The 55,844-nt window shown below is 58.6% G+C and carries 61 protein-coding genes and 1 tRNA gene (2 of these 62 running past the window's edge); 39 read left to right on the forward strand and 23 right to left on the reverse strand.

The features are described 5' to 3' along the window. Positions 1–896: the 5' portion of a glutathione S-transferase family protein gene (locus INHI_RS0118205; protein WP_027248524.1), read on the reverse strand. It extends 79 nt beyond the left edge of the window; 896 of the gene's 975 nt are visible here — the first part of the coding sequence; the start codon lies at positions 894–896; its stop codon lies beyond the left edge, outside the window. A 326-nt stretch (positions 897–1,222) separates the two neighbouring features. On the opposite strand from INHI_RS0118205, the gene INHI_RS0118210 reads away from it, so the two are divergent. Further along, on the forward strand, positions 1,223–1,585 hold the full coding sequence (locus INHI_RS0118210; protein ID WP_014878873.1) for a hypothetical protein: 363 nt from the start codon (positions 1,223–1,225) through the stop codon (positions 1,583–1,585). A gap of 156 nt (positions 1,586–1,741) precedes the next feature. Here INHI_RS0118210 and INHI_RS0118215 read toward each other — a convergent pair whose 3' ends face one another. Further along, complete coding sequence (locus INHI_RS0118215) at positions 1,742–2,914, reverse strand: MalY/PatB family protein (protein ID WP_014878874.1); 1,173 nt, start codon at positions 2,912–2,914, stop codon at positions 1,742–1,744. A gap of 97 nt (positions 2,915–3,011) precedes the next feature. Here INHI_RS0118215 and def (INHI_RS0118220) point away from each other — a divergent pair, with 97 nt between their 5' ends. From def (INHI_RS0118220) to INHI_RS0118240, 5 genes are all read left to right on the forward strand, one after another. Further along, the gene (gene def, locus INHI_RS0118220; protein ID WP_014876077.1) at positions 3,012–3,530 is read left to right on the forward strand and encodes a peptide deformylase; all 519 of its coding nucleotides are present in this window, start codon (positions 3,012–3,014) and stop codon (positions 3,528–3,530) included. 81 nt (positions 3,531–3,611) lie between these two features. Next, positions 3,612–4,121: a peptide deformylase gene (gene def, locus INHI_RS0118225; protein ID WP_027248525.1), complete on the forward strand. Its 510-nt coding sequence runs from the start codon at positions 3,612–3,614 to the stop codon at positions 4,119–4,121. Further along, positions 4,118–4,615, forward strand: coding sequence for a peptide deformylase (gene def / locus INHI_RS0118230; protein WP_014878876.1), 498 nt, complete (start codon positions 4,118–4,120; stop codon positions 4,613–4,615). Before def (INHI_RS0118225) ends, def (INHI_RS0118230) begins: the two co-directional genes overlap by 4 nt. A gap of 69 nt (positions 4,616–4,684) precedes the next feature. Continuing rightward, complete coding sequence (fmt, locus tag INHI_RS0118235; RefSeq protein WP_027248526.1) at positions 4,685–5,590, forward strand: methionyl-tRNA formyltransferase; 906 nt, start codon at positions 4,685–4,687, stop codon at positions 5,588–5,590. Positions 5,591–5,602: 12 nt separating this feature from the next. After that, the gene (locus INHI_RS0118240; protein WP_014878878.1) at positions 5,603–5,839 is read left to right on the forward strand and encodes a hypothetical protein; all 237 of its coding nucleotides are present in this window, start codon (positions 5,603–5,605) and stop codon (positions 5,837–5,839) included. 17 nt (positions 5,840–5,856) lie between these two features. Here INHI_RS0118240 and INHI_RS0118245 read toward each other — a convergent pair whose 3' ends face one another. The 7 genes from INHI_RS0118245 to INHI_RS0118275 all read right to left on the reverse strand — a co-directional run bounded on the left by INHI_RS0118245 (position 5,857) and on the right by INHI_RS0118275 (position 10,431). Next, positions 5,857–6,480, reverse strand: coding sequence for a trimeric intracellular cation channel family protein (locus tag INHI_RS0118245; protein WP_014876072.1), 624 nt, complete (start codon positions 6,478–6,480; stop codon positions 5,857–5,859). Continuing rightward, on the reverse strand, positions 6,477–6,944 hold the full coding sequence (gene rnhA, locus INHI_RS0118250; protein WP_014878879.1) for a ribonuclease HI: 468 nt from the start codon (positions 6,942–6,944) through the stop codon (positions 6,477–6,479). Before rnhA ends, INHI_RS0118245 begins: the two co-directional genes overlap by 4 nt. After that, entirely contained in the window at positions 6,937–7,536 is a 600-nt protein-coding gene (locus INHI_RS0118255; RefSeq protein WP_014878880.1) for a class I SAM-dependent DNA methyltransferase, read from the reverse strand. The genes rnhA and INHI_RS0118255 overlap by 8 nt, the downstream gene beginning before the upstream one ends. Further along, positions 7,533–7,985, reverse strand: a complete 453-nt coding sequence (locus INHI_RS0118260) for a DUF3429 domain-containing protein (protein ID WP_014878881.1) — start codon at positions 7,983–7,985, stop codon at positions 7,533–7,535. Before INHI_RS0118260 ends, INHI_RS0118255 begins: the two co-directional genes overlap by 4 nt. Further along, complete coding sequence (locus INHI_RS0118265) at positions 7,982–8,599, reverse strand: LysE family translocator (protein ID WP_014878882.1); 618 nt, start codon at positions 8,597–8,599, stop codon at positions 7,982–7,984. The genes INHI_RS0118260 and INHI_RS0118265 overlap by 4 nt, the downstream gene beginning before the upstream one ends. A gap of 121 nt (positions 8,600–8,720) precedes the next feature. Continuing rightward, a complete protein-coding gene (gene ispH / locus INHI_RS0118270) occupies positions 8,721–9,671 on the reverse strand; it encodes a 4-hydroxy-3-methylbut-2-enyl diphosphate reductase (RefSeq protein ID WP_014876067.1) in 951 nt (316 codons plus the stop codon). 190 nt (positions 9,672–9,861) lie between these two features. Continuing rightward, a complete protein-coding gene (locus tag INHI_RS0118275; protein WP_014876066.1) occupies positions 9,862–10,431 on the reverse strand; it encodes a LabA-like NYN domain-containing protein in 570 nt (189 codons plus the stop codon). A 139-nt stretch (positions 10,432–10,570) separates the two neighbouring features. On the opposite strand from INHI_RS0118275, the gene folK reads away from it, so the two are divergent. The 11 genes from folK (at position 10,571) to recO (ending at position 19,347) form a co-directional block, all read left to right on the forward strand. After that, on the forward strand, positions 10,571–11,140 hold the full coding sequence (folK, locus tag INHI_RS0118280; RefSeq protein WP_014878883.1) for a 2-amino-4-hydroxy-6-hydroxymethyldihydropteridine diphosphokinase: 570 nt from the start codon (positions 10,571–10,573) through the stop codon (positions 11,138–11,140). A gap of 92 nt (positions 11,141–11,232) precedes the next feature. After that, the gene (gene rpoZ, locus INHI_RS0118285; RefSeq protein ID WP_014876064.1) at positions 11,233–11,586 is read left to right on the forward strand and encodes a DNA-directed RNA polymerase subunit omega; all 354 of its coding nucleotides are present in this window, start codon (positions 11,233–11,235) and stop codon (positions 11,584–11,586) included. Between the two features lie 40 nt (positions 11,587–11,626). After that, complete coding sequence (locus INHI_RS0118290) at positions 11,627–13,759, forward strand: RelA/SpoT family protein (protein WP_014876063.1); 2,133 nt, start codon at positions 11,627–11,629, stop codon at positions 13,757–13,759. Positions 13,760–13,792: 33 nt separating this feature from the next. Next, positions 13,793–14,446, forward strand: a complete 654-nt coding sequence (locus INHI_RS0118295) for a DUF2062 domain-containing protein (protein WP_014876062.1) — start codon at positions 13,793–13,795, stop codon at positions 14,444–14,446. A 99-nt stretch (positions 14,447–14,545) separates the two neighbouring features. Next, positions 14,546–15,307 carry a pyridoxine 5'-phosphate synthase gene (locus tag INHI_RS0118300; protein WP_027248527.1) on the forward strand — a complete coding sequence of 254 codons (762 nt, stop codon included), beginning with the start codon at positions 14,546–14,548 and terminating at the stop codon, positions 15,305–15,307. A 59-nt stretch (positions 15,308–15,366) separates the two neighbouring features. Beyond that, positions 15,367–15,798, forward strand: a complete 432-nt coding sequence (acpS, locus tag INHI_RS0118305; protein ID WP_014878885.1) for a holo-ACP synthase — start codon at positions 15,367–15,369, stop codon at positions 15,796–15,798. A gap of 63 nt (positions 15,799–15,861) precedes the next feature. Beyond that, positions 15,862–16,698, forward strand: a complete 837-nt coding sequence (lepB, locus tag INHI_RS0118310) for a signal peptidase I (RefSeq protein WP_027248528.1) — start codon at positions 15,862–15,864, stop codon at positions 16,696–16,698. Continuing rightward, positions 16,695–17,381, forward strand: coding sequence for a ribonuclease III (gene rnc / locus INHI_RS0118315; RefSeq protein ID WP_014878886.1), 687 nt, complete (start codon positions 16,695–16,697; stop codon positions 17,379–17,381). The genes lepB and rnc overlap by 4 nt, the downstream gene beginning before the upstream one ends. Beyond that, the gene (gene era, locus INHI_RS0118320; protein ID WP_014876057.1) at positions 17,378–18,283 is read left to right on the forward strand and encodes a GTPase Era; all 906 of its coding nucleotides are present in this window, start codon (positions 17,378–17,380) and stop codon (positions 18,281–18,283) included. Before rnc ends, era begins: the two co-directional genes overlap by 4 nt. Positions 18,284–18,289: 6 nt before the next feature. Continuing rightward, a complete protein-coding gene (locus INHI_RS0118325; RefSeq protein WP_027248529.1) occupies positions 18,290–18,619 on the forward strand; it encodes a DUF1491 family protein in 330 nt (109 codons plus the stop codon). A gap of 2 nt (positions 18,620–18,621) precedes the next feature. Beyond that, the gene (recO, locus tag INHI_RS0118330; RefSeq protein ID WP_027248530.1) at positions 18,622–19,347 is read left to right on the forward strand and encodes a DNA repair protein RecO; all 726 of its coding nucleotides are present in this window, start codon (positions 18,622–18,624) and stop codon (positions 19,345–19,347) included. Here the strand turns inward: recO and INHI_RS0118335 are convergent. Both INHI_RS0118335 and INHI_RS0118345 read right to left on the reverse strand, forming a co-directional pair. After that, on the reverse strand, positions 19,331–19,735 hold the full coding sequence (locus INHI_RS0118335) for an META domain-containing protein (protein ID WP_027248531.1): 405 nt from the start codon (positions 19,733–19,735) through the stop codon (positions 19,331–19,333). The genes recO and INHI_RS0118335 overlap by 17 nt on opposite strands. 112 nt (positions 19,736–19,847) lie before the next feature. After that, entirely contained in the window at positions 19,848–21,533 is a 1,686-nt protein-coding gene (locus INHI_RS0118345) for an acyl-CoA dehydrogenase family protein (protein ID WP_027248532.1), read from the reverse strand. A 146-nt stretch (positions 21,534–21,679) separates the two neighbouring features. On the opposite strand from INHI_RS0118345, the gene INHI_RS0118350 reads away from it, so the two are divergent. Together INHI_RS0118350 and INHI_RS0118355 are read left to right on the forward strand one after the other, a co-directional pair. After that, positions 21,680–22,468, forward strand: coding sequence for a sulfite exporter TauE/SafE family protein (locus INHI_RS0118350; protein ID WP_014878891.1), 789 nt, complete (start codon positions 21,680–21,682; stop codon positions 22,466–22,468). Between the two features lie 58 nt (positions 22,469–22,526). Continuing rightward, the gene (locus INHI_RS0118355; protein ID WP_014878892.1) at positions 22,527–23,426 is read left to right on the forward strand and encodes a cation diffusion facilitator family transporter; all 900 of its coding nucleotides are present in this window, start codon (positions 22,527–22,529) and stop codon (positions 23,424–23,426) included. Positions 23,427–23,499: 73 nt separating this feature from the next. Here the strand turns inward: INHI_RS0118355 and INHI_RS0118360 are convergent, their stop codons facing one another. Next, positions 23,500–25,098 (reverse strand): phosphoenolpyruvate carboxykinase, encoded by a 1,599-nt coding sequence (locus INHI_RS0118360; protein ID WP_014876050.1) that lies wholly within the window; start codon positions 25,096–25,098, stop codon positions 23,500–23,502. Positions 25,099–25,445: 347 nt separating this feature from the next. Here INHI_RS0118360 and INHI_RS0118365 point away from each other — a divergent pair, with 347 nt between their 5' ends. The 7 genes from INHI_RS0118365 (at position 25,446) to INHI_RS0118395 (ending at position 30,829) form a co-directional block, all read left to right on the forward strand. Further along, a complete protein-coding gene (locus INHI_RS0118365) occupies positions 25,446–26,147 on the forward strand; it encodes a response regulator transcription factor (RefSeq protein ID WP_014876049.1) in 702 nt (233 codons plus the stop codon). 33 nt (positions 26,148–26,180) lie between these two features. Beyond that, positions 26,181–27,893: a sensor histidine kinase gene (locus tag INHI_RS0118370; protein ID WP_027248533.1), complete on the forward strand. Its 1,713-nt coding sequence runs from the start codon at positions 26,181–26,183 to the stop codon at positions 27,891–27,893. Positions 27,894–27,959: 66 nt separating this feature from the next. Then, complete coding sequence (locus INHI_RS0118375; protein ID WP_036767165.1) at positions 27,960–28,334, forward strand: HPr kinase/phosphorylase; 375 nt, start codon at positions 27,960–27,962, stop codon at positions 28,332–28,334. After that, positions 28,327–29,217 (forward strand): RNase adapter RapZ, encoded by an 891-nt coding sequence (gene rapZ, locus INHI_RS0118380; protein ID WP_036767167.1) that lies wholly within the window; start codon positions 28,327–28,329, stop codon positions 29,215–29,217. Before INHI_RS0118375 ends, rapZ begins: the two co-directional genes overlap by 8 nt. 9 nt (positions 29,218–29,226) lie before the next feature. After that, positions 29,227–29,634 carry a PTS sugar transporter subunit IIA gene (locus INHI_RS0118385; protein WP_014876045.1) on the forward strand — a complete coding sequence of 136 codons (408 nt, stop codon included), beginning with the start codon at positions 29,227–29,229 and terminating at the stop codon, positions 29,632–29,634. Then, positions 29,635–29,904: an HPr family phosphocarrier protein gene (locus INHI_RS0118390; protein ID WP_014876044.1), complete on the forward strand. Its 270-nt coding sequence runs from the start codon at positions 29,635–29,637 to the stop codon at positions 29,902–29,904. It abuts the gene before it with no gap. Positions 29,905–29,938: 34 nt separating this feature from the next. Then, on the forward strand, positions 29,939–30,829 hold the full coding sequence (locus INHI_RS0118395) for a lysophospholipid acyltransferase family protein (RefSeq protein WP_014878897.1): 891 nt from the start codon (positions 29,939–29,941) through the stop codon (positions 30,827–30,829). A gap of 91 nt (positions 30,830–30,920) precedes the next feature. Here INHI_RS0118395 and INHI_RS0118400 read toward each other — a convergent pair whose 3' ends face one another. After that, the gene (locus INHI_RS0118400; protein ID WP_027248536.1) at positions 30,921–31,796 is read right to left on the reverse strand and encodes a 3-hydroxybutyryl-CoA dehydrogenase; all 876 of its coding nucleotides are present in this window, start codon (positions 31,794–31,796) and stop codon (positions 30,921–30,923) included. A gap of 155 nt (positions 31,797–31,951) precedes the next feature. Between INHI_RS0118400 and INHI_RS0118405 the strand changes: the two genes are divergently transcribed. Beyond that, positions 31,952–32,773, forward strand: a complete 822-nt coding sequence (locus INHI_RS0118405) for a DUF6473 family protein (protein WP_014876041.1) — start codon at positions 31,952–31,954, stop codon at positions 32,771–32,773. Positions 32,774–32,864: 91 nt separating this feature from the next. On the opposite strand, the gene INHI_RS0118410 is transcribed toward INHI_RS0118405, so the two are convergent. From INHI_RS0118410 to INHI_RS0118435, 6 genes are all read right to left on the reverse strand, one after another. Beyond that, positions 32,865–33,791, reverse strand: a complete 927-nt coding sequence (locus tag INHI_RS0118410; RefSeq protein WP_014876040.1) for an electron transfer flavoprotein subunit alpha/FixB family protein — start codon at positions 33,789–33,791, stop codon at positions 32,865–32,867. Further along, positions 33,791–34,549: an electron transfer flavoprotein subunit beta/FixA family protein gene (locus INHI_RS0118415; protein ID WP_014876039.1), complete on the reverse strand. Its 759-nt coding sequence runs from the start codon at positions 34,547–34,549 to the stop codon at positions 33,791–33,793. Before INHI_RS0118415 ends, INHI_RS0118410 begins: the two co-directional genes overlap by 1 nt. A gap of 333 nt (positions 34,550–34,882) precedes the next feature. After that, entirely contained in the window at positions 34,883–35,455 is a 573-nt protein-coding gene (locus INHI_RS0118420; protein WP_014876038.1) for a cob(I)yrinic acid a,c-diamide adenosyltransferase, read from the reverse strand. A gap of 3 nt (positions 35,456–35,458) precedes the next feature. Continuing rightward, positions 35,459–35,665, reverse strand: coding sequence for a twin transmembrane helix small protein (locus INHI_RS0118425; RefSeq protein ID WP_014878898.1), 207 nt, complete (start codon positions 35,663–35,665; stop codon positions 35,459–35,461). Between the two features lie 67 nt (positions 35,666–35,732). Continuing rightward, complete coding sequence (locus tag INHI_RS0118430; RefSeq protein ID WP_027248537.1) at positions 35,733–36,563, reverse strand: SDR family NAD(P)-dependent oxidoreductase; 831 nt, start codon at positions 36,561–36,563, stop codon at positions 35,733–35,735. A gap of 33 nt (positions 36,564–36,596) precedes the next feature. Further along, positions 36,597–37,298, reverse strand: a complete 702-nt coding sequence (locus INHI_RS0118435; RefSeq protein WP_027248538.1) for an SH3 domain-containing protein — start codon at positions 37,296–37,298, stop codon at positions 36,597–36,599. 313 nt (positions 37,299–37,611) lie between these two features. Between INHI_RS0118435 and parC the strand changes: the two genes are divergently transcribed. From parC to tuf, 3 genes are all read left to right on the forward strand, one after another. Then, on the forward strand, positions 37,612–39,960 hold the full coding sequence (parC, locus tag INHI_RS0118440) for a DNA topoisomerase IV subunit A (protein ID WP_027248539.1): 2,349 nt from the start codon (positions 37,612–37,614) through the stop codon (positions 39,958–39,960). A 127-nt stretch (positions 39,961–40,087) separates the two neighbouring features. Further along, positions 40,088–40,699, forward strand: a complete 612-nt coding sequence (locus INHI_RS0118445) for a hypothetical protein (RefSeq protein WP_027248540.1) — start codon at positions 40,088–40,090, stop codon at positions 40,697–40,699. Between the two features lie 261 nt (positions 40,700–40,960). After that, positions 40,961–42,136 carry an elongation factor Tu gene (gene tuf, locus INHI_RS0118450; RefSeq protein ID WP_014876013.1) on the forward strand — a complete coding sequence of 392 codons (1,176 nt, stop codon included), beginning with the start codon at positions 40,961–40,963 and terminating at the stop codon, positions 42,134–42,136. A gap of 398 nt (positions 42,137–42,534) precedes the next feature. Here tuf and INHI_RS0118455 read toward each other — a convergent pair whose 3' ends face one another. Then, on the reverse strand, positions 42,535–43,245 hold the full coding sequence (locus INHI_RS0118455; RefSeq protein ID WP_036767172.1) for a lysophospholipid acyltransferase family protein: 711 nt from the start codon (positions 43,243–43,245) through the stop codon (positions 42,535–42,537). A gap of 152 nt (positions 43,246–43,397) precedes the next feature. Between INHI_RS0118455 and INHI_RS0118460 the strand changes: the two genes are divergently transcribed. After that, a tRNA-Trp gene (locus INHI_RS0118460) sits at positions 43,398–43,473 on the forward strand. Between the two features lie 193 nt (positions 43,474–43,666). Here the strand turns inward: INHI_RS0118460 and INHI_RS0118465 are convergent. Then, positions 43,667–45,859, reverse strand: coding sequence for an O-linked N-acetylglucosamine transferase, SPINDLY family protein (locus INHI_RS0118465; RefSeq protein WP_027248541.1), 2,193 nt, complete (start codon positions 45,857–45,859; stop codon positions 43,667–43,669). A 301-nt stretch (positions 45,860–46,160) separates the two neighbouring features. Between INHI_RS0118465 and secE the strand changes: the two genes are divergently transcribed. Both secE and nusG read left to right on the forward strand, forming a co-directional pair. Further along, on the forward strand, positions 46,161–46,358 hold the full coding sequence (gene secE / locus INHI_RS0118470; RefSeq protein ID WP_008560174.1) for a preprotein translocase subunit SecE: 198 nt from the start codon (positions 46,161–46,163) through the stop codon (positions 46,356–46,358). Positions 46,359–46,601: 243 nt separating this feature from the next. After that, positions 46,602–47,135 carry a transcription termination/antitermination protein NusG gene (gene nusG, locus INHI_RS0118475; RefSeq protein WP_014876030.1) on the forward strand — a complete coding sequence of 178 codons (534 nt, stop codon included), beginning with the start codon at positions 46,602–46,604 and terminating at the stop codon, positions 47,133–47,135. Between the two features lie 59 nt (positions 47,136–47,194). Here nusG and INHI_RS21350 read toward each other — a convergent pair whose 3' ends face one another. Next, positions 47,195–47,554 (reverse strand): DUF6525 family protein, encoded by a 360-nt coding sequence (locus tag INHI_RS21350; RefSeq protein ID WP_345741329.1) that lies wholly within the window; start codon positions 47,552–47,554, stop codon positions 47,195–47,197. A gap of 227 nt (positions 47,555–47,781) precedes the next feature. Between INHI_RS21350 and rplK the strand changes: the two genes are divergently transcribed. Together rplK and rplA are read left to right on the forward strand one after the other, a co-directional pair. Then, on the forward strand, positions 47,782–48,207 hold the full coding sequence (gene rplK / locus INHI_RS0118485) for a 50S ribosomal protein L11 (protein WP_014876029.1): 426 nt from the start codon (positions 47,782–47,784) through the stop codon (positions 48,205–48,207). A 1-nt stretch (position 48,208) separates the two neighbouring features. Continuing rightward, positions 48,209–48,907, forward strand: a complete 699-nt coding sequence (rplA, locus tag INHI_RS0118490; protein WP_014878906.1) for a 50S ribosomal protein L1 — start codon at positions 48,209–48,211, stop codon at positions 48,905–48,907. A 67-nt stretch (positions 48,908–48,974) separates the two neighbouring features. On the opposite strand, the gene INHI_RS0118495 is transcribed toward rplA, so the two are convergent. After that, complete coding sequence (locus tag INHI_RS0118495; RefSeq protein WP_027248543.1) at positions 48,975–49,244, reverse strand: hypothetical protein; 270 nt, start codon at positions 49,242–49,244, stop codon at positions 48,975–48,977. Between the two features lie 389 nt (positions 49,245–49,633). Between INHI_RS0118495 and rplJ the strand changes: the two genes are divergently transcribed. From rplJ to rpoC, 4 genes are all read left to right on the forward strand, one after another. Further along, the gene (gene rplJ / locus INHI_RS0118500) at positions 49,634–50,152 is read left to right on the forward strand and encodes a 50S ribosomal protein L10 (protein WP_027248544.1); all 519 of its coding nucleotides are present in this window, start codon (positions 49,634–49,636) and stop codon (positions 50,150–50,152) included. A gap of 81 nt (positions 50,153–50,233) precedes the next feature. Beyond that, complete coding sequence (rplL, locus tag INHI_RS0118505) at positions 50,234–50,608, forward strand: 50S ribosomal protein L7/L12 (protein WP_014876026.1); 375 nt, start codon at positions 50,234–50,236, stop codon at positions 50,606–50,608. Between the two features lie 274 nt (positions 50,609–50,882). After that, entirely contained in the window at positions 50,883–55,019 is a 4,137-nt protein-coding gene (rpoB, locus tag INHI_RS0118510; protein ID WP_014876025.1) for a DNA-directed RNA polymerase subunit beta, read from the forward strand. 51 nt (positions 55,020–55,070) lie between these two features. Next, a protein-coding gene (gene rpoC / locus INHI_RS0118515) for a DNA-directed RNA polymerase subunit beta' (RefSeq protein WP_014876024.1) crosses the window boundary here: on the forward strand, positions 55,071–55,844 show its 5' end (the start). The gene runs 3,468 nt beyond the window's last position; 774 of the gene's 4,242 nt are visible here — the first part of the coding sequence; its start codon is at positions 55,071–55,073; its stop codon lies off the right edge, out of view.

Below are 55,844 nucleotides of genomic sequence, written 5' to 3' on the forward strand. Positions count from 1 at the left end.
CTGTAGTGATAGTGGCGCACGATATGGTCCATCCCAACGGTGTCCGAAACACCCGGCCATTGATAAAGCGCGCGCGTATAGGCCCAAAGATGCGGATAATCGATCAAGCGTCTGCGGTTACACTTGAAATGCAGGTAGTAGACAGAATCGAAGCGGACCAATGTGGTGAACAACCGCCAGTCTGCCTCAGTCAGCTTGTCACCCAGCAGGAATCGGTGCTCTGACAGGATGTCTTCCAGCCAGTCCAATGTGTCGAACAATGGGTCGATCGCCGCATCATACGCTTCCTGTGTGGTGGCAAACCCGCATTTGTAAACACCGTTGTTCAAGGTCGAATATACCCGGTTGTTCACGGCTTCAATCGGCTCCCGCAGCTCCTCCGGCCAATAGTCCTCAAGGTTGCCGGTGATCTCGTCAAAGGCGCTATTGAACATACGGATGATGTCGGCACTTTCGTTTGAGACGATGGTATTTCCCTTTTTATCCCAAAGGATTGGAACCGTGACCCGGCCAGAGTATTGCGGGTCGGCACGGGTGTATATCTGATGCACATGGTCATAACCGAACAGGTGGTCCCCGGTGGCGCCATGATCGTCCTTGGCGAGGCTCCAGCCCTTGTCCAGCATGTCCGGGTGCACAACGGATACGGTGATATGATCGGTTAGCGCTTTTAGCTGGCGGAAGATGAGTGTGCGATGAGCCCAGGGGCAGGCCAGCGAGACATAGAGATGGTAGCGTCCGCTTTCGGCGGGAAAGCCACCGTTGCCAGACGCCCCTGCCTGTCCATCTTTGGTGACCCAGTTGCGAAACTGGGCTTGCGAGCGTTTGAACGCGCCACCGGATGATGCGGTATCGTACCATTTGTCGTGCCAGACGCCATCAATCAAGAGGCCCATCGAATACTCCTATGCGCTGTGAATACATGCTGTCTGCTGTGTAACCTAGGCGGCGCAGACGCCTACGCCCATGGCCGTCGGCGCGCAGCTTCCCTGCGTCTACGCACAGGTGGCTGGTACGCGACGTATCGGGGTGCCATTGGTTTTGCTCTGGCGCATCTAAAGTGGTGCTGTGGGCAAGGTGTGGAAATGATTCAAAAAGTTCACTTGATTTTATCCTTTGCGCGTTCACACTTGTGAGGAACAGGGCAAAACGCCCGCCTGCTCTGGCAACCAGTCGCGCAGCGGTTGATGTCAGAGTGGTATCAGATCGAAAGGTCACTGCCATGACGACATTTGTTCCCCAATCGGTACAGGACGCGCTGGATGCTGCACGGCTGGATGGTATGAAAAACAAGAGCCGCCTGCGCGTGGCTACGGATGATCATGTCTTTCCCGTGCTGCGCATGTGGAAAGATGGATTTTCGGTAGAGGCGGCAGATGCGCCGCAGCTGCGCGGGCTGGTCGACCTCTACGATGGAACCCGTCATTTGTCGCAATGTCTGATCGTGGCATCAGATGAAGACGCGGGTGAAATGCGCTATGAATTCAAGCGTGCGACGCTGGCGGCGGATCAGGCACCACTGGATTTTTACCGCGCACCTGATACGCCTGTTGCACTGATCGCACAGGACGATATGCGGCTGTAAGCATGGTTAGATCTTGGCGCTGACCCAACATGCCAAATGAACCAGAAAGCCAATTTGAAAGGGGACCAAGAATAAGTGGTCCCCTTTTTTTGTTGCGTTTCTGCCCGGTGTTTTTTGGTCTGGCTTGAAATCGGGCTGTTGTCGGTCGCGACGCTGCTATTGCAGGTCGGAGAAGGCGTTGCGCAGCCGATCGCAGGCCTCTTCCACCCGCGCGCGTTGGGTGCCGAGGTTGAAGCGCAGGAAATTTTCGCCGCCAGTGCCAAAGCTCGGGCCGTGATTGGCTGCAATCTTGGCGCCCTGTTCTACCCGCGCCGTAAATTCCTCGCGGCTCATACCGGTGCCAGAGAAATCGACCCAGGCGAGATAGGTTGCCTCCAGCCTGGTGGAGTGCAGGCCCGGGATCTCATTCACCGCAGCATCAAAGAGCTGGCGATTGCCATCGAGATAGGGCACCAGCTCATCCACCCATGCGGCACCTTCGGGAGAATAAGCCGCCGCCGTAGCCCATTGGCCGGGGGAATTCGGCGATAGCGCCAACGCCATCATTCGGCGGGAAAATTTCGCCCGCAGCTCTGGGTCCGGAATGATGACCTGACCGGTGTGCATGCCGGCAAAATTGAACGTTTTGGACGGGGCGGTCAGCATGAGCAGACGATCGGTGATGTCCGGGGCTGCGTTCTGCATCGGGATATGGGTAGCGCCGTCGAAGACCAAATCGTGATGGATTTCGTCCGACAGCAGGATCAGATCGTGCCGCTTGGCGAAGTCGGCAACGCCGCGCAGCTCTTCCTCGGTCCATACTCGGCCAACCGGATTATGCGGCGAGCAGAGGATGACCATTTTCTCCGCGCCGGTCATCTGCGCGTCATAAGTGGAGAAGTCCATCTCATACCGTCCGTCATTGACGGCGAGTTCACATTCAACCACTTCACGCCCGGCGTTGCGGATGACCTTGGCAAAGGCGTGATAGACGGGTGTGAACAATACGATCCCATCACCCTGTTGGGTGAAGGTGTCGAGACACATGCCGACACCATTGACCAGCCCTGTTGTGGTGAAAATCGCCTCCGGATCGACCGACCATCCGTGGCGGTTTTGCATCCACCAGCAGATTGCGGATTTATAGGGGCTGTCGCAATTCACATATCCATAGACCCCGTGGTCTGCCATCTCGCGCATTTTGTCGGTCACCACCGAGGGAACTGCGAAATCCATATCCGCAACCCACATCGACAGGCCCTCGTCGCGTGGCACGTTGTAGAGATCCTCCATCATGTCCCACTTGATGCAATGTGTGTTCCGGCGATCAATGATCTTGTCAAAATTCATGTCTGAACTCCCGTTGTTCCCGGGCGAAGCTAACGGCAATCCAGCCGCGTGCAAGGGGGGCGTTGCAGGGCGCGCGTCAATGGCCTAAATCAGCGGCATGAAACGTCCGATCCTGATCCACCCTGATCCCCGCCTCAAGAAGGTTTGTGCAGCCGTGCCGGATATGTCCGATGCGTTGCGTACGCTGGCCGATGACATGTTGGAAACCATGTATGCCGCGCCGGGTATCGGGCTTGCTGCGCCGCAGATCGGGGTGTTGGACCGGCTGATCGTGCTCGATTGCGTCAAGGAAGAGGACGGCCCGGCGCGCCCTTTGGTGATGTTCAACCCTGAAGTTGTGGCGTCCTCGGACGAGACGAACGTCTATGAGGAAGGCTGCCTGTCGATTCCCGACCAATATGCCGAGGTGACCCGCCCCAAGGTGGTTGAGGTCGAATGGATGGACCGGGACGGCAATGCACAGCGGGAGACATTCGACGGGCTCTGGGCCACATGTGTCCAGCATGAGATCGATCATCTGAATGGCAAGCTGTTCATCGACTACCTGAAACCGCTGAAGCGGCAGATGATCACCCGGAAGATGCAGAAACTGAAACGTGAGCGTGGCCGCGGCTGACAGCGGGGCGGCACGGCACGAATGCTGGCCTCAGGCCAAGGGTGTGGGTGTGGGTGTTTGTGCCCATGAGAGGTGGACAATATGGCGGTTCTTCCCATCAGGGCCTGGCCTGATCCGGTGCTGAGCACCCCGGCAAAACCGATTGCTACACCGCGAGACGTCGAAACGCTTGCCCGCGATATGCTGGAAACAATGTATGCCGCGCCGGGGCGTGGGTTGGCCGCACCACAGGTCGGCGTATTGGCACGACTGTTCGTGATGGATACCACCTGGAAAGAAGGCACGCGTGACCCTCTGGTCTGCGTCAACCCGGACATCGTTGCGCTGTCGGCAGAGACGGCCACAATGTCCGAGGGCTGTCTTTCGATCAAAGGTGTCAATCTTGAGGTTACGCGCCCGGCCTGGGTCGATCTGGCCTGGAGCGATTTGCATGGGGTTCGTCATCAACGCCGGTTTGAGGGGTTCGCCGCAGCCTGCGTACAACATGAATATGATCACCTTGAGGGGCGCGTGACCTTTGACAGGGTGTCCCCTGCGGCGCGTGCTGCTGCCGTCGCCACCGATGAAACTTATCTGGAGACAACCCGATGACCGTGCGCCCCTGCCTGCCCTGGCCTGACAAATATCTGCGCAGCCGCGCCGAGGAGGTCAGCGAAATCACTGACGAAACGCTGACCCTCTGGCAGGACATGATCGATACAATGGAGGCGATGCCCGGTGTCGGGCTGGCCGCTAACCAGATCGGTGTCTTGCAGCGGCTTGCGGTGGTTGATGGTTCCAGCGAGCGGGGGCGTGCAGTCCGTCTGGCCAATCCTGAAATTCTGCATGCGTCGGTCGCGCTGCGCGAGCATGAGGAAGCCAGTCCGAACCTGCCCGGTGTCTCGGCCAAGATCAAACGCCCCCGTGCGGTGACTGTGCGTTACATGGATGAAACCGGTGCAACGGTTGAGCGGGATTTCGTTGGGATTGAAGCCACCAGCGTGCAACACCAGATCGACCACCTGAACGGCAAGATGTATTTCGACAAGCTGTCGAAGGTGAAGCGCGATATGTTAATCCGCAAGGCAAAGAAGCTGAGCGGCTGAAAATCAATCGGGGTTTCCCCAAGTTAGAGCCTGTTTCGGATGGGCAAACTCAGAGTGAAGGGGCGACAGATGCGTATTGTGTTTATGGGGACACCTGATTTCTCTGTCCCGGTGCTAGATGCGTTGGTTGAGGCGGGGCATGATATTGCTGCCGTTTATTGTCAGCCACCTCGCCCAGCGGGGCGCGGCAAGAAGGACCGACCCACGCCGGTTCACGCCCGGGCGGAGGCGCTGGGGCTTGAGGTGCGCCACCCGGTCAGCCTGAAGGATGCGCAGCAACAGGTCGAGTTTGCAGCGCTGAACGCCGATGTGGCGGTTGTGGTTGCCTACGGTTTGATCCTGCCGCAGGCTGTTCTGGACGCGCCGCGCCAAGGGTGCCTCAACATTCACGCAAGCCTCTTGCCGCGCTGGCGTGGCGCGGCACCGATCCACCGTGCGATCATGGCGGGGGATGCACAGACCGGGGTCTGTATCATGCAGATGGAAGCTGGGTTGGATACGGGGCCAGTTCTGATGCGCGAGGCGACAGGTATCGGCGCAGAGGAAACCACTGCTCAGCTTCACGACCGCTTGTCTGAAATGGGAGCTGAGTTGATCGTGCAGGCGCTGACACAATTGACGAATCTAACACCAGTGGTGCAGCCGGACGATGGCGTGACCTACGCCCACAAGATCGACAAGGCGGAGGCCCGCGTGGATTGGACACGCCCAGCGGTTGAGGTTGATCAGCAGATCCGTGGGCTGTCCCCATTTCCCGGTGCCTGGTGCGAGATTGACGGCCAGCGCGTGAAGCTTCTGGCGTCACGTGTTGTCGATGGTGCCGGGGTTGCGGGCAGGGTTCTGGATGACAGCCTGCGCATTGCCTGCGGTGAGGGCGCGGTTGAACTGCTGAGGTTGCAGCGTGCGGGCAAGGGTGCGCAGGAGCGAGAGATCTTTTTGCGCGGCTTTCCTATTGCTGCTGGCACAGACCTTTAAAGGGGACGGGCGATGTTTCTAGCTCTTTTCGGCAGCGTAGTGATCGCCGGCATTGTCGGCTACCTAGCGGAGAAAACCGGCTTCACCCAGAACGGTTATCTGTCTTCCATCATCATCTGTGTGGGCGGCGCGTTTCTGTTCCATTTCGCAGTGATTATGTTCGGAATCGGATTTCGGGCGCCGGGGTGGAACGCCATCGCAGCCTCGATCGGTGCGCTGATCATTGTGCCGTTTCATTGGCGGCGCTAGGGGGCTGAGATACGGGATCAACTGCGCGGCGGGCGTGAGCGATAGACCGGCAGATGCCAGCCAAACGTGATTGAGCCTGCCCGCAGAACCCAACAGACCACTGCACAGGCCACCAGTGCCCAGCGGTTCGGCAGGCCAAAGGCGATGCTGACGACAGCGGTGATCGCCCCCGCCATCGCACAGGAAATATAAAGCTCCCCCTGCTTCAGAACCAGCGGGACCTCATTGCAGACGACATCCCGCATGAGCCCACCCAACGTGCCCGTTGCCATACCCATCAGCACCACGATCACGGGGGGTTGACCTGTCAGAATGGCCGCACCAGTGCCGGCAGACACCGCAACTGCCAGCGCAAAACTGTCAAGCCAGACAATCCAGCGCAACCGGCTCTCCACCAGATGGGCGGTGAAAAATACCAGCACCGCAGCAGCGGCCGCTAGCAGGATATTGGTGGAATCCCCGATCCAGAACACCGGATGCCGATCCAGAAGTAGATCCCTGACCGTGCCCCCGCCAACGGCCGTCAAACAGGCCACGAAGGCAAACCCGACAATATCAAGCTGCGCCCGACTGGCCACCAGCGCGCCAGAGGCGGCAAAGACCAGAACGGAGGCGTAGTCCAGAAGGGTGAGGATGGTCATGCTTTGGCTTTGCCGGGTTTGAAGGGGGCCATTCCAGCTCGGGCCAGCTCATCAGCACGTTCATTTTCAGGATGCCCGGCATGCCCTTTGACCCATTCCCACGTCACGGTGTGACGGCGCTGTGCCTCGTCCAGACGCTGCCAGAGTTCGACATTTTTGACGGGCTTCTTCGACGCGGTTTTCCAACCGTTGCGTTTCCATCCGTGAATCCAGCCCGTGACGCCGTTCTTTACATATGCGGAATCGGTGACAACCGTCAGCGTGGACGGTCTCGCAAGGTTTTCGAGGGCATTGATTGCGGCCAGAAGTTCCATACGGTTGTTGGTGGTTTCGGCCTCGCCGCCGCTCAGTTCCTTTTCTTTGACGATGGTCTCACCATCCATTGCCCGCAGCAACACACCCCAACCGCCGGGGCCGGGATTACCAGAACACGCACCATCGGTGTAGGCGAATAGCTCAGCCATGACAGGCCACCGAAATCCAGCGTGCCATTGACCCATCTAAGCCGACGCTTTCGCCTGTGGTACTGTTGGTGGGTGTGAAACCGGCTGAGCGCAGCAGATCCTTCAATTCGTTGTCCTCATAATAGGTGTAGAGCCGCCCAAGGGCGTCCCGGGCCTCGCCCTTACCGAGCTTCAGCGCAATGTAAAAGGGGCCACCTGACCGTAATGCTTGCCGGATGGCGCGCAAATGGCGGGGGAAGTCGGCACGCGAGGCATGCAGCAGGCTGAAATTGGCCCAGACACCATCGTAGATGTCGATGCCGGTGAGCTCATCAAAGCTGGCAAGCTGGGTCTGAACCCCGGAGAGCTGGTCCGCCAGCGCGATCATTTCAGCCGAAGCATCCATGGCAAGAGGGCGTAGACCGGCGGATGCCATAACTGCGCTGGACGTGCCTGGACCACAGCCCAGATCCAACACCTGACCACCGGGCGGGCAGGCGGCGATGAATTCCTCAAGCCGCGGATCCTGCCGCAAGTGGATCTCGTTGCGGTCCGCATAATCCGACGCCTTGCGGTTGTAGATTTCCAGAGTCGTGCGGTCTGGTTCACTCATAGGTACACGCCTACGGCCAGGCTGGCGATCACGATAGATGTGAGCAGCAGTCGCAGCTGCATCCACCAGGATGGAGTTAGGCGCCATGCGGAGAAGGCATAGTCCAGCAGCAACAGCCCGGCGAAACCGTAGATCAGGTTGATGCCTGCGCTGGTTGGGCCACCGCCTGTCATAAAGAACGCCCAGAGTGCTGGCAGCACTGACAACGTGTAGCCCGTTGTGGCCCGCATTCCCGATGTCTTGGTCGCGAATCCCCACAGCACGCCGGACATGAAGCTGAGGATAACGGAGCCGTAGAACAGCTGCACATAGGGGCCGACAAACCGCGGACCCAGATGACCTGCGCCCCAGATCTGTAAGGACGAGAACTGCGTTGACAGCGCACCCCATACAAACGGTATCACGCCAGCGAGACCCAGGATCAGTGGTGCGGGTGGTATCCGGCTCATGCGCGTTCCATCGCCAGTCGTGCGGCCAAAGCAGTAAATAGCCCGGCAAAGCTGCGATTGAGCCATTTCACCACGGTGTCGGATCCCAGGATCAGAGTGCGCGCTTGGGCCGCGAACAGGCCATAGAGAACAAACACCGCAAAGGTCATAGCCATGAAGATCAGCCCAAGGATAATCATTTCCTGCGTTGCGGTCTCGGGCGTGCCTGAGAGGAAGGGGGGCAGAAGAGCCAGGAAAAACACGGAGAGCTTTGGGTTGAGAATGTTGATCATAGCCCCGCGCTTGGCAATTTTCGCGCCCCGGTCTCGCGCGGTGGGCGCATTGGACAGCGACAGGGCACCATCCGTTTTCAGCATCTGCCACGCAAGATAAAGAAGATAGAGAACGCCCGCGATCTTCACGGCCTGAAACAACAGTGCAGAGGTGTGCAGAACTGCAGCCAACCCCAATGTGGCGGCCGCCAGATGAGGCAGGATGCCAAAGGTGCAGCCGACTGCGGCCCAGATTGCGGCTCTCCGTCCCTGACCAAGGCCAAGCGCCAGCGTGTACAGCACCCCTGTTCCCGGTGCGAGGACAACGACAAATGCGGTGATCAGAAATTGCAGTGAAATCAATTGATCAGCTCCTTCGGCAGACAATGTGGCGCTGGCCAAGGGTAATCGGCTATTGATCAGTTGCAAGGCAAAGAAACCCTGCAGACAGGTAAAGCGGCTGCAGAGGGCAAATGCGATTGCGTCAGGCGGGTTCGCGCAAAACCCGTGGAACCTTGAACTCGACCCGCTCAATTGCGGTCTCGACCAACTCAACAGTCACCTCGAACCGCTCCTTGAAGGCGTCGATGACCTCGTTCACCAGCAATTCAGGTGCAGAGGCGCCAGCGGTAATGGCGACCGATGAGATCCCCTCCAGCGCGCGCCAGTCGATATTTTCGGCGCGCTGCACCAGCTGTGCATATTGGCAGCCTGCCTTTGCGCCAACTTCCACAAGGCGGCGAGAGTTCGACGAATTCGGCGCGCCAACCACCAGCAGGGCGTCGGCCTTGGGGGCAACTTCCTTGACCGCTTCCTGGCGGTTCGTGGTGGCGTAGCAGATATCTTCCTTATGCGGACCGACGATATTGGGGAAGCGTGATTGCAGGGCGGCGACAATATCCTTGGTGTCATCCACTGACAGCGTCGTCTGGGTTACATAGGCCAGATTGTCAGGATCGCGTACCGCCACGGTGGCCACATCATCCGGCGTTTCGACCAGCAGTACTTCGCCATCAGGCAGCTGTCCCATGGTTCCGATGGTCTCCGGATGTCCCTTGTGACCAATCATGATCATCTGAAGGCCGTTTTCAGCGTGGCGCTGGGCCTCAATGTGGACCTTCGATACCAGCGGGCATGTCGCGTCGACATAGATCATCTGGCGGCGATCAGCCTCTGCTGGAATAGACTTCGGCACGCCATGGGCGGAGAAAATCACCGGGCGGTCATCTGGGCATTCGTCCAGCTCCTCGACAAAAACAGCGCCTTTATCCCGCAGCCCATCGACCACATATTTATTGTGGACGATCTCATGGCGCACATAGACAGGTGCTCCCCATTTCTCGAGCGCCATTTCAACGATTTTGATGGCCCGGTCGACACCGGCACAGAAACCGCGTGGTGCGGCTAGATATAGCGTCAGGGGTGGCTTGGTCATCGCGGTCTCCTTACCGCTCAGAGCTAGGACTTTCCGAGGGCAAGGTCCAGTCCTGCGCAGCGGACTCGTGCTGCTCATGCGTCAAATGGCGCGCGTGCTGCGCAAACGAAAGCCCGCAGTCAGTGAATAGCACTGCTGCGGGCTGTGTCTGCCATGTCCGAAGCGCGTCGTCTTCGGCAACAGATCGGTATCAGCCGCTTGCGGCCGACACCGAACGGGGATCGCTTTGTTCGCGGGGGGGGCGACCAATCACGTCCTTCAACTCTTCCAGTTCGATGAAGTTGTCGGCCTGGCGGCGCAACTCGTCCGAGATCATCGGTGGCTGGCTGCGAATGGTGGAGACCACGGAGACGCGTACGCCCTGCCGCTGCAAACTGGCGATCAGGGGGCGAAAATCGCCATCGCCGGAAAATAGTACGATATGATCGACGCGCGGTGCCAGTTCCATGGCGTCCACCGTCAGCTCGATATCCATATTCCCCTTCACCTTTCGGCGGCCCATGCTGTCGGTGTATTCCTTGGCCGGTTTGGTCACCATGGTGAAGCCGTTGTAATGCAACCAGTCCACCAAAGGCCGGATGGGAGAATATTCATCATTTTCCAGCAGGGCAGTGTAGTAAAAGGCGCGCAGAAGTTTGCCCCGGCGCATGAATTCCTGCCTGAGTAACTTGTAATCGATGTCAAACCCCAGCGCCTTTGCAGCGGCATAAAGGTTCGAGCCATCGATGAACAGCGCAAGCCGTTCGTCCTTGTAAAACATCAAATATGTCCTTCCGGTAGGTCCGTCTCAGCAGTGAGGTTCCGTGAGTGAATGCTGAAATACGCTAAAACGGGTGGACTTAATGTAGGTTATTTGACATTTGCCGCAAGTGTGTCGGGATCAAGAAACGAGGGCAAAAATGACCGAAATCCGGTCAGAGGCGCTTATTGCCATGGGGGGGAACCTGCCTATCGGCGAGCAGTCGGTGGTCCATACCCTCATAGGGGCTGTTGAACAGTTGTCCGAATCAGACATCCGGCTGACGGCGGTATCGCGGTTCTATCGTACGCCCTGTTTTCCGGCTGGATCTGGCCCTGACTATGTGAATGCAGCAATCGCAATACGCACAATTCTGTCACCGCGAGATTTGCTAGATCTGTTGCATCAGGTTGAGGCTGATTTTGCCCGCCGCCGCGTACAGCGCTGGGGAATGCGGACGCTGGATCTGGACCTGATCGCCTATGATGATTTGATCTGTCCGGATGTGGCGACTTTCGAACGTTGGAAAGATCTGCCGCTTGAACAGCAAATGCAGGAGGCACCGGGGCAGATGCTGGTACCGCACCCACGGCTACAGGATCGCGGCTTTGTCCTCGTACCGTTGCGGGATATCGCGCCGGATTGGCGGCACCCGATTCTCGGTCAGACTGTCCGCGAGCTCTGCGCTGCGCTGCCAATGTCCGATTTGAATGAGATTTCGCCGGTCTGAGCCGTCGATGCGCCCCATTCGGCGCTTGTCAAGAGAAAGCTTTGGTTTTAGAAGTCACCCTTCTGGACTTATTTTGATTTGGAGAGTCGCCTATGGCCCGCGTGACGGTTGAAGACTGCGTAGACAAGGTTCCCAACCGCTTTGAGCTGGTGATGCTCGCCGCGCATCGTGCGCGTGAGATTTCGGCTGGTGCCGCGTTGACGGTTGAGCGGGACAACGACAAGAACCCTGTCGTATCCCTGCGTGAGATCGCTGACGAAACCCAAAGCGCCGACTCTCTGCGCGAGCGTCTGATCGAAAGCAACCAGACCCAGATCGAAGTGGATGAGCCGGAAGATGATTCCATGGCCCTTCTGATGGGTGCGGAAAACGACAAACCCGCCACCGATGACATGTCGGAAGAAAAACTGCTGCGTGCGCTAATGGAGGCGCAAGGGCAGGGTTGAGACGTCGCAAGACATAGTGAGCTGAGGCTGCGGACCGGAAATGATTTCACCAGAAGACCTGATTGCTCTGGTCCGCAACTACAATCCCCGGACCAATGCGGACAGGATCGCCGATGCCTATGCGTTCGGTGAACAAATGCACGATGGGCAGTTTCGCCATTCGGGCGAACCCTATTTCACCCATCCCGTAGCAGTCGCGGCCATCTTGACCGAACAGCGGCTGGATGATGCCACCATCATCACCGCCCTGCTGCACGACACCATCGAAGATACCAAGGCTTCCTACGACGAAATCTCCACGCGGTTCGGGGACGAGGTGGCAATGCTGGTCGATGGTGTGACCAAGCTGACAAACCTGCAGCTATCCAGCCGCGAAACCAAACAGGCCGAGAACTTCCGCAAGCTGTTCATGGCAATGTCGAAAGACCTGCGGGTCATTCTCGTCAAACTCGCGGACCGTCTGCATAACATGCGGACTATCAAGGCGATGCGCCCGGACAAACAGGCCCAAAAGGCGCGTGAGACCATGGATATCTATGCGCCGCTGGCAGGCCGCATGGGGATGCAGTGGATGCGCGAGGAGCTGGAAGATCTGGCCTTTCGAGTGCTTAATCCTGAAGGGCGGCAATCGATTATCCGCCGCTTCGTCACGTTGCAGCGCGAAACCGGCGATGTGATCCACCGCATCACCGGCGACATGCGGGCGGAGCTTGAGAAGACCGGGATTGAGGCCGAAGTTTTTGGTCGCGCAAAGAAACCCTATTCCATCTGGCGCAAGATGCAGGAAAAAGATCAGGGCTTTTCGCGGCTCTCTGATATCTACGGGTTCCGTATTATCACTGCGAGTGAGGAAGACTGCTACCGTGCGCTTGGTGCCATCCATCAGCGCTGGCGGGCGGTGCCTGGCCGGTTCAAGGACTACATCAGCCAGCCAAAGTCCAACGGCTATCGGTCGATCCATGCAACTGTCTCCGGGCGCGACGGCAAGCGGGTAGAGGTGCAGATCCGCACACGCCAGATGCACGATGTGGCGGAGACCGGTGTTGCGGCACATTGGTCCTATCGTGATGGTGTGCGATCTGAGAACCCCTTTGCCGTTGATCCGGCAAAGTGGATTGCGTCCCTCACGGAGCAGTTCGACGCAGAGGAAGATCATGATGAGTTCCTCGAGGCGGTCAAGCTGGAGATGTATTCTGATCAGGTGTTCTGCTTCACCCCCAAGGGGGATGTGATCAAACTGCCCAAGGGGGCGACCCCGATCGACTATGCCTATGCAATCCATACCCGCATCGGACATGCCTGTGTGGGGGCGAAAGTGGATGCAATCCGTGTGCCATTGTGGACGCGTCTGCGCAATGGACAGTCGGTTGAGATCATCACGGCGGAAGGGCAGACCCCGCAGGTGAGCTGGCTGGACATCGCGACCACGGGCAAGGCGCGCACGGCGATCCGCCGCGCCCTGCGCGAAGCGGATCGGGCCCGGTTTGTGAAACTGGGTCACGAGTTGGCGCGATCTGCCTTTGAACATGTGGGCCGCAAGGCCACGGATAAGGCGCTGGAAACAGCGGCGCGCGCTCTACGTGTCAGTACGGTGGATGAATTGTTGGCCCGTCTCGGCGCGGCCGTTCTTACCGCTCATGACGTGGTGCAGGCGGTCTATCCGGAGCTTGCCGCGGATGACAGTGACGAGGTGTCTCCCCGCCGCGCAGTGATTGGTCTTGAGCCGGGGCAGAGCTTCGAGCGTGCGCCCTGTTGCCAGCCCTTGCCGGGTGAGCGGATCATCGGCATCACCTACCGGGGGCGGGGTGTGGTGGTACATGCTGCAGATTGTGACGCGCTGGGAGAGGTGGAAGACCAGCCCGAACGCTGGGTCGACCTGCATTGGCATAGCGGAACCCACCCGGCGGTCTATGGTGTGACGCTGGAGCTGACGATTGGCAATGATGCCGGTGTTCTGGGGCGCATTTGCACATTGATCGGTGAGAAAAAGGCCAATATCTCAGACCTTGAATTTGTCGATCGGAAACCAGACTTTTACCGGCTGATGATTAATGTCGAGTTGCGGGATGTGGAACAGCTGCATTCGCTGATGTTGATGCTGGAAGCCGAGAGTGATGTCGCTGCTGTTGCTCGGTTCCGCGATTTGCCGGAAAGCCGCCCAAAGCTCGGGTAGCCGTTCAGTAGGATTTGGGAAGGACGCGTATCTTTGGTATTCAGGCGCCGTGATAGACGTCCGCCTCTGCGCGCGGTTGCCGATTTCCTGTGGCCGCGGGGCGGCTGGGGGCGCGCGTTTCACTATGTGAAGCATCGTGTGCGCCGTCTGCCCGATTCGCCGGAGCGGATCGCCCGAGGGGTCTGGGCCGGTGTCTTCACCACATTTACCCCGTTCTATGGCATGCACTTCGTTGTGGCTGCGATCATCGCACGGCTGATGAACGGGAATATTCTGGCGGCTCTCAGCGGTACGTTCTTTGGCAACCCGCTCACCTATGTGCCGATTGGCGTCGCCTCGCTGCAGACCGGACACTGGATTCTGGGAACCGAATTCGATGCCGACGTGGATAAGTCACTGGTCGGGAAATTCCTGGCGGCGGGTGATGATCTGTTCGACAACCTGATTGCGTTAGTCACCGATCGCCCTGCGGATTGGCAGGGGCTGACCCTGTTCTACCACGAGGTGTTTTATCCCTATCTTGTCGGGGGCGTTATTCCGGGCATCATTACGGCAACGGTTTGCTATGTGCTTAGCGTTCCGGTGATCCGGGCCTATCAGCAGCGCCGCCGTGCCAAGATCAAGGCGAAGTTTGATATTATCAAGAAACGTGCCTCTCTGGACGCCGAAAGCGACAGCAGCAGCTGAGCCTTCGCGCCAAGGCACAATTTGGTGGTTTCCGGGCTTGCCCTTACCACCGCAGCGCCTAGTCTCAGGCGAAAGGCACTCTAGTAGGAAATTGGATCCATGGCACAGACGTCCTCGCAAACTGCCGGGCTGCGGCTTGGTGTGAATATTGACCATGTAGCCACCGTGCGCAACGCGCGCGGTGGCTTGGCACCGGACCCGGTGCGGGCGGCCAAATTGGCCGAGGAGGCCGGCGCTGACGGAATCACGGCGCATCTGCGAGAGGATCGCCGCCACATCACCGATGCCGATATCGACGGGCTGATGGCCGCCCTGAGCGTGCCGCTGAACTTTGAGATGGCAGCAACGGAGGAAATGCAGAAAATTGCGCTGCGCCATAAACCCCATGCGGTGTGCATCGTGCCGGAAAAACGCGAAGAGCGCACCACCGAGGGAGGGCTGGAAGTGGCCCGCGAGGAAAACAAGCTGGCGCATTACATTGCGCCGTTACGGGATGCTGGATGCCGGGTATCAATCTTCATTGCTGCGGATCAGCGCCAGATTGAAGCCGCGCATCGCATCGGCGCCGAGGTCATTGAGCTGCACACCGGGGCGTATTGCGATGCCCATGCTGAAGGCGATTTTGCCAAGCGCGATGCCGAGTTGGCCGCCCTACGCGAGATGTCCAGCTTTGCGCATTCACTGGGGTTGGAGGTCCACGCAGGCCACGGTCTGACCTATGATTGCGTACAACCCGTCGCCGCGTTTCCTGAGGTGCGTGAATTGAATATTGGTCATTTCCTCATCGGCGAGTCGATCTTCAGAGGGTTGACCCCGGCCATCGCCGAGATGCGCCGCCTGATGGCTGAGGTGCGCGGCTAGGACAGCCACCGACGTCCACGGGTCTTGCCAGTTCCGGTCAGATCGCCTTTGATCAGGGCATGATATTGGGCGTTGGGACTGACTTGGCAAATATCGAGCGTATTCAGCGCACTTTGGACCGGTTCGGCGACCGGTTTAGAAACCGTGTCTTCACCGATATTGAACAGCGTAAGGCCGAGCGGCGCATGGATGTCGCCGGAACCTATGCCAAACGCTGGGCTGCAAAGGAAGCCTGCTCCAAGGCGCTTGGCACCGGTTTGCGCATGGGGATCGCCTGGAAAGATATGGCGGTTTCCAATCTGCGCACGGGCCAGCCGGTTATGCATGTCACCGGTTGGGCCGCTGATCGGCTGGCCAAGATGACGCCGCCGGAGCACGAAGCCATCATTCACGTTACATTGACGGACGATCACCCTTGGGCACAGGCCTTCGTCGTGATTGAGGCGCGTCCAATCGCTCGTGAACCGCTTGCGACGCCGGGCGATGCTTGACTTACCCGGATCGGCCCCGCATGTAGCGCCGGACCCTTGTTTACAGTTAGACCGGAGAGCCTGATGACGGCCAAAGCAACAGTCGGAAGTTCGATCCTTGAGACGGTCAAGACGATTGTCTACGCCCTGCTGATCGCGGGTGTGTTCCGCACACTGTTCTTTCAGCCGTTCTGGATTCCTTCCGGCTCTATGAAGGAAACGCTGCTGATTGGCGACTTTCTGTTCGTAAACAAGATGGCCTATGGCTATTCCTCCGCTTCCTGTCCCAGCCTGAAATTCCCCAGTGTCGGCATCGGCATCGACAACAGTGATATCTGTGGATTCCTTGATGGTGACAACTCTCGTATTTGGGCCGGTGAGCCCGAGCGCGGTGATGTCGTGGTCTTCCGTCATCCGGTCAATCAGAACGATTTCATCAAGCGGCTGATCGGCCTGCCGGGCGATAAGATCCAGGTCAAGAATGGGGTGCTGCACATCAACGGCGCCGCTGTCGCGCTGCAGGATGCGGGCGACTTTGAGGAGCTGATGGCGCCTCAGGGCCCAGCCGGATCTTACCCGCTGTGCGAAAACGCACCGGTGGGCGAGGGTGCGATGTGCACGAAGTCCCGTCAGATCGAAACGCTGCCGGGTGGCAGCCAGCATGTTGTGCTCAATATCGGCAATCAGGGGATGGATCACACTGGGATCTATCAGGTGCCTGAGGGGCACTACTTCTTTATGGGCGACAACCGCGACAATTCCTCCGACAGCCGCTTGCCGCAATCAGCGGGTGGCGTTGGTTATGTGCCCTATGAAAACCTCATTGGTCGTGCGGATCGTATCATGTTTTCCTCGGCTGGCCGGTCGATGCTGTTCTTCTGGACTTGGCGCGGGGATCGCTTCTTTAAGGGGATCGAGTGAAACTCTCCAAGGATATGCGCGCGTTTGAGACGCGGATCGGCTATAGTTTTTCCCAGCCGGCACTTCTGGTGCGGGCGCTGACACACGCCTCTGTGTCTTCTCCCAACCGTCAGGACAATCAGCGGCTGGAGTTTTTGGGCGACCGGGTGCTTGGGCTGGTGATGGCTACAGCGCTTCTGGACACGGATAAGGCCGCGACAGAAGGGCAGCTGGCCCCGCGGTTCAATGCGCTGGTGCGCAAGGAAACCTGCGCAGATGTGGCGCGTGATATTGATCTGGGGGCGGTGCTGAAACTGGGCCGCTCCGAGACCATGTCCGGCGGGCGGCGAAAACTGGCGCTGCTGGGCGACGCGATGGAGGCCGTGATTGCAGCCGTCTATAAAGATGGCGGGTTTGACGCGGCGCAGGAGCTGATCCTGCGGCTCTGGGGCAATCGTATCGGTCGGGTTGAGGCGGATGCCCGTGACCCGAAGACCACCTTGCAGGAATTCGCCCAAGCGCGGGGGGAACAGCCCCCGGCCTATGTGCTGGTGGAGCGAACAGGCCCGGATCATCAGCCGGAATTTACTATTTCCGTGCAGTTGCAGGATGGCACCGAAGGCCGCGCGACTGCCGGATCGAAACGTCAGGCCGAACAGGCCGCTGCCAAATTTCTGTTGGCACGATTGGAGCAAGAAAAATGACCACACGCGCCGGCTTTGTTGCCCTGATTGGTGAACCCAACGCAGGCAAATCCACGCTTCTCAACCGGATGGTTGGGGCCAAGGTGTCGATTGTGACCCATAAGGTTCAGACCACCCGCGCCCGCATCCGTGGTGTTGCGATGGAGGGCGAGAGCCAGATCGTTTTTGTCGACACGCCTGGCCTGTTCCAGCCGCGCCGTCGGCTTGACCGCGCAATGGTTGCCGCTGCCTGGGGGGGCGCTGCGGATGCCGATGTGGTCGTGCTGATGGTGGAGGCGCATCGGGGTATCACTGAAGGTGTCGAGCGCATTCTGGAAGGTCTTGAGAATATCGGCGAGGGTCGCAAGATCGCCTTGGCAATCAACAAGATCGACCGCGTTCAGTCCGAGGTCTTGTTGGGTTTGACCAAAGATCTGAATGAACGTTACGCGTTTGCTGATACCTTCATGATTTCCGCAGAAAAGGGGCATGGTGTCGACCATCTGCGCGGCTGGCTGGCAGAGCAGTTGCCAGAGGGGCCGTGGCTCTATCCCGAGGACCAAATCGCCGATCTGCCCATGCGGATGATCGCGGCTGAAATGACTCGTGAGAAACTGACCCTGCGGCTGCATCAGGAACTGCCCTACCAGCTGACCGTGGAAACCGAAAACTGGGAAGAGCGCAAGGATGGGTCTGCCAAGATCGATCAGCTGATTTACGTCATGCGTGACGGTCACAAGGGTATCGTGCTGGGCAAACGCGGTGAAACCATAAAAGCGGTGAGTCAGGCAGCCCGCGCTGAGCTGGAAGAGTTTCTTGACCGCAAGGTGCATCTTTTCCTGCAGGTGAAAGTGCGCCCGAACTGGCTGGAAGAATCCGAACGTTATTCCGAGATGGGTCTCGATTTTAAAGACGGGAACTGATCCCAAATGGCACGGCTGACGGCCAGTTTCTGGGTGCAGGCTTATCTCACGCGCTTGCGGCTGGCCGATATCCCCGCCTTTGTGACCGCGCACGGGGATGACACGGCGGGCGCCGTCCTGATCAAGCTGAACACGCTGGACCGCCGCGCACAGGCCTTGCATCGCTCTTACGATCTGATGAGCGGTACGCGAAGCTGGGTCACGCTGACAGACGGTGATGAGGCCGAAGTTGATGCCGCCATCGCCAAACAGCGCAGTTTTGATCCCGATCTTTGGGTGATTGAGGTCGAAGATCGTCAGGGCCGTCACCTGCTGGATGAACCGGGGCTGGACTGATCATGGAATGGCGCGACGAGGGCATATTGCTGACGATGCGCCGCCATGGAGAAAGCGCGGCCATTGTCGATGCGTTTACTGCGGAACATGGGCGTCACGCCGGCATTGTGCGCGGCGGCGCAGGGCGCAGGATGGCCCCTGTGTTGCAGCCCGGTGCGCAGCTGGATCTGACTTGGCGTGCCCGCCTTGAAGACCACCTTGGCAGCTATCATGCTGAATTGATCCGAAGTCGTGCTGCGACTGCCATGTCCAGCCGGTTGGCGCTTGCTGGATTGAACGCGGTGACTGCGCTGCTTGCCTTCTGTCTGCCGGAGCGGGAAGCCCATCCGGAGCTCTACCTGCGCAGCACACAGATTCTGGACCTTCTGGGCCGCGATGACATCTGGCCTCTGGCCTATCTGCGCTGGGAGGTGGCCCTTCTGGAGGAGATGGGTTTTGGTTTGGAGTTCGAGCAATGCGCTGTTACCGGCAGTCGTCTCGACCTGATCTATGTCTCACCCAAGAGCGGGCGCGCTGTTTCACGCAGGGGGGCAGGTGAATGGGCTGATCGGATGTTGCCCTTACCGCCGGTATTGATGGGCCGTGGTGGGGCGGAGAATAGTGAGATCGTGACAGCCCTGTCCACCACTGGCTTCTTCCTGCAAAACCGGCTTGCGCCATCGCTTGGCAATCACCCGCTGCCGGAGGCCCGCGGGCGGCTCATCGATGTTTTCAGCCGGCAATCGTGAAGATCATTTCGCGCCCGGCTTCGTTCGACAGGATCATCACCGCGCCTTTAATCTCTACGATCTCCATCGCCTGCAACGCGGCAAGGACATCGGTTTCTTCCTGCAGGGCGGAGCACACCATCCGGGTCGTGGCGAGGTTCTCGACCTCAAACCAGGGATAGGGCGTGGTGAGTTGGCCGGTCACCTGGTTGCAAGGCAACTCACCGGTCAGTGCGCCGGGGCGGGGGAAGCTCAGCGTCGTGACCGCTGACACCGCGTCGCCGTCGACCTCCCGTAGCTGCCATGTGGCGCTGCTGCCTCCGTATGCCCGCAAGGTTTCATCGCCAGTGCAGGCGCTGAGGGTGCCGGTGCAAAGCATGGCAAGCATCAGAAAATACGTCTTTTTCATGGTGACACGCTAACTTCTGATGGCCGCACGTCAAGACGCGGACAACGAAAAACCCGGCACAGGGGTGCCGGGTCAGTTGCAGCTTCAAATCTGCACAGTGATCGGTCCGTGATCAGGCCAGCAGGCGCCGTGCGATTACCTGTGCCTGAATTTCTGCGGCGCCTTCAAAGATATTGAGGATGCGGGCATCACACAGAACCCGGCTGATTTTGTATTCCAGTGCAAACCCATTGCCGCCATGGATCTGCAAGCCGTTGTCAGCTGCCGCCCAGGCGACACGCGCGCCGAGCAGCTTAGCCATGCCGGCTTCTAGGTCGCAGCGGTGGCCGTTGTCCTTTTCCCAAGCAGAGAAATAGGTCAGCTGGCGCGCGATCATGATCTCTACTGCCATCATCGCCAGCTTAGAGGCTACACGCGGGAAAGCGATCAGCGGCTTGCCAAATTGCTTGCGATCCTGCGCATATTGCATCGCAATATCGAGTGCGGATTGCGCAACACCGATGGCACGGGCGGCGGTCTGGATGCGGGCGGACTCAAAGGTTTCCATCAATTGCTTAAAACCCTTGCCCTCATCTCCGCCAAGCAGGTTTTCACGCTTCACGTGAAACCCGTCAAAGCCCAACTCGTATTCCTTCATGCCGCGATAGCCCAGAACCTCGATCTCGCCGCCTGTCATACCTTCGGTCGGAAACGGGTTTTCATCGGTGCCCGGTGTTTTTTCGGCGAGGAACATCGACAGACCACGGTGATCGGTCGTGTCGGGATCCGTCCGCGCCAGCAGCGTCATGACATGGGTGCGGGCGGCATGGGTGATCCAGGTCTTGTTGCCGGTGATCTGGTAGTCGCCATTGTTGTCCTTTACGGCGCGGGTGCGCAGGGAGCCGAGGTCGGAACCTGTGTTGGGTTCTGTGAACACAGCCGTTGGCAGGATTTCTGCACTCGCAATCTTGGGCAACCAACTGGCTTTCTGCTCCTCGGTGCCGCCTGCGATGATCAGCTCAGCCGCGATCTCGGAGCGGGTGCCAAGGCTGCCGACGCCGATATAGCCGCGTGAGAGCTCCTCTGAGACCACGCACATGGAGGCCTTGGAGAGGCCAAACCCACCGTATTCTTCAGGAATGGTCAGGCCAAAAACACCCATTTCGGCCAGCTCCTCGATGATCTCCATCGGAATGAGCTCATCTTTCAGGTGCCAATCGTGGGCGTTCGGCTCTACCTTTTCGAGCGCATAGCGACGGAACTGGTCGCGGATCATCTCCAGTTCTTCGTCAAGCCCAGAAGCGCCAAACATCACGGATCCAGCCTGATCCTGCATCAGTTCGACCAGCCGCAGGCGGGCGGCCTGGGTATTGCCGCTGTCGCAGAGCGTCATCACAGCAGGGGCCATCAGCATCCGCTGGCTGTCCTGCGACAGGCCGAGATCCTGCAGACGCAGGATTTCACCCTGGTTCATCTGGATGCCACCGTAGATCTGCCAGAGGTATTCGCCAAAACCGATCTGAAGCATCAGCTGCTCCATCTCGCCAAATTTGCCGTCTGCCTGTAACTGTGCGGCCCAACGATGCATTTGGCGCAGGCTGTAAGCGTAAGTCGCAAGCCAGGCGAGCCCATGTGCAGCCGTCTGATGCGCCTCAACCAACACTCCGGAGACGCGCCCATCCTCGCTGACCTGTTCACGTACCGTCGCGCGCGCGGCCTCCAGCAGCTGGTCCACCGGCTCCAGCGCAGCAGCTGTCAGTGTCAGCACGTCAGAGATAAGCGTCGGTTGCATTTGCGGGTCCTGTCCGTCGTGGGCCATGAATCACATCCTTTTCAGCTGCGTATGTGGTAGATCATTTTGCAGTTGCAGCGCAACAAAAATACCCTGTGACATTACGTTTGGATCAAAAATTACGTAAAGATTTTGCGCGCGCAGCGGAGAAAACCTGTGCTAAGGGTCTGATCATGTCAGATAATTCAATTGTTATGCTTTTCCTCCCAGCAGAGTTGATCTCTGTACATCTACTTGCGGCCTTTGCAATTGCGGCGCTTGCCGGCGCCGTGAAGGGGATGGTGGGGTTCGCCATGCCGATGATTCTCGTGTCCGGCCTCAGTCTGTTCCTGCCACCGGATATTGCTTTGGCCGGGCTGATCCTGCCGACTTTGGTGACCAACGGAATGCAGGCCCTGCGGCAGGGGGGGCAGGCGGCCTGGCAGTCGATGAAGCGGTTCAGGATCTTCCTGCTGATTGGTCTCGTTTTTCTGCTGGCCAGCGCGCAGCTTGTCCGGGTTTTACCGCAGGATATTATGCTGATCCTGATTGGTGCCCCGATCACCCTGTTTGCCGTGCTGCAGCTGTTTGGGATCGCCATCCCAATCTCCCGCGCCACGCCGCGCGTTGAGGCGATAGTTGCTGCCTTCGCCGGGTTTATCGGTGGATTCTCCGGGATATGGGGACCGCCGACAGTGGCCTATCTGACCGCCCTTGGCACGGAGAAACGTGAACAGATGCGGGTACAGGGCGTGATTTACGGGCTGGGCGCGGTGGCGCTGCTGATTGCGCATATCGGATCTGGTGTGATGCGGGCAGATACAGCGCCGTTCTCGCTACTGCTGATCCCGCCTGCTATTTGTGGTATGTGGATCGGTGGACGCTTGCAGGACCGGATCAATCAGGTCACCTTTCGACGGGCGACGCTGGTTGTATTGCTGGTCGCCGGGGCAAATCTGCTGCGACGGGGCCTCATGTATTAGGGCCTAACCGACATGTTAGGGCCGGTATGGGGCGCAAAGCACGCAAAGAGGACCGCAGATGGCAAAGCGAATGAGCGCTGAACAGCTGGCCACCACATCCATCGCGGTCGCGCTTCTGGTACTCTGTGCAAAGGCGCTGGCCTGGTGGCTGACCGGTTCAATTGCGCTGTTTTCCGATGCGATGGAGTCTCTGGTCAATATCGGCGGCGCAATCATTGCCTGGTTTGCGGTTCGCTACGCCAGTCGCCCGGCTGACGCGGGGCATCCCTTTGGTCACCACAAGGCGGAGTATTTCTCGGCTGTCGTGGAAGGGATCATGATCATCGTGGCAGCCCTGCTGATCCTTCAGGAGGCGATCAGCGCCTTACTCGTGCCGACTCCCTTGGTTTGGAGCGCGGCCGGGTTGTGGGTCAATGCGGGCGCAATGGTGATAAATCTTCTTTGGGCGCGGGTGCTGATCGCACGGGGGGCGGCACTTAAATCCCCAGCATTGGCCGCAGGCGGTCGCCATCTGATGAGCGATGTTTGGACCTCTGCGGGAGTTCTGATCGGGTTGGTTCTCGCGATGGGGACGGGCTGGTCATTGCTTGACCCGGTCCTGGCCCTGCTGGTTGCGGTTAACATCCTGCGTGAAGGCTATCTGGTTGTGGCCTCATCAGTTGGGGGGCTGATGGATCAGGCTGCGCCCCAGAATGAGCGGGATGAGATTGCTGCGATCATTCACAGAACCGCCCAAGGCGCGTTGCAGGTGCATGGGCTAAAAACCCGCAGGGCCGGGCAGGCGGTGTTTGTCGAATTTCACATGGTCGTTGCAGGAGACATGACCGTGCGGGCATCTCATGCGATCTGTGATCGCATTGAAGAAGCCATCCGCGTCGCGCTGCCGACGGCGCAGGTCACGATCCACGTGGAACCAGAACACAAGTTGGAAGACAGCGGTATCAAGCCGGGACAGTAGCGCGTGGGAAACCCGGAAAGGAAAAAGCCCCAATCAGAAGATCAGGGCTTTTTGTGTTTCGAAGCTGTGAAGCTCAGCCGATGGCCGCGGCTTTCACGTCATCATCAATGTAGGGCAGGTACTGTTCAAAGTTGTCAGAGAACATCTGAACCAACTTCGCAGCCTGGGTATCATAGGCGGCCTGATCATCCCAGGTGCGGCGCGGATCCAGCAGAACTTCGGCCACACCGGGAACGGTCACAGGTACATCAAAGCCAAAGTTGCCGTCCTTGCGGAACTCTGCTTCAGCGAGGGAGCCGTCCAGCGCTGCGGTCAGTAGGGCACGAGTGGCACGGATCGGCATGCGCGAGCCGATGCCGTAGGCACCGCCGGTCCAGCCGGTGTTGACCAGCCAGCAGGTTGCACCGTGCTCGGCAATCTTTTCACGCAGGAGGTTGCCATAAACTTCCGGACGGCGCGGCATGAAGGGCGCACCAAAGCAGGTGGAGAAAGTGGGCTCCGGCTCGGTCACGCCGCGCTCGGTGCCGGCCACCTTGGAGGTGAAACCGGACAGGAAGTGATACATTGCCTGCGCCGGTGTCAGCCGCGCGATCGGAGGCAACACCCCAAAGGCATCACATGTCAGCATGATGATGTTCTTGGGGTGGCCGCCGCGTGCGCTCTCCGAGGCATTGGAGATGTAGTGCAGCGGGTAGGCGCAGCGCATGTTGGCGGTCAGGCTGTCGTCGTTGAAGTCCAGCTCCTTGGTCTCCGGATTGAACACCATGTTTTCGATCACGGTGCCGAACTTGGACGTCGTTGCGTAGATTTCCGGCTCTGCCTCGGCATTCAGGTTGATGGTCTTGGCATAACATCCACCTTCGAAATTGAAGGTGCCGTTGTCGGCCCAGCCGTGCTCGTCATCGCCGATCAGGACCCGGTCCGGGTCTGCAGACAAGGTGGTCTTTCCGGTGCCCGACAGGCCAAAGAACACGGCCGTGTCGACCGGATTGCCCTTGGCGTGGTTGGCCGAGCAGTGCATCGGCATGATGCCCTTCTCCGGCAGCAGGTAGTTCAGCAGCGAGAAGACAGATTTCTTGTTCTCACCGGCGTATTCAGTGCCGCCAATCAGGATCATCTTGCGATCAAAGTTCATCGCGATCACGGTCTCGCTGCGGCAGTTGTGGCGCTCCGGATTGGCCTGAAAGCTGGGGCAGTTGATGACAGTGAAATCCGCGATAAAGTCGTCCAGATCTTCACGGTCAGGGCGGCGCAACATGGTGCGAATGAACAGACCGTGCCAAGCCAGCTCGGTCACCATGCGGACGTTGATCGCATGGGCGGGGTCCGCACCACCGACGAGGTCCTGAACATAGTATTCCTTGCCCTGCATATGGGCGAGCATATCTTCATAGAGCGCGTCAAAGCCCTCGGGGCTCATCTCGGCATTGTTTTCCCACCAGATGGTCTTGGCCACACTGTCAGTCTTTACGACATGTTTGTCCTTGGGGGAGCGGCCGGTGAACTTGCCGGTGGTGACAAGAAAGGCGCCGCCATTGCCAAGCGTACCCTCGTCGCGCTTCAGGGCCGCCTCAATCAGGGCTGGCTCCATGAGGTTATAATAGACGTTCCCCAGTCCTTCGATACCTTGATCTTCGAGGCGGAATTGCGGGTTAACCCGTCCAGATGCCATGTGTTCTTTCTCCTGTGTCGACCATCAAAGGCCGCAAACAATAAAAGCCGCGCCCTGGGGCAGAAATCGGCACAACCAGCCGATGTGGCTGGTCTTAACATGAGGGTTTGCACGCTGAACAGAACGGTTTGACGCAGTTAGCGCCATCAAGGCGATGTTTAGCGCAACCATTTTCTTTAAAGACAATTTGCAGGGGTGACTGCCGGAATCTTCAGCGCCTGCTAAGGTATTTTTGTCTCAATTGAGGCGAAACTGTGTCCAGATTCTTCAATTGGCATTGATTCGCCGAGGCAGAACGGCGATGAACGTCTAAAAAACGCAAAAAGAGCAGATTAGGGGCCAATCAGATGTCTAAGATTGCTTTAGTCGATGATGATCGGAATATCCTGACTTCGGTCTCGATGACTCTTGAGGCTGAAGGCTTCGAGGTGGAGACCTACAATGACGGGCAGGCTGCGTTGGACGCGTTCAACAAAAAACTGCCGGATATGGCCGTTCTCGATATAAAGATGCCGCGCATGGATGGCATGGACCTGTTGCAGCGTCTGCGGCAGAAAACCCAGATGCCGGTGATCTTTCTCACCTCCAAAGATGATGAGATAGACGAGGTGCTGGGCCTGCGCATGGGGGCTGATGACTACGTCAAGAAACCGTTTTCTCAACGGCTTCTGGTCGAGCGGATCCGCGCTTTGCTGCGCCGTCAGGAAGCGATCAGTGGCGACGCAGTCGCCACGACCACTGAAAACAAGGTGATGGAGCGCGGCAACCTGCGGATGGATCCGCTGCGCCATTCGGTCAGCTGGAAGGGGCAGGACGTGTCACTGACTGTGACCGAATTCCTGCTGCTGCAAGCGCTGGCGCAACGCCCCGGTTTTGTCAAAAGCCGAGATCAGCTAATGGATGTCGCCTACGATGATCAGGTCTATGTTGATGACCGCACCATCGACAGCCATATCAAACGTCTGCGCAAGAAGATGCGCAGCGCGGACTCTGAATTCTCGGCGATTGAGACGCTTTACGGTATCGGATACCGTTACAATGAAGAGTAACCCCCGTATGGGGGCAGGCGGAGTAAAACGCCGATGCGCGATTCCGGCATAAGCCGTTCACAGCGGGATAATGATGTTGTTCTGGGCGACGACTGGGTCGCACCGGACCAGAACGTCACGCGTGAGCTGCAGGACAAGCGCGCGCGCCGTGGTGTGCTGTCGCTGCGGGGCTCGCCGCTGACGCGTAAGATCATCACGCTGAACCTCATCGCGCTGATTATTCTCGTTTCGGGCATTCTCTATCTCAATTCCTCACGCCAGAGTCTGGTGCTGCAGCGCGCCGGGGCCCTTGCGGCAGAGGCGATGCTGATCTCGGATGTGTTTGAGGCGCAGCTGCCTGAGGTTGGCACGGTCAGCCTGGCTGTCGGCGATGGCATCGATCCGGTGACCACTCTGCAGAATATCAGCCTGCGCGCCGGGGCTGAGGTCTTCGTTTTTGATACCGCTGGCACGCTGATCGCACAGACCAAAGGTGTCGAACAAGGCGGCGCGCTGGATCTGCTGACGGATGACAACCCGTCAGCCACCCTGATCAGCGATGGTCTCGCTGCGCTTTGGTCGGCGGCGGGCGGCTTGCTGAAATCGGACGCACCGGAGCCTGAGGCTCAGCCGCTGGAAGACCAGCTGCGCGGTATGGTGCAGCAGGCCTTGGCAGGCGGAACCGAGGTGAAGGCCGTCGTCGATACCAGCGGCGGGACGGTGTTCTCCGCAGCTACGCCGATCCTCTTTCAGGGGCAGGCCATCGGTGTTGTGACACTGGCGTCGCCCACCGGCGAGATTGACGCCTTGGTTCGTGGCGAACAGGAACGCGTTTTGCAGATGTTTGTCGTGGCCTTGGTTGTTTCCATCGGCCTGAGCCTCGTCCTCGCCTCTACCATCGCCAACCCGCTCGCGGATCTGGCCGAAGCGGCTGAGCTGGGCCGGGACGGGGATTCCCGAAAATCCAAACCGGGGCGTATCCGCATCCCCGATTTGAGTGCGCGCCCCGATGAAATCGGCCGCCTCAGCCGGGCACTCCGCGGCATGGTGAAGGCACTCTATAACCGTATCGACAGCAACGAGCAGTTTGCAGCGGACGTGGCGCATGAGATCAAGAACCCGCTGGCGAGCCTGCAATCCGCCGTGGGAACGCTGCGGATGATCAAACGTGAAGACCAGCGTGAGAAGCTGTTGGATGTCATCGAGCATGACGTGCGGCGTCTGGACCGGCTGGTCAGCGACATTTCCAACGCCTCACGACTGGATGCGGAATTGGTCAAAGAGGATGAAGAGAGTTTTGACCTGCTGCATATGCTGGGCAACCTCAACCAGTTCCTTGGCGAAGACGCCCGCGGGAAGGGCATCGACTACATCACTGATTTGCCGAAAACCCCAATCATGATTCAGGGATTGGAGGCACGGCTGGCCCAGGTTTTCGTCAACCTGATTACAAATGCGGTTTCGTTTTGCGAGGATGGCGATGCGATCCGGGTCTGGGCGCGCCGCCGCGACAATCGCGTTTTGGTCGTGGTCGAGGATACCGGTCCCGGTATCCCCGATCAGGCCCTAAGCAAAGTGTTCAAGCGTTTCTATTCGCAGCGCCCTGTTGAGCATTTTGGCAATAACTCTGGCCTCGGTTTGGCAATTTCCAAACAGATTGTCGAAGCACACGGTGGTGTGATCTGGGCTGAGAACATCCGCCCGACTGAAGCCGACATCACTTCGGAGCCTCTGGGCGCGCGGTTCGTCGTTGGCCTGCCGGTCTGACTGATGATCGCGCCCCCCACCTGTCGGCTGCACGCCAGCTGCGTCGACGTCGCTGGGAGTGGGTTATTGATAACAGGCGGATCCGGCAGTGGAAAATCGACATTGGCATTGCAGTTGATGGCCTTTGGGGCGGCGCTGGTCTCCGATGATCAGGTGATCGTGGCTGTAAACGATCAGGGGCTGGAGGCCTCAGCCCCTGAAGCCCTGCATGGCATGATCGAAGCGCGCGGCGTAGGGCTGTTGCGGGCCAGCGCATGTTCGCGATCCCGGCTGACCGCCGTTGTTGATCTGGAACAGCTTGAAACAGATCGCCTGCCACCCGAGCTGGAAACCATGATCCTGAACCAGCCAATCCGCCTGCTGCGCCGCGTCGATGGCCCCCAGTTCGCGCTCGCCCTGATACAGTTGCTCAAATACGGAAGCGTTAACCCCGATGCGTGACCCGGATATTGCCTGCGATCCGACGGCGGTGCCGATCGTCCTGGTGACAGGCCCGTCTGGTGCAGGGCGCACCACTGCGATCAATGTGCTTGAGGATCTCGGGTTTGAGGCGATTGACAACCTTCCTCTTCGACTACTGCCGGGACTGGTTGACGCCAACAGCCTGACTCGCCCGATGGCGCTTGGACTCGACAGTCGTAACCGGGATTTCTCCCCGGCGGCGCTGCTTGATGTCATCGATATGCTGTCCGCGCGCCGGAATCTTGACCTGACTGTGCTGTACCTTGATGCCGACCGTGAAGTCCTGCTGCGGCGCTATTCGGAAACTCGCAGGCGGCACCCGCTTGCTCCGGCAGAAGATCCGGAGGTCGGGGTCTTGCGTGAGATTGATCTGATGCTGCCGATCCGCGACCGCGCTGACCTGTTGCTGGATACCTCCGAATTGAACATCCATCAGCTAAAGGCGGATATCGAACGGCGCTTTGCCCCCGGCGGGCGGTCCTTGGCTGTGTCCTTGCAGAGCTTTTCCTATAAACGCGGCGTGCCGCGCAGTATCGATATGGTGTTTGATTGCCGCTTTCTGCGCAACCCTTACTGGGAACAGAGCCTGCGCAGTCTAGACGGGCGCGACGTGGCGGTACAGTCTTACGTTCGTGAGGACAGCCGCTATGAGCCGTTCTTCGATCGGGTGCTGGATCTGATCCGCTTGCTGTTGCCTGCCTACCGAGAAGAAGGTAAATCGCATCTCTCTATAGCATTTGGATGCACCGGAGGGCAGCACCGCTCGGTCACACTGGCAGAAACCCTGGCAAAGGATCTTGCGGAAGACGGGCAGCAGGTGTCAATTAGGCACCGCGAGCTGCACAGCCCGCGACAGAAGTGAGGGACCGGCTTGATCGGAATTGTGATCGTTGCACATGGGGGGTTGGCCAGAGAATATCTGGCCGCCGTGGAGCATGTCGTGGGTCCTCAGGTCTGCCTTGAGGCTATCAGTATCGGTCCGGAAGATGACCGGGACGAGAAACAGCGCGAGATCTGCCGGGCCGCTGATGCGGTCGACAGCGGCGGTGGCGTTGTGGTGGTCACCGATCTGTTTGGCGGGTCTCCGTCTAATCTCAGCCTTTTGGCCTGCACCCCAGCTAATCGAAGGATTCTCTATGGGGCCAATCTTCCTATGCTAATCAAACTGGCAAAATCCCGCCATCTACCGGTGGCCGATGCGGTCCGGCATGCCATGGAGGCGGGTCGCAAGTACATTAACGCCCAAAACATCAACCCCGAAGGGGAGCAAGCGCACTAAATGGTTCAGAAAACGCTGAAAATCGTCAACGAAAAAGGACTGCACGCGCGCGCATCGGCCAAGCTGGTTGAAGTGGTTGAAGGCTTTGATGCCACGGCCGAGGTGTCGCGGGATGGGTTGTCGGCGTCCGGAGACAGCATCATGGGGCTTTTGATGTTGGCAGCCTCAAAAGGAACGACTATTGACATCGAGACTTCGGGCCCGGATGCAGAGGCGCTGGCCTCAGCGCTGGATACGCTTGTTGCCGATAAGTTCGGCGAAGGCTACTGAGGCTCATTCACGATTACGGAACAGGACAAGGCACTTGGCGGATACTGCGCATGATCGGGACACTGGCGTGACGCCAGGGACCGAAGAGACCGGCGAGATCTATGACCGCCGGACGCTCACCTACGCCAATTCCTTTGACGATCGCTGGACGTCGCTTGCGATCCGGGCGATCGAATGGTGCACAGGAAAGCTGACAATCCTGCGCATGGTGCGTCGTTTTGAACGCAGTAATGCTGAATATCGTGGTCAGAAATTCTGGCGCGGTGCCCTGAATGTAATGGGTATCGATCTCGAAACGCCCATGGAACAGATCCAGCGGATCCCTGGTGAAGGACCGGTGGTTGTGGTTGCGAACCACCCACATGGCATGGTCGATGGCATGATCTTTGCGGACCTCATTGGCCGGGTACGGCAGGACTACCGGATCCTGACACGCTCGGTACTGACCGGATTGGATGAGGCGGCGACCTCTTTCATGATCCCGGTGCCATTCCCCCACGACCCCGAAGCGCAAAGCAAGATGGTCGAAATGCGGGCCAAAACCATGGCTCATCTGAAGGAGGGCGGTGTGGTGGCGTTGTTCCCCTCCGGTGTGGTGATGTCGTCAGAGACATGGTTCGGCCCCGCGATTGAGCAGGAGTGGAACGTCTTCACGGCGCAGCTGATCCGTCGTTCCGGCGCGCGGGTGGTGCCAATTTTCTTCCCGGGCAGCAATTCCCGGTGGTACCAGATCGCCAACCGGGTGTCGCCAATCCTGCGGCAGGGGTTGCTGCTGCATGAGATCGTGCGATCCTGCAATAAACCACAAAGCCCGGTTGTCGGCGAACCGCTGACCGAGGCGCAGATGGAAAAACTGCAGAGCGATCCGCGCGGTTTTATGGCCTGGCTGCGGGAGCATACGCTCAGCCTCGGCGAAAACAGCTGATCAATCGCCAGTTCTTCTTCTGGCTAAAATACCCCTGGGTGAATCGGTCGCCAGAGCAAGAGGGGGCAACGCCTCCTCTTCCCATTCAGGATCAGCGCGTCGGCACCGGTGTTTCACCGCGATAGTCATAGAATCCGCGCTGCGTCTTGCGGCCAAGCCAGCCAGCTTCCACATATTTTGTCAGCAGCGGGCAGGGGCGGTATTTTGTATCCGCCAGACCGTCATGCAACACGTTCATGATCGCCAGGCAGGTGTCCAAGCCGATGAAATCAGCCAGCTCCAATGGACCCATCGGGTGGTTGGCACCCAGTTTCATCGACTCGTCGATTGATTTCACCGATCCCACGCCCTCATAGAGGGTATAAACCGCTTCGTTGATCATCGGCATCAGAATGCGGTTCACGATGAAGGCGGGGAAATCTTCGGCGCTGGCGGCAGTCTTGCCCAGCTTTTCAACCACCGCATGGCAGGCTGAGAAGGTGGCCTCATCAGTGGCGATACCACGGATCAGTTCGACCAACTGCATCACCGGCACCGGGTTCATGAAATGGAACCCCATGAACCGCTCTGGGCGGTCGGTGCGGCTGGCCAGTCGGGTGATGGAAATCGAAGATGTGTTGGACGTGAGAATCGTGTGCGGCAGGAGATGCGGCAGCAGATCCTCGAAAATGGCCTGCTTAACAGTCTCCCGCTCTGTCGCCGCCTCGATCACCAGATCGGTCTTGCCAATATCGGCCAGCGTGAGTGAGGTCGAGATGCGCCCCAGCGTGGCCTCAACTTCGGTCTGGTCAATCTTGCCTTTGCTGGCTTGACGGGCCAGATTTTTCTGAATCGCGCTTACGGCTGCGTCCAGCGCTTGCTGATTTATATCATTAAGAACAACGTTGTAGCCTGCCAAGGCCATCACGTGAGCGATGCCATTGCCCATCTGGCCTGCACCAATCACGCCTATTTTCTGGATGTCCATCGCTCATGCCTCTTGGGAGTTTTCCGGCGGATCATACTGGCGGGTCTGCGGAGGGCACAAGGCCGATTGGGTGGCTTTTTAGGCAAAGTTGAGCATTAGCATTTCATCAACGGATCTCGGGTTAGGTGAGTCTCGGGTGAAATTTGGTGGGTATTATGAGCTATGAACTCAAGAGCGCGACAGCGCTTGCGGGCGAGCCTTGCAGCTATGCGGGTTCGAAATTATTGGTCCGCGGGCCGGCGCGTAATCTGACTGAACCATATTTGGCATTTATTGGCGGCACAGAGGTCTTTGGACGTTTTGTCGAACGACCGTTTGTATCTGAAGCCGAGGCGTTGCTTGACCGTGTCTGCGTGAACCTCGGCAGTGTGAACGCCGGGGTCGACAGTTTCCTGAGCGATCCTGATCTTCTGGAAATCGCGGGCCAGGCTGAAACCACGCTGCTGCAGGTGCTTGGTGCACAGAATATCTCCAACGGCTATTACAAGGTGCATCCGCGACGCAATGACAGGTTCCTCTGCGCACATGACCCGTTGCTGGAACTTTACCCGGAAGTGGACTTTACCGAATATCACTTCAACAAGCATCTGCTGAGCGCGCTCAGATCTTGCTGCACAACCCGTTACGAAACGGTTCGCGATCACTTGCAGGATACTTGGGTTGAGCGGATGGGAGAGTTGATCTCGGCCCTGAACGGTGCGGTGACGCTTTTGTGGGTGCATTATGACGTCGACCAGCAGGCGTTGTTTGGTCACGAACCTGCGCTCGTGGACCGGCCCATGGTGGATGCGCTGCGCGCCCGCGTCCTCGGGGTGTTGGAAATTCCCGTACATACGGCACGTGACGCCGCTGACATTGACGGCATGTTTTACGGCCAACTTGATCTGCCCTCGGCGCAGCGCATGCTGGGACCGAAGGAGCATCTGCGAATAGCACAACAGGTGGCGCAGTATCTGCGGCCCCGCCTGACCACATAGGCCCAGCTCCATCGGAAAACTGCCCTATGGATGGCCACGGAAAAAGCCCGCAACATCAGTTGCGGGCTCCTTCATGAGATATCTGCGAAGTTTACAGCTTCTCGATCAGCTCAGGCACGGCCTGGAACAGGTCAGCGACAAGACCATAATCGGCCACTTGGAAGATCGGCGCCTCTTCGTCCTTGTTGATCGCAACGATGATCTTGGAGTCTTTCATACCAGCCAGGTGCTGGATTGCACCGGAGATGCCAACCGCAACATAAAGCTCTGGTGCGACGACCTTACCGGTCTGACCCACCTGCCAGTCGTTCGGCGCGTAACCTGAATCAACTGCTGCGCGGGATGCACCAACTGCGGCACCCAGCTTGTCTGCGAGGCTTTCGATCAGTTTGAAGTCTTCCTCGGAGCCAACACCGCGACCACCGGAAACAACCACACCGGCCGACGTCAGTTCAGGGCGGTCGCTTGCGGCGACCTTGTCTTCAACCCATTCGGACAGGCCGGGGTTCTCAGCTGCGGAGATGGTGTCAACAGAGGCAGAACCGCCGTCGCCAGCCGCATCAAAGGTGGAGGTCCGGAAGGAGATCACCTTTTTCGCATCACGCGACTTTACGGTCTGCACCGCGTTGCCTGCGTAGATCGGGCGCTCGAAGGTGTCGCCATCAACAACGCCGGACACGTCCGAGATCACCATGACATCCAAGAGGGCCGCCACGCGGGGCAGAACGTTCTTGGCGTCTGTGGTCGCGGGCGCAACAATATGCTCGTAGTCGGATGCCAGCGAGGCGATCAGCGCTGCAGTTGGCTCCGCCAGGCGGTGTCCCAGCGACGCATCTTCGGCAACCAGAACTTTGGCGACGCCAGCAATCTTGGCGGCTTCTTCGCCAGCGGCGGCTGCGGAAGCGCCGGCGGCCAGCACCGTAACATCGCCCAGTTTGCCCGCAGCGGTAACCGCTTTTGCGGTTGCGTCCAGCGCCAGCGCGCCATCGGTCACTTCGGCAAGGAGAAGAACAGCCATTACACAGCCCCCGCTTCTTTGAGTTTCCCGACCAGCTCATCAACGGAACCAACAATAATGCCTGCGGCACGAGCTGCGGGTTCGGTGGTCGAAATGATTTCCAGACGCGGCGAGACATCGACGCCGTAGTCAGCGGCAGTTTTCTCGTCGAGCGGCTTTTTCTTCGCCTTCATGATGTTCGGCAGCGAGGCATAGCGCGGCTCGTTCAGGCGCAGGTCGACCGTGACGATAGCGGGCATCTTCACTTTGATGGTCTGCAGGCCGCCGTCCACTTCGCGAGTCACAACAGCGTTGTCGCCATCGACGTCCAATTCAGAGGCAAAAGTACCCTGGGACCAGCCCAAGAGCGCAGACAGCATCTGACCGGTTGCGTTCATGTCGTTGTCGATTGCCTGTTTGCCGGCCAGAACCAGACCGGGCTGCTCTTCTTCGACGACTTTGGCTAGGATCTTGGCAACGGCCAGCGGTTCGATGTCGGTGTGAACATCATCAGCGGCGTTGACGAGGATTGCGCGATCGGCGCCCATGGCCAGCGCGGTCCGCAGGGTTTCCTGCGCCTGCTTCACACCGATGGAGACAACAACGATCTCATCTGCTTTGCCAGCTTCCTTGAGGCGGATGGCCTCTTCGACGGCGATTTCGTCGAACGGGTTCATCGACATTTTGACGTTGGCGAGATCGACACCGCTGCCGTCCGCTTTGACGCGGACCTTCACGTTGTAGTCAATCACGCGCTTGACAGGCACGAGTACCTTCATTTTGCGTTCTCTCCTTAACAAACGGCAAGCCGCCGGGGCGACTCTCCTCCATGCTCTCGCGATGTTGATAGCGGCTTAGATTGCGCCGCAACAGGGCAAAATCGTCACGTTACCGCCCTCCGACGTCGCGTCTGACGGTTTGCATCAGCAGTTTTGCAGGAATGTTGCGACGGAAGATGCTGCACTGCCGCAAGGGAAGCAGATCGTGGCGCAGAATCATGGCCCGTCGGCAAGGCGGTCCGCTTGCCAGTGTAGCCATTGGCGAACTTCGGGCAGATGACGCGCCGTACAGGCTGACCGGCCTGTACGGCGCCAGAAAGATGCCTCGGGGTGCTAGCGATTGGCGCCAGGCACCCACAGAACATCGCGTGCCCCATTGTCGTTGGCAGCGCGCGATGCGACGAAGAACCAGTCCGAGAGCCGGTTGAGATATTTCACCGCCGCCGGATTGATGTCCTCCTGCGTGGCAAGGTCGGTCGCCAAACGTTCAGCGCGCCGCGCCACAGTGCGGCAGACATGCAGGTGCGCGGAGAGGGCGGCACCGCCAGGCAGCACGAAGCTGCGGAGCGGCGAGAGTTCCGCGTTCATCGCATCAATTTCCGCTTCCAGCCGCGAGACCTGCGCATCGGCAACCCGCAGGGGCGGGTAGTCGGCATGAGCGTCCTTGTCCATTTCCGGCCGACACAGATCTGCGCCAAGATCAAAAAGGTCATTCTGGATGCGGGCCAGAGCGGCATCCATCTCATTCTCGGCCTCCAGCCGGGCCACTCCGACAAAGGCGTTCAGCTCATCCGAGGTGCCATAGGCATTCACCCGCGCGGAATGTTTGGCCACACGGTCGCCATTGCCAAGCGCAGTGTCCCCCTTGTCGCCGGTGCGGGTGTAGATCTTGTTCAATACGACCATGGCTCACTGACCTCCCTGGCTGCGAAGATAAACATAGCCAAGGATGAACACCACGGCGAGAAACTGAAACAGGATGCGCAGACGCATCATCTTATTGGCGTTTCTGGCGTTGAAGGCACCACCGGCGCCGAACCCACCAATGCCGATCACCAGCACGATGACAGTTGCTGCGATCGCAGCAATCGCCAGGATGTAGAGCGGATCGCCCATCTTTTCATATTCCTTGTTTCTTGTCGCGCCAGCGGCTGCCCCCATGGCAGGTCTGACCGCGCATCAGCTATCTAAGCCGCGCGAGGATGCGGTCAATCGCGCGTGTGGTCAGGATGCGTTTTAGCACACCGCCAACATGGGTCGGCACAGTGACATAGTAACGCGGATGCGGGCGTCGGCTCTCGCAGGCGTGAACCAGCTTGACCGTAACAGCGGAGGCCGGGAGTTCAAATCTGTCTGGTCCGGTGCTCTCATAGAGACGTTTTAGCAGGCTCGTCTCATAGCGATCACGCAGGGCGGAATTCTCCCAGTCGACGTATTTCTCGAAATGCGGAATGGCCTTCTCGCGGATCTTGGATGTAACGGGGCCGGGTTCGATCAGGATGACCCTGATTCCGCTGTCCCGCAGTTCAACCCGCATGGTGTCGGTCAGCCCCTCAATCGCGTGTTTGGTGGCGACATAGGCCCCGCGCCAAGGGAAACTCACAAATCCGAGGATCGAGGAATTCTGCACGATGCGCCCATGCCCCTGTGCGCGCATCACCGGGATGACGTTGCGGGTCAGCTCGTGCCAGCCAAAGACATTGCTTTCAAAGATACTGCGCAGCCCGTCGGTGGAGACATCCTCAACCGCGCCGGGGAGGCCATGGGCGCCGTTGTTGAACAGCACATCCAATGTGCCGCCGGTGTGCTCCAGCACTTCGTCAAGGCCGCTGCGGAGCGTCTCAGCATTGGTGTAGTCCATCAACGGGCTGATGAACCCCTGCGCCCGCAACCTGTCGCAATCGACGCGTTGACGGCAGGCGGCAAAAACAGTCCAGCCGCGTTCGCGCATCCCATGGGCTGCATCCAGGCCGATCCCGGAAGAGCAGCCTGTCATCAGGATTGTTTTTTGCATAAATCCCCTCGCGCGGTCACCTGTACCGGCGCTTTATGGGCGTTTCTGGCTCACCAGGGAAGCGGCAATCCAGCCAACTTTGCCGTCTTTTACGGTGCGCAGGTGCAGCCAGCCGGTACCAATATCTTCAAACACCGCAACCTCCTCGCCATTGCTCAGCCGGTCAACGATTGGATAAACCGTGCCCGGACCGGAGCGCATGTTGACGCGCGTTGCCGTGATGGAGCGAATATCAGCGTCCGGCTCCACGATTTCCTGCGGGTCGGTCTCAATCGCGGCCTGGATCAGAGGTTGCGCCGACAACCCGTCGGTGAGCGAGGCCAGCTGTACTGCGCCGGATGTCGCCGTGGACGTTTGGAAACTCGCTTGAGACGCTGAGGTGGCCGAAAATGCTGCATCGCTGTTGCTGAGACCTGCGCCGATCGCGGCAATCTGCTCCATCGCCACCCGAGAGCGCAGCGCAGGGTCGGCGGCTGGTCGCGCAGGTTTCCTGTTCGTTGCTTGCGCCCTATCACTCTGCGGGACGCGTAGCGCCACCTTGCTGACCAGAGATTCGGCCGTTACCTCGGTGCTGCGCACAGATGTATTTGATGGGCTACTGTCATTGCCAAAGGCTGCTCTGGCGATATCAACTGCGGCCGAGGGCCCCTTCGGCGGCTCAAAATCGGCGCCGCCACTGGCTTCGTAGAAGCCCCAGCCCAAGAATAGAAACGATGCAATAACAAAACGCGACATATACAAATCCCCCCCAGGATCAGCTTGAAAACCTGTGCAAATTCACGAATGGCGAGCCTCCGCCCTCATGCAGGTAATACGCACCTGCAACACAGTTTGTTCCAGCATCTTCAAATCCTACAGCAGTTTAACGAGTCGCAATAGGGGAGAGGTGGCCGCTTTCTCCCCCGATCGACCGACGTTGCACGCGAAGAGATGTCGGCGTTCGGCACACCCTCACACGTGGTAGTGGTCGGGCCGATATATGGGGGTAACTCCGCATTTTCTTACGGCCCCGCTTTACCACGACTGGAGGGGACAGTATCACCAATACATGACCGACCTGGTAGATGATCAAGACACCCCCGATTCCCCCGCATCCGGAGAAGTACTGGAACCGTTGCGCCGCGCGATTGGCGAGCGTTACCTGACCTATGCTCTCAGCACCATCATGCACCGGGCATTGCCCGACGCGCGTGATGGCCTGAAACCGGTGCATCGCCGCATTCTCTACGCCATGAGCCGCCTGCGACTCACCTCCACCGGCGGTTTTCTGAAATCGGCTAAGATTTCCGGCGACACCATGGGTGATTTCCATCCTCACGGTGATGCCGCGATCTATGATGCCATGGCGCGTCTGGCGCAGGACTTTAACGTCCGCTACCCGCTGGTGGACGGTCAGGGCAACTTTGGCAATATCGACGGTGATAACCCTGCGGCCTCGCGCTACACCGAAGCGCGGATGACCTTCGTCGCCGAGGCGATGTTGGAAGGCCTGAGTGAAAACGCCGTTGATTTCCGCGATAACTACGACGGACGCCTGACTGAACCGGCGGTACTGCCGGCAACATTCCCGAATATCCTCGCCAATGGTGCAGCGGGTATCGCTGTGGGGATGGCGACAAATATTCCGCCGCATAACATCGGCGAATTGATTGATGCCTGCCTGCATCTGATCAAGACCCCTGATGCGCGCGATGACACCCTTCTGAACTATGTGCCCGGGCCGGATTTCCCCACAGGGGGCATTATCGTTGAGCCTAAGGAAAACATCGCCAAGGCCTACAATACTGGTCGTGGTTCTTTCCGCCTGCGCTGTACCCATGAGGTCGAGGATCTGGGCCGCGGCCAATGGCAGATCGTCATCACCGAAATTCCCTATCAGGTGCAGAAATCCAAGCTGATCGAAAAGATCGCGGAACTGATCCAGACGAAGAAGATCCCGATCTTGGCTGACGTGCGCGACGAGTCGGCCGAGGATATCCGCATCGTTCTTGAGCCAAAGTCCAAGAATGTGGATCCCGAAGTGCTGATGAACATGATGTTCCGCAATTCGGATTTGGAAATTCGCTTCAGCCTTAACATGAACGTGCTGATCGACGGCGTCACGCCCAAGGTCTGTTCGATGAAAGAGGTGCTGCGCGCTTTCCTTGATCACCGTCGCGACGTTCTGCAGCGCCGGTCGCAGCACCGGATGGACAAGATCGATCATCGTCTTGAGGTGCTCGAAGGTTTCATCATCGCCTTCCTCAATCTGGATCGTGTCATTGATATCATCCGGTATGACGATGATCCGAAGGCCGCGTTGATGCGGGAAAACTGGTCGCTGGATCACCCGCGCGCCTATACCGAAGCTGACTACGTTTCGCCCGCTATCGGCGCCGGGGAGTTGACCGAGGTGCAGGCCGAAGCGATTCTCAACATGCGCTTGCGCAGCCTGCGCCGTCTGGAAGAGATCGAACTGGTCCGCGAACGTGACGCCCTGCGCGAGGAACGTGCCGGGCTGGTTGAACTGCTGGCATCAGAGGATCTGCAATGGTCCCGCATCGCTGAGCAGTTGAAGGACACCAAAAAGCAGTTCGGCAAAACCTATGAGGGCGGCCCCCGTCGCACCCGCTTTGCCGAGGCGGGAGAGGTTGAAGAGGTCCCGCTGGAAGCTATGATCGACCGTGAGCCGATCACGGTCGTATGCTCACAGATGGGGTGGATCCGGGCGATGACGGGCCATATCGACCTGGGGCGCGAACTGAAGTTCAAGGATGGCGACGGCCCCCGCTTCATCTTCCATGCCGAAACCACAGACCGGCTGCTGGTCTTCGCCTCCAACGGACGGTTCTACACGATTTCCGCGTCCAATCTGCCCGGCGGACGCGGCATGGGAGAACCTTTGCGGCTGATGGTCGATCTGCCGAATGAGGTTGAGATCGTCGATATCTTGATCCACAACCCGGAAGGCCGCCTGCTGGTCGCCTCGGATGCCGGCAATGGTTTCATCTGCGCGGAGAAAGATATCGTCGCCCAGACCCGTAGCGGCAAACAGGTGCTGAACGTCAAAGACGACGACCGCGCCAAGATCTGTATCCGGGTGACGGGTGACCACGTTGCGGCGGTGTCCGAGAATGGCAAATTCCTTGTTTTCGCAGTTGAGGAGATGCCGGAACTGACCCGAGGCAAAGGCGTGCGTCTGCAGAAATACAATATGGCGCGTGGCAAGCAGGGATCGTTGGAGCTTGATGGCGGGCTGAGTGATGTCACCACCTTCAATTGGGACGATGGTATCAGCTGGGAAATGGGTGGCGGCAAGACACGGCACGAGACCGACTTGGGGCAATGGCTAGGCAAACGTGCCGGTATCGGCAAACGGCCGCCTTATGGTTTCCCGCGCAACTACAAATTCAAATGAGGCGTCTCTTGCGGCCACGCACCTGTGGCCTCAGCGCCACCCGTCGGAACCACACGGCCATCATGGCTTTACCGGTTCCGTACGGGGCGGCTATCTGAAGACGTCTGTTAATTGAAATGAGACTGCTATGATCCGGATCTTCGCTCTCCTGGCCGCCATGGTCGCCGTTGCCGCCTGTACCGCGGCCGCGCCTGACGAACCGCTGGAGGATCTTGGTACCTTCAAGCTCGGCCATAATATCGTCATCGCCTCCAAGGTGCAGATGGTGCCTGGCTCACGTGAAGTCTCGCAGGAGGAATGGGTCGATATCCTCACCAATGAGGTTGATGCCCGATTCAGCCAATATAACGGGGATAAGATCTATCACTTCGGAATCAGTGTTGAGGGCTATTTTGTTGCCCCTGGCGGTGTGCCCCTCGTGCTCAGCCCGAAATCGGTTCTGGCCATTAACGTGACCGTCTGGGATGACGCCGCAGGCACCAAGCTGAACAAGGCCGTGAAAAAATTCACCGTATTCGAGACGACAACAGCAGATAGTTTCCTGGTTGGATCAGGTCACGCCCGTACCCGGGAAGAGCAGATGCTGGGGCTCGCGCGCAACGCCGTCGGCCAGATCGAAGACTGGCTGGTGGAGCAGCGCAAGGAAAACGGCTGGTTTGAGCCGGAACAGGGCAGTGCTGCGGACCTCGGTGAAGATGCCACCGCCGCAAGCGCTGGGCAAACGGCGGCGGCTGGCTGACGTTCTCAGGTCGTAGTTTTCATCGTTGTGAGACTGCAGAAGTTCGCGCGTATAACGCGCGAGTTGGCGGTCTTGTTCTGACATCAGCCTAACTGCGATGGGCCGGGCACGCGGGCTGTGGGGTCTCGTCTACGATCTTACGGTGATTTGCGCGCCGACGTGCCGGAACGGGTTGATTTTCACCTGCAAACCAAATAAGCCGCGCGCGCAGAGGAAATTCGGGTCGGGTTTCGACCCCCAATTCAAAAGGGCGCCTACAGAATGGCTAAGGAAAAGTTTGAACGTACAAAACCGCACGTCAACATCGGCACCATCGGCCACGTTGACCACGGCAAGACCACGCTGACCGCAGCGATCACCAAGTATTTTGGTGACTTCAAAGCCTACGACCAGATCGATGGCGCACCTGAAGAGAAAGCGCGCGGGATCACCATCTCGACCGCGCACGTGGAATATGAGACCGAAGCCCGTCACTACGCCCACGTCGACTGCCCCGGCCACGCTGACTATGTGAAGAACATGATCACCGGTGCGGCGCAGATGGACGGCGCGATCCTGGTTGTGAACGCTGCTGACGGCCCGATGCCGCAGACCCGCGAGCACATCCTGCTGGGCCGCCAGGTTGGCATCCCGAAGATGGTCGTGTTCATGAACAAAGTGGACCAGGTTGACGACGAAGAGCTCCTGGAGCTGGTCGAAATGGAAATCCGCGAACTGCTGTCTTCCTACGACTACCCCGGCGACGATATCCCGATCGTTGCAGGTTCGGCTCTGGCGGCGATGGAAGGCAACAAGCCTGAAATCGGCGAAGAGAAGATCAAGGAACTGATGGCGGCTGTTGACGATTACATCGACACCCCTGAGCGCGCTGTTGACCAGCCGTTCCTGATGCCGATCGAAGACGTGTTCTCGATCTCCGGTCGTGGTACCGTTGTGACCGGTCGTGTTGAGCGCGGCGTGATCAACGTTGGCGACTCGATCGAAATCGTTGGTATCCGTGACACCTCCACCACCACCTGTACCGGTGTGGAAATGTTCCGCAAGCTGCTGGATCGTGGTGAAGCTGGCGACAACATCGGCGCGCTGCTGCGCGGTGTGGACCGTGACGGCGTTGAGCGTGGTCAGGTTCTGTGTAAGCCGGGTTCTGTGAAGCCGCACACCAAGTTCGAAGCTGAGGCCTATATCCTCACCAAAGAAGAAGGTGGTCGTCACACCCCGTTCTTCGCGAACTACCGTCCGCAGTTCTACTTCCGCACCACCGACGTGACCGGCACCGTGACCCTGCCTGAGGGCACCGAGATGGTTATGCCGGGCGACAACCTGAAGTTCGACGTTGAGCTGATCGCACCGATCGCGATGGAAAACGGCCTGCGTTTCGCCATCCGCGAAGGCGGCCGCACCGTCGGCGCCGGCGTTGTGTCGAAAATCACCGACTAAGGTCGAGTTTCCATAGGAAACTCTGGCCAGTGGTGACAGCTGGTTTTCGCTAGAAAATCGCCGAGAGCCACACCGGTGAAACAAAAGAAAGGCCGCTCCAAACGGGGCGGCCTTTTTCTATGTGGTGACATTTGAACAGGGCAGGGGGCGATTTGTGACCTGAGCGAGACGGGAAAGCGGCCGACTTCCCTCTTATGGCTTTTATAAACACTAGCGTTACGGGGATTTCTGCCAAGGCACGGTTGGTGTTGTCCGGGGGCGCTTTTATCCGAATCTCGCTGTAGTGCAGGAAAGCAGATCCACAAACTACGCGGTCTCCGGGGCTGGCAGAGTTTGAGGGGTAGTCTCCGCATCGGTGACCAATTCACCAACCGAAACTGCGGCGAAAAACGCTCTAACTAACTAGCCTGATTCTTCTGGCTCTGACCGTCGCGTTCGACCGCCGCATCTGCCCTATCTGTAATCTCATCCAGGGAGGCCTCCAGCCTCAGGCGCAGCTTTTCGGCCTGCTCGTCACTTGGCTTCTTAGGCACCTCCTCTGTCCATTCCTGACATAGGAGAACACCACGCGAAAATGGCAGGGGCAGCATCTGCCGGTCCCAGGTTGGCAGCTTAATCACTTTCCGTTCTGCAAACGCGACGGTGAACACACGGCATCCGGTCATCCGCGCCCACGTGATCGGCACGCCCGAGGACACCCGCGCCGGGCCGCGCGGGCCGTCAGCGGCAATGCCGATCGAACACCCTTCCTTGGTGCGGCGCAGCACTTCGCGGGACAGCGCCACATGGCGTTTGTGGCTGGACATCGGGATGGTCTCAAACCCCAGACGGACGAGAATCTGTCCCGCCAGCCGTCCGGCGCGGGCGGCGGAGGTCAGCGCGCAGATCCTGCCCAGAGAGGTGTCAAACAGATAGGGAGCCATGATCAGCCGCTGGTGCCAGAGCACGAAGATCACGGGTTCCCCCGAGGCGACGCAGGCATCCATCTCCTCAAATCCGCGACGCTCCCAGCGTGAGGTTCGATAGGCGAAACGCACATAGCCCGCCAGCAGCGCCTCAACGGCGCGGTTCACCTTCGGGCTGTCAGCGATTTTCTTACGCAGGCTCACTCTGGGCTCTTTCTTCTGGATCCTTTGTTCTGTCATACTGGAGCGCGACAGTCGGGACCAGTCATCCCGGGCTGAGACAGGGAAATCAGGGAAATTTCGGTGATTTCCCTCTTGCCAGCCGCGCAGCTCTGGCTTAGGAACTGCCGCACCGTAGGGGTATAGCTCAGTTGGTAGAGCGACGGTCTCCAAAACCGTAGGTCTCGGGTTCGAACCCTGATGCCCCTGCCACTCTCTCATCTCAGAAACGAGACATCCCACACGGGCCTTGTCTCGATTCGCTGCCCCACAGCCGCAGCTGCGCCTGTCCGCTCTCTCTTCGTGGATCGGTCTCGCTGGATCCAGCCCGCATGGCAGGCAAAACGCCTCCGCCGCCTTTCTGGGGCGGGGAAGGCGTTGGGTTTCAGGGGTGACGATTGCCCAATCAGGCGGCGTGAATGGGCGTGCCTGCGGCCTGTGCTGCGCTGTAGCTGTCGGTTGGTTTTGCCGGCAGCACATCCTCGGCCGGAACCGTCACATGCTGTGGCAGCAGTGCGTCGCAGTGGCGGGCAAAGACCATGTCCAATCCCCGCTCCAGATCCATCATGTAACCTGCCGTATCAAACAGCGGTGCCTTGGATTGCATCAGGCGCAGTTTGCTGCGCAGCGCCATCAGCTGGTCGCGATCACTGGCCAGTTCTAGAGCGCGCGCCTCATAGGCCTGGGGCGTCGTTGTCTGCAACTCCTCCATACCGGCTGCAGCCAGCAGGCCGGCGGTGGTGCGTGCAGCGAACTGGCGACCGGCCATCGTCAGCACAGGTAGCCCGGCAACCAGTGCATCACGGGCCGCAGGACCGGCATTGAGGGTGAAACTGTCGAGGAAGAGATCCGCAACCATGCTGCGCGCCATCCGCTCTTCACCGGTGCAAGGCGTTGCAAAGATCACGCGGTCCGGGTCGACACGGCGATCGCCTGCTGCCTGCCGAAGAGCCGCCTGCGCCTCTTCGGGGTGATCCGCCAGCCAGAGCACGCTGCCGTCGATCTTGGTCAGCAGGCGCATCCAGATGTCGAACTCACGCGGTGTTATCGCGTGGCCGGCGGTGAAACTGCAGAATACAAATGCCTCATCCGGCAGGCCACAATCGCGGCGGCTGAACTGATGTCCAGACAAATCCTGCGGCCCTGAAACACTCTGGTAACTGTGCGGCAGGCGGATCAGATGCTCCTCGAAATATCGCTCACTACCGGGCGGGCAGGTGACGGCATCCCCGACGATATAATCATAGGCGGGGGTGCCCATGGTGCCTGGGAAGCCTGGCATGGCGATTTGAACAGGTGCAATCCGGGCCGAGAATACGGTTGCATCAGCCTCTTGCGTGTAGCTGGTCAGATCAATCGCAATATCCAGCTGATCTGCCACGGCCTGCGTCTTGATCGTGGTGGGCGACAGTCCGCGAATGTCACGGTGTAGGACACCGACAAGATCTGCGCGCGGCGCGCTGGCGGTGTAGACATATAGGGAGAACCGGCTCTGGTCATGGCGGGCTAGCAGGCTGTCGAGCAGCCGCAGTGCGTCCAGATCCTGATTTGAGCTGACAAAATAGCCAACACGAAGTTGCGGGGGCCGCGTCTCTGCCCGAGGGCGTTGTGGCGCCGGATCCGACTGTAGCCCTGCACTGGCATGGGCCTGCATCCGGATACGTAGGAGGTCGGGGTTATCTTCGAGACCGATCTGAGCCTGAGGCGCACAGGCGGAGCCGCGCAGCCCCAGATGGCGACGGTGATCCTGATATTCGTCGAGCCAGCGCCAGTCGCAAAGATCCGCCATCAAGCGCAGCTTCTGGGCGCGGGCACGATCATCGTTTGGGCGGGCCAGCAGAATCTGTTCCAGATTGCGGATCGCCTCAACCCTGTCGCCGGCCATGCCGGTGAGCTGGGCGAGATTATAGCGTGCCTCCAGAAAACCCGGCGCAAATCGCGCGGCCCGTCCGTAGAGATCGCGCGCGATGCCCAGATTACCGAGCTGTCGCTGGATATTGGCGCGGTTGTAGAGCAGCTGCGCATTGTCCGGCGCCTGATCAATTGCACTGGCAAAGCACTGGTCCGCCTCAATGATGCGATCCTGATCCAACAGTGTATTGCCCAGATTATTGAGCGCAGACAGGCAGGTCGAATCAAGCGCCAGTGCCTTTTTGTAAAGCGCGACCGCATCCTCCGGCCGGTTCTGGCGGCGGTAAACATCGCCCATCGCAGCAAAGGTCGTGGCCGAGGTCGGGTTCAGTTCGCAAGCCTTGTTGAGGCAGGTCGCAGCCTCATCCAGCGCGGCCTGTGCCAGATGGCAGCGGCCAAGCAATTCCCAGAGGAAAGCAGATTTACGATGGCTGTTCAGCAATTCGGCGCACCGGGCTGCAGCCTGCTGATGTTGCCCGTGCTGAAACAGCGCGGTCAGTTGCTCCTGCAGTTCAGGATCCAATTTGGCGTCCGCCTGCTTTGGCCGCGCGTGGTCGCGCCCGGAAAGTTTACCGGAAATTTGCATGGTCAGCGGTGGGGTTGCCTGCGCTTCGCGCTGGGTGGCGGCCCCTGCTGGGGTGGTTTGACTCAGGCGGGTAGCCTGTGGATCGTTCTGTGCGAGGGTCATGGAATCCTATCTCATAATCGCGCTCGGTGGCGGGCAGGGCGCGATGTGATGGCATCTGCGCTGCCCGGTGGCGATATTTATGCCTCTCGAAAATTAAGATAGAATTGACTGCACCAGCGGCGGTTGGCGCGTCTGTTCTGGCAGGGGCGATCATCACGGGGCTTCAACGGACGGTGGGCTTGTGCCTGTCCAGTCAGACACCGGACGCCAGATGCCGGTGCGCGATCCGCGGTGGGGCTTGAAATTGCCATGGTCTGCGTTTAAATCGCTGTTTGATTGCTAGCAGAGAGAATCCCGCCTCATGGCCACCACCAACCCCGTCCAGTTTATTCAGCAGGTCCGCGCCGAAGTTTCCAAGGTCGTCTGGCCGACCCGCCGTGAGGTGCTGCTGACCACCGTGATGGTGTTTGTCATGGCGGCGCTTACGGCCGTGTTCTTTGCCATTGTGGATATTCTGATCCGCTTTGGGCTTGAGGGCATCTTGGGCATGTTCGGCTAACTCAGCCTGACGACCCCGTGTTGCGCATCGTTGCGACACAGGGGGTTAGGCTTTGCAATTGACGGCTCACCTCTTGATCTTGCCCCCCCGGGGCGGTAGGTGAGCGCTTAGCTCTGACGTAGGCGTGTGGCGATTCGTGTCGCGCGCCGCTTTTTGTTAGAGGGCAGCCGCGAGAGGCTGCATTTTATTTCAGCAGCGGCACGACAGTCTAGTCGGCCAAGAGACACAAGGACGATCAGGTTCATGGCGAAACGGTGGTATTCGGTCAGCGTTCTTTCGAACTTCGAAAAGAAAATCGCAGAGCAGATCCGCACGTCGGTCGCAGAACAGGGCCTTGAAGACGAGATCGACGAAGTTCTGGTCCCCACCGAAGAGGTGATCGAGATTCGTCGCGGCAAGAAAGTCTCGACAGAGCGTCGCTTCATGCCCGGCTACGTGCTGGTGCATATGGAAATGTCCGATCGTGGCTACCACCTGATTTCCTCCATTAACCGGGTCACCGGCTTCCTCGGTCCGCAAGGCCGCCCGATGCCGATGCGCGACGCCGAAGTGCAGGGGATCCTGGGCCGCGTTCAGGAAGGCGAAGAAGCGCCGCGCACGCTCATCTCCTTTGAAGTGGGCGAAAAGGTCAAAGTCAACGATGGACCGTTCGAAGATTTCGACGGCATGGTCGAAGGCGTCGACGACGACAATCAAAAACTCAAGGTCACCGTGTCCATCTTTGGCCGGGAAACCCCGGTGGAACTGGACTTCACTCAGGTGACCAAGCAGGGGTGATAACGCCCCTTTTGTTTCTATGCGAACGTGAGATAAGGCGACCCCGAGTGGGTCGCCTTTTATCTTTTGGATGAAACCGCATCAGGATGAGACGATCCCCAGATCTTTTGTGCATCCTTAGCCGTCAGTTTCCGCTGGATCCGATTCAGTTCGCCAAAAGCGTGTGTTCTGTCACCTGTGCGGGCCAGCGCCTTGTTGAAGGTGCGATGAACGGACTTGGCGCTCCAAGGTAGGACGGCGGATGAGATCCAGCGGCGCAGGTCTGGCGGGAGGCAGTCGTAATCCTGCATCGGGTTTCCACGGCGCGGTTTACGTTTCAGGCTGGTTTGACCGCAGTTTCCAGTCATCTTGAGGCCTTTGGTAGGGGTGGTTTTAAAGGTTGCCGCAGCAAGTGGTTGCGAAATGTTATATGATATCATTACGCATGAAAAGTCACTTGCCCTTGTATCAGGCAATCTGGCCGGTTGTTTACTGGCGCGCACCTCTCCCAACCCCTTGCCAACCCCCGCATTCCCCTATACACGCCGCCTTTATCGCCTTCGGGCGAGATTCTCTCGTGGGAGATCTAGGGATCGCGATCCTGACATCGGACCACGCAACATTCTCCGGGCAGGACGCGTCCTGTCCTCGTTGAAAGGAACACCAAATGGCTAAGAAGCTTGTTGGCACAATGAAGCTGCAAGTGCCCGCCGGTAAGGCAAACCCATCCCCGCCGGTCGGTCCGGCACTGGGTCAGCGCGGCATCAACATCATGGAATTCTGCAAGGCGTTCAACGCCAAGACCGCAGACATGGAGCCTGGCGCGCCGTGCCCGACCGTGATCACCTACTATCAGGACAAGTCCTTCACCATGGACATCAAGACGCCGCCTGCGTCTTACTACCTGAAGAAGGCCGCCAAAGTGAAATCCGGCGCGAACAACCCGTCGCGCGAAACCGTGGGCACCGTCAGCGTTGCTCAGGTGAAGGAAATCGCCGAAGCGAAAATGAAAGATCTGAACGCGAACGACATCGAAGCCGCGATGCAGATCATCCTGGGCTCTGCCCGCTCCATGGGCATCGAGGTGAAGTAAGATGGCTAAGCTCGGTAAACGGACCCGCGCTGCGCGCGAAGCTTTCGCTGGTAAGGACAACCTGTCGGTGGAAGAAGCAGTCGCTCTGATCAAAGCGAACGCAAACGCAAAATTCGACGAAACCATCGAAATCGCCCTGAACCTCGGCGTTGACACCCGTCACGCAGACCAAATGGTTCGCGGCGTTATCGGCCTGCCCAACGGCACCGGCAAAGACATGCGTGTTGCTGTTTTCGCTCGTGGCGCGAAGGCTGACGAAGCCAAAGAAGCTGGCGCGGACATCGTCGGTGCAGAAGACCTGATGGAAACCATCCAGGGCGGCACCATCGATTTCGATCGCTGCATTGCAACCCCTGACATGATGCCGATCGTTGGCCGTCTGGGTAAAGTGCTTGGCCCCCGCAACCTGATGCCGAACCCCAAGGTTGGCACCGTGACCATGGACGTGAAAGCGGCCGTGGAAGCAGCCAAAGGTGGCGAAGTTCAGTTTAAGGCTGAAAAAGGCGGCGTTGTACACGCAGGCGTTGGCAAAGCGTCCTTCGACGAAGCCAAGCTGATCGAGAACGTCAAGGCGTTCATCTCGGCAGTCGCCAAGGCAAAGCCAGCTGGTGCCAAAGGCGCCTACATGAAGAAAATCGCTCTGTCCTCCACCATGGGCCCGGGCGTTACCGTTGACGTGGAAACCGCGGTTACCGAGTAATCGGTAGTACAGCTGATGTCAGGAGGGCGGCACCGCAAGGGCCGCCCTTTTTCTTTGGGAGGTGGGTTTACTTGGCCAAGTCGGAGAGGGTGCCAATCTCAGAGAGGTCGACTAACAGGAAGTTTCCGTCGTAGTCGTATACTCCAACTTTGAGTTTTGGGTTTTCAGTTTCTTCGCTGAGCGTATCGACGCGGTTCTGAATATCGCGCCAAACGCCTTTTGTGACTTTTTGCTCATACCAAAGGCGGAGCTCCTCTGCTCTTATCGTGGTCCAGCCCTTGGTTAGCACTAGCTCGTCAATGCGGGATTCGAGCATGTCTTGGTGACGTCTATTCATTTTCTTAATCCTACTTTGCTTCAGTAAAAATACTTTAAAAATTTAAAACATGTTTGTCAACTTAAAAGTTGATCGAAGGCTCTGGTGGATTGCCTATCTCAAATTTCTATTTTCGCCCTTGGAAATCCCCTCAAATGCGACTAACTACGGCCTTGAAGTAAAGCGTGCGATTCGTCGTGCGCTTTATTTCATTTCGTCCAAGATGGTGGGTGGCCTGTCGATCGGGTCTTAATTTCCCTCCTGAGACGGGAACGACCAAAGGATCGAGGGAATTCCTACCCTCGGGTGATTTTGGCTCACCCCGTTAAAACGGACTTGAACGCCGGACAGCAATGTTCGGCACATCAATGAGCCGGGATGCGCAAGTGTCCCTAAACTTGGAGAGAACTGTGGATAGAGCCCAGAAAGAGAGAGTGGTCGAGGAACTCGGCCAGATCTTCGAAAGCTCTGGCGTGGTGGTCGTAGCCCACTACACCGGTCTGACAGTTGCTGAGATGCAGGATCTGCGGGCGCGCGCAAGCGACGCTGGCACCTCCGTGCGTGTTGCCAAGAACAGGCTCGCCAAAATCGCCCTCGAGGGTAAGCCGTGTGAAAACATGTCTGACCTGCTGACGGGGATGACCGTACTGACCTATTCCGAAGATCCTGTGTCCGCCGCTAAGGTGGCAGAGGATTTCGCCAAGGAGAACAAAAAGTTCGAAATCCTTGGCGGCGCAATGGGTGAGAACGCTCTGGACCGTGCCGGCGTTGAAGCCGTGTCGAAAATGCCTTCGCGCGACGAGCTTATTGCTCAGATCGCAAGCTGCATCGGCGCACCTGCTTCCAACATCGCTGGCGCAATTGGCGCACCTGCAAGCAACATCGCAAGCATTCTTTCGACCATCGAAGAGAAGGCGGAAGCTGCGTAAGCGGTTGGCACTGAATGACTGGCGTCAGGCACCTGCCTGCACGTTGGAACACACACACTGTAAACGGAAAGAGCTGATAAAATGGCTGATCTGAAGAAACTGGCAGAAGACATCGTTGGTCTGACCCTGCTTGAAGCACAAGAACTGAAAACCATCCTGAAGGATGAGTATGGCATCGAGCCCGCAGCTGGCGGCGCAGTTGTCATGGCAGCTGGCGGCGACGCCGGTGGCGCAGCTGAAGAAGAAAAGACCGAATTCGACGTCGTTCTGAAGAACGCCGGCGCTTCCAAGATCAACGTGATCAAAGAAGTTCGCGGCATCACCGGTCTTGGCCTGAAAGAAGCCAAAGAGCTGGTCGAAGCTGGCGGCAAGATCAAAGAAGGCGTGGACAAAGCCGAAGCAGAAGACATCAAAGGCAAGCTGGAAGCAGCTGGCGCCGAAGTCGAGCTGGCCTAAGCTACGCGATACGGGACAACACTGGGGGCCGGTTCCGGCGCCCTCTGAACATCCCGGAAATTTGGCTGGGCCCGGTGAAAACCGGGTCCAGCCGAACCTGTCTTAGAAAGGGCCCAAACTTCTGGGCGTTTTTTCAGGCGAGGTTCAAAGGATCGGGAGGCCACCATTCGGGAAGGTGGTCATGAATTGATCCGAACACGCTGTCTCGTATGGGCAAGGTGCCGGGGCCCGGCGGCATCCTTGCTCAGTGAGAATTGGAAAGGTGACATCTGACATGGCTCAATCGTTCCTTGGCCAGAAACGTCTTCGCAAATACTACGGTAAAATCCGCGAAGTCCTGGACATGCCGAACCTCATCGAGGTCCAGAAATCTTCTTACGACCTCTTCCTGCGCTCTGGTGATGCAGAACAGCCGCTCGACGGCGAAGGCATCATGGGCGTGTTCCAGTCGGTATTCCCGATCAAGGACTTTAATGAGACGTCGGTTCTGGAGTTCGTGAAATATTCCTTCGAGCGTCCGAAGTACGACGTCGAGGAATGTATGCAACGCGACATGACCTATTCAGCTCCGCTGAAGGTCACATTGCGTCTGATCGTCTTTGATGTCGACGAAGATACCGGCGCCAAGTCGGTAAAGGACATCAAGGAACAGGACGTCTACATGGGCGATATGCCCCTGATGACGCCGAACGGCACCTTTGTGGTCAACGGCACCGAGCGTGTGATCGTGTCCCAGATGCACCGTTCGCCGGGCGTGTTCTTTGATCACGACAAAGGCAAGACGCATTCTTCGGGTAAGCTGCTGTTTGCCTGCCGCATCATCCCGTATCGCGGTTCCTGGCTCGACTTCGAATTTGACGCCAAGGACATCGTTTTTGCGCGCATCGACCGTCGCCGCAAACTGCCTGTAACGACCCTGCTCTATGCGCTGGGTCTGGATCAGGAAGGCATCATGGATGCCTATTACAACACCGTGAACTTCAAGCTTGAGAAGAGCCGTGGCTGGGTTACGCCGTTCTTCCCCGAGCGTGTGCGCGGTACCCGTCCGACCTATGATCTGGTCGACGCGGCCACCGGTGAGATCTTTGCCGAAGCGGGCAAGAAGGTCACGCCGCGCGCCGTTAAGAAGATGATCGACGAAGGCAACATCACCGACCTACTGGTGCCCTTCGAGCATATTGTTGGCAAGTTTGTCGCCAAGGACATCATCAACGAAGAGAACGGCGCCATCTACGTCGAGGCCGGCGATGAGCTGACACTCGAGTACGACAAGGGCGGCGAGCTGATTGGCGGCACCGTCAAGGAACTGATCGATGCCGGCATCACCGACATCCCGGTTCTGGACATCGACAACATCAACGTCGGTCCCTATATGCGCAACACTATGGCGCAGGATAAAAACATGGGCCGCGACACCGCGCTCATGGATATCTACCGCGTTATGCGCCCAGGTGAGCCGCCGACCGTCGAGGCAGCCTCCGCGCTGTTTGACACGTTGTTCTTCGACTCTGAGCGCTATGATCTGTCCGCCGTTGGTCGTGTGAAGATGAACATGCGCCTTGCTCTGGATGCTGAGGACACTCAGCGGACCCTGCGCAAGGAAGACATCATCTCCTGCATCAAAGCGCTGGTTGAACTGCGTGACGGCAAGGGCGACATCGACGACATCGACCACCTCGGCAACCGTCGTGTGCGCTCCGTTGGCGAACTGATGGAAAACCAGTACCGCGTTGGCCTGCTGCGCATGGAACGTGCGATCAAGGAACGGATGTCCTCCGTCGAGATCGACACCGTGATGCCGCAGGATCTGATCAACGCCAAGCCCGCTGCGGCCGCGGTGCGTGAATTCTTCGGCTCCTCGCAGCTGTCGCAGTTCATGGACCAGACCAACCCGCTCTCCGAAGTGACGCACAAGCGTCGCCTTTCGGCGCTTGGGCCTGGCGGTCTGACCCGTGAGCGTGCTGGCTTTGAGGTGCGCGACGTTCACCCGACCCACTATGGTCGGATGTGCCCGATTGAGACACCGGAAGGCCCGAACATTGGTCTGATCAACTCGCTGGCGACCTTTGCCCGCGTGAACAAGTACGGCTTCATCGAAACACCCTACCGCGTCGTCAATGACGCCAAGGTGACCGACGAAGTTCACTACATGTCCGCGACCGAGGAAATGCGTCACACCGTAGCGCAGGCGAACGCGACACTGGACGAAGATGGCAAGTTCATCAACGATCTGGTCTCGACACGTCAGTCCGGCGACTACACCCTGGCCCCGCGTGAAAGCGTGGACCTGATCGACGTTTCGCCAAAACAGTTGGTATCGGTTGCGGCCTCGTTGATCCCGTTCCTTGAGAACGACGATGCTAACCGGGCTCTGATGGGCTCGAACATGCAACGTCAGGCGGTTCCGCTGCTGCGCGCAGAGGCACCGCTGGTCGGTACCGGTATCGAAGAGATCGTGGCACGGGATTCCGGCGCGGCCATCATGGCCAAGCGCGGTGGTATCATCGACCAGATCGACGCACAGCGTATCGTGATCCGGGCGACGTCCGATCTCGAAATGGGCGACGCGGGTGTGGACATCTACCGCATGCGCAAGTTCCAGCGTTCGAACCAGAACACCTGCATCAACCAGCGTCCGCTGGTGAAAGTAGGCCAGGAAGTCCGCAAGGGCGAAGTGATTGCTGATGGTCCGTCCACCGACATGGGTGAACTGGCTCTGGGTAAAAACGTCGTCGTGGCCTTCATGCCCTGGAATGGCTACAACTACGAAGACTCCATCCTGATCTCCGAGCGCATCGCGCGTGACGACGTCTTTACCTCGATCCACATTGAGGAATTCGAAGTCGCCGCCCGTGATACCAAGCTTGGGCCGGAAGAGATCACCCGCGACATTCCGAACGTCGGTGAAGAAGCGCTGCGTAACCTCGACGAGGCTGGCATCGTTTACATCGGTGCGGATGTGGAACCGGGCGACATTCTGGTCGGCAAGATCACACCCAAGGGCGAAAGCCCGATGACCCCGGAAGAAAAGCTGCTGCGCGCCATCTTCGGCGAAAAAGCATCTGACGTGCGCGACACCTCGCTGCGCGTGAAGCCGGGCGACTACGGGACCGTGGTCGAAGTGCGTGTCTTCAACCGTCACGGCGTCGAAAAAGACGAACGTGCGTTGCAGATCGAGCGTGAAGAAGTCGAGCGTCTGGCCCGTGACCGGGACGACGAGATGGGCATTCTGGATCGCAACATCTATGCACGCCTGCGTGGCATGCTGTTGGGTAAAACCGCAGTCAAGGGCCCCAAAGGTATTCGCGCCGGTTCGGAAATCACTGAAGAGCTGCTGGACACACTCAGCCGTGGTCAGTGGTGGATGTTGGCGCTTGAAGACGAGCAGAGCGCACAGGTCGTCGAGGCCCTGAACGAGCAGTACGAGGCACAAAAGCGTGCCCTGGATGCCCGTTTTGAGGACAAGGTCGAGAAAGTGCGTCGCGGCGATGATCTGCCGCCGGGTGTGATGAAGATGGTCAAAGTCTTCATCGCGGTGAAGCGCAAGCTTCAGCCGGGTGACAAGATGGCGGGCCGTCACGGAAACAAAGGTGTGATCTCGAAAGTGGTGCCGATGGAGGACATGCCGTTCCTCGCAGATGGTACTCCGGTCGATTTCTGTCTGAACCCGCTCGGCGTTCCTTCGCGGATGAACGTTGGTCAGATTCTGGAGACCCACATGGGTTGGGCCGCACGCGGTCTAGGCATCAAGATTGATGATGCGCTTCAGGATTACCGTCGCTCCGGCGATCTGACCCCGGTTCGTGAAGCGATGCATCACGCCTATGGTGACGACGTCTACGGTGAAGGTATTGCCGATATGACCGAGACCGATCTGGTCGAGGCCGCCGGCAATGTGACCCGTGGTGTGCCTATCGCAACACCAGTCTTTGATGGCGCCAAAGAGGCCGACGTCAACGACTCTCTGGTGCGCGCTGGCTTTGACACCTCTGGTCAGTCGATCCTGTTTGATGGCCGCACCGGCGAGCAGTTTGCCCGCCCTGTGACCGTCGGCATCAAGTATCTTCTGAAACTGCACCACCTGGTTGACGACAAGATCCACGCGCGTTCGACCGGTCCGTACTCCCTCGTTACCCAGCAGCCGCTGGGTGGTAAGGCTCAGTTCGGTGGTCAGCGCTTTGGTGAGATGGAAGTCTGGGCTCTGGAAGCTTATGGCGCCGCCTACACCCTGCAGGAGATGCTCACCGTGAAATCGGATGACGTTGCAGGCCGGACCAAGGTCTATGAATCGATCGTCAAGGGCGAGGACAACTTTGAAGCGGGCGTACCGGAATCGTTTAACGTTCTGGTGAAAGAAGTCCGTGGCCTCGGCCTGAATATGGAACTCCTGGATGCAGAGGGTGAGGAGTAAGGGCCTCGGCCCTTGCTTTCTCCCCTTTCTGCACGAATTTGAGGTATCAAAATGAACCAGGAACTGACGAATAATCCGTTCAACCCGCTGACACCGCCAAAGGTCTTTGATGAGATCAAGGTGTCGCTGGCATCGCCCGAGCGGATCCTGTCGTGGTCCTACGGCGAGATCAAAAAGCCGGAAACCATCAACTACCGGACGTTCAAACCCGAACGTGACGGTCTGTTCTGCGCGCGTATTTTTGGCCCGATCAAAGACTACGAATGTCTTTGCGGCAAATATAAGCGCATGAAATATCGCGGCGTTGTCTGCGAGAAATGCGGTGTGGAAGTCACCCTGCAAAAGGTCCGCCGCGAGCGCATGGGCCACATCGAACTGGCGTCGCCGGTTGCGCATATCTGGTTCCTCAAGTCGCTGCCGTCGCGCATCGGCCTGATGCTGGATATGACCCTGCGCGATCTTGAGCGGGTTCTGTATTTCGAAAACTACGTTGTCATCGAGCCGGGTCTGACTGACCTCACTTACGGCCAGATGATGACCGAAGAAGAATACATGGACGCCCAGGACCAGTTCGGTATGGACGCCTTCACCGCCAACATCGGCGCTGAAGCGATCCGTGAAATGCTGGCTGCCATCGATCTGGAAGCCGAAGCCGAGCATCTGCGTGCAGAGCTGGCCGAAGCCACAGGCGAGCTGAAGCCCAAGAAGATCATCAAGCGCCTGAAGGTTGTTGAGAGCTTCCTGGAATCCGGCAACCGCCCGGAATGGATGGTCATGACCGTCATTCCTGTGATCCCGCCGGAACTGCGCCCGCTGGTGCCGCTG

Origin of the sequence: Phaeobacter inhibens DSM 16374, assembly GCF_000473105.1 — a bacterium.
In the GTDB taxonomy this organism is placed as follows: Bacteria; Pseudomonadota; Alphaproteobacteria; order Rhodobacterales; family Rhodobacteraceae; genus Phaeobacter; species Phaeobacter inhibens.

Coding starts and splice junctions, on each gene's coding strand:
- INHI_RS21350 (WP_345741329.1), bottom strand. CDS start 47,554: ATGATATCATATAACATTTCGCAACCACTTGCTGCGGCAACCTTTAAA.
- INHI_RS0118420 (WP_014876038.1), bottom strand. CDS start 35,455: ATGGTCGTATTGAACAAGATCTACACCCGCACCGGCGACAAGGGGGAC.
- rpoB (WP_014876025.1), top strand. CDS start 50,883: ATGGCTCAATCGTTCCTTGGCCAGAAACGTCTTCGCAAATACTACGGT.
- INHI_RS0118300 (WP_027248527.1), top strand. CDS start 14,546: ATGGCACAGACGTCCTCGCAAACTGCCGGGCTGCGGCTTGGTGTGAAT.
- recO (WP_027248530.1), top strand. CDS start 18,622: ATGGAATGGCGCGACGAGGGCATATTGCTGACGATGCGCCGCCATGGA.
- INHI_RS0118390 (WP_014876044.1), top strand. CDS start 29,635: ATGGTTCAGAAAACGCTGAAAATCGTCAACGAAAAAGGACTGCACGCG.
- lepB (WP_027248528.1), top strand. CDS start 15,862: ATGACGGCCAAAGCAACAGTCGGAAGTTCGATCCTTGAGACGGTCAAG.
- INHI_RS0118350 (WP_014878891.1), top strand. CDS start 21,680: ATGTCAGATAATTCAATTGTTATGCTTTTCCTCCCAGCAGAGTTGATC.
- INHI_RS0118360 (WP_014876050.1), bottom strand. CDS start 25,098: ATGGCATCTGGACGGGTTAACCCGCAATTCCGCCTCGAAGATCAAGGT.
- INHI_RS0118415 (WP_014876039.1), bottom strand. CDS start 34,549: ATGAAGGTACTCGTGCCTGTCAAGCGCGTGATTGACTACAACGTGAAG.
- INHI_RS0118335 (WP_027248531.1), bottom strand. CDS start 19,735: ATGAAAAAGACGTATTTTCTGATGCTTGCCATGCTTTGCACCGGCACC.
- INHI_RS0118210 (WP_014878873.1), top strand. CDS start 1,223: ATGACGACATTTGTTCCCCAATCGGTACAGGACGCGCTGGATGCTGCA.
- INHI_RS0118325 (WP_027248529.1), top strand. CDS start 18,290: ATGGCACGGCTGACGGCCAGTTTCTGGGTGCAGGCTTATCTCACGCGC.
- rpoZ (WP_014876064.1), top strand. CDS start 11,233: ATGGCCCGCGTGACGGTTGAAGACTGCGTAGACAAGGTTCCCAACCGC.
- INHI_RS0118215 (WP_014878874.1), bottom strand. CDS start 2,914: ATGAATTTTGACAAGATCATTGATCGCCGGAACACACATTGCATCAAG.
- rplA (WP_014878906.1), top strand. CDS start 48,209: ATGGCTAAGCTCGGTAAACGGACCCGCGCTGCGCGCGAAGCTTTCGCT.
- INHI_RS0118260 (WP_014878881.1), bottom strand. CDS start 7,985: ATGAGCCGGATACCACCCGCACCACTGATCCTGGGTCTCGCTGGCGTG.
- rplL (WP_014876026.1), top strand. CDS start 50,234: ATGGCTGATCTGAAGAAACTGGCAGAAGACATCGTTGGTCTGACCCTG.
- acpS (WP_014878885.1), top strand. CDS start 15,367: ATGATATTGGGCGTTGGGACTGACTTGGCAAATATCGAGCGTATTCAG.
- INHI_RS0118275 (WP_014876066.1), bottom strand. CDS start 10,431: ATGTTTTACAAGGACGAACGGCTTGCGCTGTTCATCGATGGCTCGAAC.
- INHI_RS0118495 (WP_027248543.1), bottom strand. CDS start 49,244: ATGAATAGACGTCACCAAGACATGCTCGAATCCCGCATTGACGAGCTA.
- INHI_RS0118370 (WP_027248533.1), top strand. CDS start 26,181: ATGCGCGATTCCGGCATAAGCCGTTCACAGCGGGATAATGATGTTGTT.
- INHI_RS0118430 (WP_027248537.1), bottom strand. CDS start 36,563: ATGCAAAAAACAATCCTGATGACAGGCTGCTCTTCCGGGATCGGCCTG.
- INHI_RS0118365 (WP_014876049.1), top strand. CDS start 25,446: ATGTCTAAGATTGCTTTAGTCGATGATGATCGGAATATCCTGACTTCG.
- def (WP_027248525.1), top strand. CDS start 3,612: ATGGCGGTTCTTCCCATCAGGGCCTGGCCTGATCCGGTGCTGAGCACC.
- INHI_RS0118405 (WP_014876041.1), top strand. CDS start 31,952: ATGAGCTATGAACTCAAGAGCGCGACAGCGCTTGCGGGCGAGCCTTGC.
- secE (WP_008560174.1), top strand. CDS start 46,161: ATGGCCACCACCAACCCCGTCCAGTTTATTCAGCAGGTCCGCGCCGAA.
- INHI_RS0118410 (WP_014876040.1), bottom strand. CDS start 33,791: ATGGCTGTTCTTCTCCTTGCCGAAGTGACCGATGGCGCGCTGGCGCTG.
- INHI_RS0118240 (WP_014878878.1), top strand. CDS start 5,603: ATGTTTCTAGCTCTTTTCGGCAGCGTAGTGATCGCCGGCATTGTCGGC.
- ispH (WP_014876067.1), bottom strand. CDS start 9,671: ATGACCAAGCCACCCCTGACGCTATATCTAGCCGCACCACGCGGTTTC.
- INHI_RS0118400 (WP_027248536.1), bottom strand. CDS start 31,796: ATGGACATCCAGAAAATAGGCGTGATTGGTGCAGGCCAGATGGGCAAT.
- folK (WP_014878883.1), top strand. CDS start 10,571: ATGACCGAAATCCGGTCAGAGGCGCTTATTGCCATGGGGGGGAACCTG.
- INHI_RS0118355 (WP_014878892.1), top strand. CDS start 22,527: ATGGCAAAGCGAATGAGCGCTGAACAGCTGGCCACCACATCCATCGCG.
- INHI_RS0118345 (WP_027248532.1), bottom strand. CDS start 21,533: ATGGCCCACGACGGACAGGACCCGCAAATGCAACCGACGCTTATCTCT.
- rplK (WP_014876029.1), top strand. CDS start 47,782: ATGGCTAAGAAGCTTGTTGGCACAATGAAGCTGCAAGTGCCCGCCGGT.
- INHI_RS0118255 (WP_014878880.1), bottom strand. CDS start 7,536: ATGAGTGAACCAGACCGCACGACTCTGGAAATCTACAACCGCAAGGCG.
- rapZ (WP_036767167.1), top strand. CDS start 28,327: ATGCGTGACCCGGATATTGCCTGCGATCCGACGGCGGTGCCGATCGTC.
- fmt (WP_027248526.1), top strand. CDS start 4,685: ATGCGTATTGTGTTTATGGGGACACCTGATTTCTCTGTCCCGGTGCTA.
- INHI_RS0118445 (WP_027248540.1), top strand. CDS start 40,088: ATGATCCGGATCTTCGCTCTCCTGGCCGCCATGGTCGCCGTTGCCGCC.
- parC (WP_027248539.1), top strand. CDS start 37,612: ATGACCGACCTGGTAGATGATCAAGACACCCCCGATTCCCCCGCATCC.
- def (WP_014878876.1), top strand. CDS start 4,118: ATGACCGTGCGCCCCTGCCTGCCCTGGCCTGACAAATATCTGCGCAGC.
- tuf (WP_014876013.1), top strand. CDS start 40,961: ATGGCTAAGGAAAAGTTTGAACGTACAAAACCGCACGTCAACATCGGC.
- nusG (WP_014876030.1), top strand. CDS start 46,602: ATGGCGAAACGGTGGTATTCGGTCAGCGTTCTTTCGAACTTCGAAAAG.
- INHI_RS0118465 (WP_027248541.1), bottom strand. CDS start 45,859: ATGACCCTCGCACAGAACGATCCACAGGCTACCCGCCTGAGTCAAACC.
- era (WP_014876057.1), top strand. CDS start 17,378: ATGACCACACGCGCCGGCTTTGTTGCCCTGATTGGTGAACCCAACGCA.
- INHI_RS0118245 (WP_014876072.1), bottom strand. CDS start 6,480: ATGACCATCCTCACCCTTCTGGACTACGCCTCCGTTCTGGTCTTTGCC.
- INHI_RS0118290 (WP_014876063.1), top strand. CDS start 11,627: ATGATTTCACCAGAAGACCTGATTGCTCTGGTCCGCAACTACAATCCC.
- INHI_RS0118435 (WP_027248538.1), bottom strand. CDS start 37,298: ATGTCGCGTTTTGTTATTGCATCGTTTCTATTCTTGGGCTGGGGCTTC.
- INHI_RS0118425 (WP_014878898.1), bottom strand. CDS start 35,665: ATGGGCGATCCGCTCTACATCCTGGCGATTGCTGCGATCGCAGCAACT.
- def (WP_014876077.1), top strand. CDS start 3,012: ATGAAACGTCCGATCCTGATCCACCCTGATCCCCGCCTCAAGAAGGTT.
- rnhA (WP_014878879.1), bottom strand. CDS start 6,944: ATGGCTGAGCTATTCGCCTACACCGATGGTGCGTGTTCTGGTAATCCC.